The 57671-nt window shown below is 40.2% G+C and carries 49 protein-coding genes (2 of these 49 running past the window's edge); 31 read left to right on the top strand and 18 right to left on the bottom strand.

Going from position 1 to position 57671, the window contains the following annotated elements:
- A protein-coding gene (locus tag FAZ15_RS15950; RefSeq protein ID WP_136902312.1) for a glyceraldehyde-3-phosphate dehydrogenase crosses the window boundary here: on the bottom strand, positions 1-1282 show its 5' portion. Its footprint begins 167 nt before the window's first position; only the first 1282 of its 1449 coding nucleotides appear in the window; the start codon lies at positions 1280-1282; the stop codon falls past the left edge of the window.
- Between the two features lie 420 nt (positions 1283-1702).
- The gene (locus FAZ15_RS15945) at positions 1703-1840 is read right to left on the bottom strand and encodes a 30S ribosomal protein THX (RefSeq protein ID WP_136902311.1); all 138 of its coding nucleotides are present in this window, start codon (positions 1838-1840) and stop codon (positions 1703-1705) included.
- A gap of 207 nt (positions 1841-2047) precedes the next feature.
- Between FAZ15_RS15945 and FAZ15_RS15940 the strand changes: the two genes are divergently transcribed.
- The 7 genes from FAZ15_RS15940 to FAZ15_RS15910 all read left to right on the top strand — a co-directional run bounded on the left by FAZ15_RS15940 (position 2048) and on the right by FAZ15_RS15910 (position 9040).
- Entirely contained in the window at positions 2048-4039 is a 1992-nt protein-coding gene (locus FAZ15_RS15940) for an FUSC family protein (protein ID WP_136902310.1), read from the top strand.
- Positions 4040-4170: 131 nt separating this feature from the next.
- Entirely contained in the window at positions 4171-5385 is a 1215-nt protein-coding gene (locus FAZ15_RS15935) for a purple acid phosphatase family protein (RefSeq protein WP_136902309.1), read from the top strand.
- Between the two features lie 20 nt (positions 5386-5405).
- On the top strand, positions 5406-6293 hold the full coding sequence (locus FAZ15_RS15930; RefSeq protein WP_136902308.1) for a DUF6528 family protein: 888 nt from the start codon (positions 5406-5408) through the stop codon (positions 6291-6293).
- Between the two features lie 66 nt (positions 6294-6359).
- Positions 6360-6863, top strand: coding sequence for a GNAT family N-acetyltransferase (locus FAZ15_RS15925; protein ID WP_202912421.1), 504 nt, complete (start codon positions 6360-6362; stop codon positions 6861-6863).
- Positions 6864-6959: 96 nt separating this feature from the next.
- Complete coding sequence (locus tag FAZ15_RS15920; RefSeq protein WP_136902307.1) at positions 6960-7610, top strand: peroxiredoxin family protein; 651 nt, start codon at positions 6960-6962, stop codon at positions 7608-7610.
- A complete protein-coding gene (gap, locus tag FAZ15_RS15915; RefSeq protein WP_136902306.1) occupies positions 7611-8609 on the top strand; it encodes a type I glyceraldehyde-3-phosphate dehydrogenase in 999 nt (332 codons plus the stop codon).
- Positions 8606-9040, top strand: coding sequence for a GNAT family N-acetyltransferase (locus tag FAZ15_RS15910; RefSeq protein WP_136902305.1), 435 nt, complete (start codon positions 8606-8608; stop codon positions 9038-9040). Before gap ends, FAZ15_RS15910 begins: the two co-directional genes overlap by 4 nt.
- 1 nt (position 9041) lies before the next feature.
- On the opposite strand, the gene FAZ15_RS15905 is transcribed toward FAZ15_RS15910, so the two are convergent.
- The 4 genes from FAZ15_RS15905 to proS all read right to left on the bottom strand — a co-directional run bounded on the left by FAZ15_RS15905 (position 9042) and on the right by proS (position 13396).
- Positions 9042-9818: a TIGR02757 family protein gene (locus FAZ15_RS15905; RefSeq protein WP_136902304.1), complete on the bottom strand. Its 777-nt coding sequence runs from the start codon at positions 9816-9818 to the stop codon at positions 9042-9044.
- Positions 9819-9886: 68 nt separating this feature from the next.
- Complete coding sequence (locus tag FAZ15_RS15900) at positions 9887-11032, bottom strand: cystathionine gamma-synthase (protein WP_136902303.1); 1146 nt, start codon at positions 11030-11032, stop codon at positions 9887-9889.
- Between the two features lie 27 nt (positions 11033-11059).
- Positions 11060-11641 (bottom strand): Rossmann-fold NAD(P)-binding domain-containing protein, encoded by a 582-nt coding sequence (locus FAZ15_RS15895; protein WP_238387279.1) that lies wholly within the window; start codon positions 11639-11641, stop codon positions 11060-11062.
- Positions 11642-11923: 282 nt separating this feature from the next.
- Positions 11924-13396: a proline--tRNA ligase gene (gene proS / locus FAZ15_RS15890; RefSeq protein ID WP_136902301.1), complete on the bottom strand. Its 1473-nt coding sequence runs from the start codon at positions 13394-13396 to the stop codon at positions 11924-11926.
- Between the two features lie 196 nt (positions 13397-13592).
- On the opposite strand from proS, the gene FAZ15_RS15885 reads away from it, so the two are divergent.
- The gene (locus FAZ15_RS15885; RefSeq protein WP_136902300.1) at positions 13593-14762 is read left to right on the top strand and encodes a hypothetical protein; all 1170 of its coding nucleotides are present in this window, start codon (positions 13593-13595) and stop codon (positions 14760-14762) included.
- A gap of 79 nt (positions 14763-14841) precedes the next feature.
- Complete coding sequence (locus FAZ15_RS15880; RefSeq protein ID WP_136902299.1) at positions 14842-16407, top strand: OmpP1/FadL family transporter; 1566 nt, start codon at positions 14842-14844, stop codon at positions 16405-16407.
- 59 nt (positions 16408-16466) lie between these two features.
- On the opposite strand, the gene FAZ15_RS15875 is transcribed toward FAZ15_RS15880, so the two are convergent.
- The 3 genes from FAZ15_RS15875 to FAZ15_RS15865 all read right to left on the bottom strand — a co-directional run bounded on the left by FAZ15_RS15875 (position 16467) and on the right by FAZ15_RS15865 (position 20163).
- Entirely contained in the window at positions 16467-17435 is a 969-nt protein-coding gene (locus tag FAZ15_RS15875; RefSeq protein WP_136902298.1) for a 1-acyl-sn-glycerol-3-phosphate acyltransferase, read from the bottom strand.
- A 53-nt stretch (positions 17436-17488) separates the two neighbouring features.
- On the bottom strand, positions 17489-19273 hold the full coding sequence (locus tag FAZ15_RS15870) for an ABC transporter ATP-binding protein (RefSeq protein WP_136902297.1): 1785 nt from the start codon (positions 19271-19273) through the stop codon (positions 17489-17491).
- A gap of 122 nt (positions 19274-19395) precedes the next feature.
- On the bottom strand, positions 19396-20163 hold the full coding sequence (locus FAZ15_RS15865; RefSeq protein ID WP_136902296.1) for a DeoR/GlpR family DNA-binding transcription regulator: 768 nt from the start codon (positions 20161-20163) through the stop codon (positions 19396-19398).
- Positions 20164-20370: 207 nt separating this feature from the next.
- On the opposite strand from FAZ15_RS15865, the gene FAZ15_RS15860 reads away from it, so the two are divergent.
- The 14 genes from FAZ15_RS15860 to asnA all read left to right on the top strand — a co-directional run bounded on the left by FAZ15_RS15860 (position 20371) and on the right by asnA (position 39855).
- Positions 20371-21936: a glycerol-3-phosphate dehydrogenase/oxidase gene (locus tag FAZ15_RS15860; protein ID WP_136902295.1), complete on the top strand. Its 1566-nt coding sequence runs from the start codon at positions 20371-20373 to the stop codon at positions 21934-21936.
- A gap of 32 nt (positions 21937-21968) precedes the next feature.
- On the top strand, positions 21969-23465 hold the full coding sequence (gene glpK / locus FAZ15_RS15855) for a glycerol kinase GlpK (protein ID WP_136902294.1): 1497 nt from the start codon (positions 21969-21971) through the stop codon (positions 23463-23465).
- Between the two features lie 26 nt (positions 23466-23491).
- Positions 23492-24217 (top strand): MIP/aquaporin family protein, encoded by a 726-nt coding sequence (locus tag FAZ15_RS15850; protein ID WP_136902293.1) that lies wholly within the window; start codon positions 23492-23494, stop codon positions 24215-24217.
- A 74-nt stretch (positions 24218-24291) separates the two neighbouring features.
- Positions 24292-27525 carry a SusC/RagA family TonB-linked outer membrane protein gene (locus FAZ15_RS15845; RefSeq protein WP_136902292.1) on the top strand — a complete coding sequence of 1078 codons (3234 nt, stop codon included), beginning with the start codon at positions 24292-24294 and terminating at the stop codon, positions 27523-27525.
- A 16-nt stretch (positions 27526-27541) separates the two neighbouring features.
- Positions 27542-29005: a SusD/RagB family nutrient-binding outer membrane lipoprotein gene (locus tag FAZ15_RS15840; protein WP_238387278.1), complete on the top strand. Its 1464-nt coding sequence runs from the start codon at positions 27542-27544 to the stop codon at positions 29003-29005.
- A gap of 25 nt (positions 29006-29030) precedes the next feature.
- Positions 29031-30578, top strand: coding sequence for a DUF5689 domain-containing protein (locus tag FAZ15_RS15835; protein WP_136902291.1), 1548 nt, complete (start codon positions 29031-29033; stop codon positions 30576-30578).
- Positions 30579-30673: 95 nt separating this feature from the next.
- Positions 30674-32674 carry a calcineurin-like phosphoesterase C-terminal domain-containing protein gene (locus FAZ15_RS15830; protein ID WP_136902290.1) on the top strand — a complete coding sequence of 667 codons (2001 nt, stop codon included), beginning with the start codon at positions 30674-30676 and terminating at the stop codon, positions 32672-32674.
- A gap of 8 nt (positions 32675-32682) precedes the next feature.
- Positions 32683-34095: a calcineurin-like phosphoesterase C-terminal domain-containing protein gene (locus tag FAZ15_RS15825; RefSeq protein ID WP_136902289.1), complete on the top strand. Its 1413-nt coding sequence runs from the start codon at positions 32683-32685 to the stop codon at positions 34093-34095.
- Positions 34096-34103: 8 nt separating this feature from the next.
- Positions 34104-35006 carry a glycerophosphodiester phosphodiesterase family protein gene (locus FAZ15_RS15820; RefSeq protein ID WP_136902288.1) on the top strand — a complete coding sequence of 301 codons (903 nt, stop codon included), beginning with the start codon at positions 34104-34106 and terminating at the stop codon, positions 35004-35006.
- 7 nt (positions 35007-35013) lie between these two features.
- Entirely contained in the window at positions 35014-36354 is a 1341-nt protein-coding gene (gene glpT, locus FAZ15_RS15815) for a glycerol-3-phosphate transporter (protein ID WP_136902287.1), read from the top strand.
- A gap of 147 nt (positions 36355-36501) precedes the next feature.
- Entirely contained in the window at positions 36502-36648 is a 147-nt protein-coding gene (locus FAZ15_RS22735; RefSeq protein ID WP_202912420.1) for a hypothetical protein, read from the top strand.
- An 84-nt stretch (positions 36649-36732) separates the two neighbouring features.
- Positions 36733-37899, top strand: coding sequence for a cysteine desulfurase family protein (locus tag FAZ15_RS15810; RefSeq protein ID WP_136902286.1), 1167 nt, complete (start codon positions 36733-36735; stop codon positions 37897-37899).
- 83 nt (positions 37900-37982) lie between these two features.
- Complete coding sequence (locus FAZ15_RS15805) at positions 37983-38309, top strand: HesB/IscA family protein (protein ID WP_136902285.1); 327 nt, start codon at positions 37983-37985, stop codon at positions 38307-38309.
- Between the two features lie 541 nt (positions 38310-38850).
- On the top strand, positions 38851-39855 hold the full coding sequence (asnA, locus tag FAZ15_RS15800; RefSeq protein ID WP_136902284.1) for an aspartate--ammonia ligase: 1005 nt from the start codon (positions 38851-38853) through the stop codon (positions 39853-39855).
- A 60-nt stretch (positions 39856-39915) separates the two neighbouring features.
- Here asnA and FAZ15_RS15795 read toward each other — a convergent pair whose 3' ends face one another.
- From FAZ15_RS15795 to FAZ15_RS15785, 3 genes are all read right to left on the bottom strand, one after another.
- On the bottom strand, positions 39916-41424 hold the full coding sequence (locus FAZ15_RS15795; RefSeq protein ID WP_136902283.1) for a carbon-nitrogen hydrolase family protein: 1509 nt from the start codon (positions 41422-41424) through the stop codon (positions 39916-39918).
- A gap of 157 nt (positions 41425-41581) precedes the next feature.
- Positions 41582-41902 carry a DUF3467 domain-containing protein gene (locus FAZ15_RS15790; protein WP_136902346.1) on the bottom strand — a complete coding sequence of 107 codons (321 nt, stop codon included), beginning with the start codon at positions 41900-41902 and terminating at the stop codon, positions 41582-41584.
- A 17-nt stretch (positions 41903-41919) separates the two neighbouring features.
- Positions 41920-43038 carry a M42 family metallopeptidase gene (locus tag FAZ15_RS15785; protein ID WP_136902282.1) on the bottom strand — a complete coding sequence of 373 codons (1119 nt, stop codon included), beginning with the start codon at positions 43036-43038 and terminating at the stop codon, positions 41920-41922.
- 126 nt (positions 43039-43164) lie between these two features.
- Here FAZ15_RS15785 and lgt point away from each other — a divergent pair, with 126 nt between their 5' ends.
- Both lgt and FAZ15_RS15775 read left to right on the top strand, forming a co-directional pair.
- Positions 43165-44001, top strand: a complete 837-nt coding sequence (gene lgt / locus FAZ15_RS15780; protein WP_136902281.1) for a prolipoprotein diacylglyceryl transferase — start codon at positions 43165-43167, stop codon at positions 43999-44001.
- Positions 44002-44054: 53 nt separating this feature from the next.
- Positions 44055-45254 carry a multidrug effflux MFS transporter gene (locus FAZ15_RS15775; protein WP_136902280.1) on the top strand — a complete coding sequence of 400 codons (1200 nt, stop codon included), beginning with the start codon at positions 44055-44057 and terminating at the stop codon, positions 45252-45254.
- Between the two features lie 38 nt (positions 45255-45292).
- On the opposite strand, the gene aroQ is transcribed toward FAZ15_RS15775, so the two are convergent.
- Positions 45293-45709, bottom strand: a complete 417-nt coding sequence (gene aroQ / locus FAZ15_RS15770) for a type II 3-dehydroquinate dehydratase (RefSeq protein WP_136902279.1) — start codon at positions 45707-45709, stop codon at positions 45293-45295.
- 46 nt (positions 45710-45755) lie between these two features.
- On the bottom strand, positions 45756-47390 hold the full coding sequence (locus FAZ15_RS15765) for a gliding motility protein RemB (RefSeq protein WP_136902278.1): 1635 nt from the start codon (positions 47388-47390) through the stop codon (positions 45756-45758).
- Between the two features lie 345 nt (positions 47391-47735).
- Here FAZ15_RS15765 and FAZ15_RS15760 point away from each other — a divergent pair, with 345 nt between their 5' ends.
- Positions 47736-49148 carry a glycoside hydrolase family 125 protein gene (locus tag FAZ15_RS15760; protein WP_136902277.1) on the top strand — a complete coding sequence of 471 codons (1413 nt, stop codon included), beginning with the start codon at positions 47736-47738 and terminating at the stop codon, positions 49146-49148.
- A gap of 63 nt (positions 49149-49211) precedes the next feature.
- Entirely contained in the window at positions 49212-50036 is an 825-nt protein-coding gene (murI, locus tag FAZ15_RS15755; protein WP_136902276.1) for a glutamate racemase, read from the top strand.
- Positions 50037-50057: 21 nt separating this feature from the next.
- Here murI and FAZ15_RS15750 read toward each other — a convergent pair whose 3' ends face one another.
- The gene (locus FAZ15_RS15750; RefSeq protein WP_136902275.1) at positions 50058-50480 is read right to left on the bottom strand and encodes a SufE family protein; all 423 of its coding nucleotides are present in this window, start codon (positions 50478-50480) and stop codon (positions 50058-50060) included.
- A 75-nt stretch (positions 50481-50555) separates the two neighbouring features.
- The gene (locus tag FAZ15_RS15745; RefSeq protein ID WP_136902274.1) at positions 50556-51779 is read right to left on the bottom strand and encodes an aminotransferase class V-fold PLP-dependent enzyme; all 1224 of its coding nucleotides are present in this window, start codon (positions 51777-51779) and stop codon (positions 50556-50558) included.
- Positions 51780-52036: 257 nt separating this feature from the next.
- Between FAZ15_RS15745 and FAZ15_RS15740 the strand changes: the two genes are divergently transcribed.
- Positions 52037-53032, top strand: a complete 996-nt coding sequence (locus FAZ15_RS15740; protein WP_136902273.1) for an acyl-ACP desaturase — start codon at positions 52037-52039, stop codon at positions 53030-53032.
- Positions 53033-53067: 35 nt separating this feature from the next.
- On the opposite strand, the gene FAZ15_RS15735 is transcribed toward FAZ15_RS15740, so the two are convergent.
- On the bottom strand, positions 53068-53319 hold the full coding sequence (locus FAZ15_RS15735; RefSeq protein ID WP_136902272.1) for a hypothetical protein: 252 nt from the start codon (positions 53317-53319) through the stop codon (positions 53068-53070).
- 194 nt (positions 53320-53513) lie between these two features.
- On the opposite strand from FAZ15_RS15735, the gene FAZ15_RS15730 reads away from it, so the two are divergent.
- Positions 53514-54527, top strand: coding sequence for a glycosyltransferase family 4 protein (locus tag FAZ15_RS15730; RefSeq protein WP_136902271.1), 1014 nt, complete (start codon positions 53514-53516; stop codon positions 54525-54527).
- Positions 54528-54708: 181 nt separating this feature from the next.
- On the top strand, positions 54709-56031 hold the full coding sequence (locus tag FAZ15_RS15725) for an NAD(P)/FAD-dependent oxidoreductase (RefSeq protein WP_136902270.1): 1323 nt from the start codon (positions 54709-54711) through the stop codon (positions 56029-56031).
- On the opposite strand, the gene FAZ15_RS15720 is transcribed toward FAZ15_RS15725, so the two are convergent.
- Entirely contained in the window at positions 56028-56369 is a 342-nt protein-coding gene (locus tag FAZ15_RS15720; protein WP_136902269.1) for a hypothetical protein, read from the bottom strand. The two genes, FAZ15_RS15725 and FAZ15_RS15720, sit on opposite strands and share 4 nt — an antisense overlap.
- 364 nt (positions 56370-56733) lie before the next feature.
- On the opposite strand from FAZ15_RS15720, the gene FAZ15_RS15715 reads away from it, so the two are divergent.
- A protein-coding gene (locus FAZ15_RS15715; protein ID WP_238387277.1) for a bifunctional alpha,alpha-trehalose-phosphate synthase (UDP-forming)/trehalose-phosphatase crosses the window boundary here: on the top strand, positions 56734-57671 show its 5' portion. Its footprint extends 1276 nt past the window's final position; 938 of the gene's 2214 nt are visible here — the first part of the coding sequence; its start codon is at positions 56734-56736; its stop codon lies beyond the right edge, outside the window.

Here is a 57671-nt window from a genome sequence, read left to right as displayed (position 1 = left end):
TGCAGTCCGACGACACCAGTTCTCGGTTATTCGAATACTTGACCTGTTCTACTAGGTTTCCGTGTAAAGAGGCTTTCCGCAATAAACCGTTGATTTGTTCAGTAGAGGTCCTGCTTTCTATTTCCAGGTTAAGAATAACGAGTGATCCATTGGGCACGGGTACGCGGATCGCATTTGAGGTTAGTTTACCCGCCAGAGAAGGAATGGATTTAGCAACAGCTGTACCTGCGCCGGTTTCTGTTATCACCATATTCACGGCAGCCGCGCGGCCGCGTCTTGATTTCTTATGCATATTATCGACCAGATTCTGGTCATTGGTATAGGCATGAATGGTTTCTATATGACCTTTTACAACACCTAGCTCCTTCTCTATCAATTGAAGTACCGGTGCAATCGCATTTGTCGTACAGGAAGCTGCCGAAAAAATGTGCTGTACGCTCGTATCGACGAGATGCTCATTAACACCAAATACAATGTTCGGAATACCCTTCCCCGGCGCGGTCAGCAACACCTGCGCTATTCCGTTGGCTGTCAGATGTCTTGATAGCTGCTTCTCGTCCCTAAATGCACCCGTATTGTCGATAAGTAAAGCATCCTGAATGCCATATGCACTATAATCAATATGCTCAGGTTGTTGTGCTGAGATGATATGTACCGTAATCCCATTGATGATCAACGCACTACCTAAGGAATCGACTTCCACCTCTCCATCAAACCGGCCATGTATGGAATCATTACGCAGCAAGGCTGCCCTTTTTTCCAATGTCTCGGTATCCAAATTATCCCGAGTTACAATCGCCCGTAACCTTAACTGCTTACCTGCTCCGGCTTTGGTAATAAGCTCGCGTGCCAATAAACGCCCAATGCGACCAAAACCATATAAAACTACATCGCGAGGTACTAAAGACTTGGGGGTATTGGCGAGTTGTAACTCTCCTATCAGAAAATGCTGTATTTCGGTGTCCTTCACCGATTTCTCGCGCAACTGCAAAACCAGCTTGCCGATATCTATCCGGGCGGGACAAAGATGTAACTGTGTCAACGCGTCGGCGATTTTTACGGATTCAAATATAGAGATAGTTTGCTCGGTAAGTTCATGTGAAGCGCTGTGCACATTCAAAATATGACTGACCCTGCAATCAACAAGTTGACTCCGAAATAGAACCAATTCGACAGCTTGATTGTACCATAGATTGCTGACCATTTCCATCAGTTTGGTCGCAGCATTTTGTTTCGTGGTGTATGTTTTGATTTCCTGTTCAAAAACGGCGTTATTCGACATCTTAGATTACAATTTATAATTCGGATGCAAACATATATATTTATTTCAACAAGTAACCAAAATATTATTAAAATAACAATAAAAAAACCAAAACAAGCTTCTTAATTATTATTTTAATAAAAAACATTATAAAATATTATAATTATAAAAAATTCACATCCCTCCTAAGTCGCGATAACATTCTTTTATCACTTCTAACAGGTTCTTAGCACTTTGTGTCTATGGGACGGGAACCTCACAATAAATAGGGTATGCCCCCGTTGCGCGGCGGCCGTAGAGGCTGTAGTGCAATCTGAGGGCATACCTGATACCAAGGTTCAGTTGGGCTTGATACAACTCGTTAAGGTATTGAACAGCGAACAGTTTCAAAACCCGAAAATGGCACTCCATAAAATAGGATTTGAAATCTTCACCGTATCCTTACTCTTTTTTAGCAGGTACTTCTTCTTTTTTTACTTCCTCTTTCTTTGATTTGGGATTTTTAGCTCCAGGTCTACTATTTCCATACGTACCCATTACTATTTTGCCCTTTCTTGTCTTTTTATCACCTTTTCCCATTATGTTATGTTTTTGTAAATTAAAGATTAACTATTATAATCTGACAACACGAAAAAAAGCATAATGTTTGGTATTACTTTTTTAAATCAACCACTATAACAAATGGTCTTTCGAAGGATTCCAACGCTGGACTAATTTTTGATTCGTTACGAAGAAAACAACGCAGATTCTTGTGAAAACACAGTAAGTTATCTAAGTTTGCGGAAGATGTGGAATTTTAAATCTATTTTTCGACGTATTTTCCAGTTTATTTCCGCAGAAAACAGCGGCGACGCCCTACGCAACGTTTTAACCAGTATTGTGCCGAGTATAGTGATCTTTTATTGCGGTCATCTGGATATAGCAATCACTGCAGGTGTAGGTGCCCTGTTGTCCTCATTGACTGATCTACCGGGAAATCGCAGGGATAAATGGAAATCTGTCCTATGGTGTATTCCCTTGTTTTTTATATCGTCGATTGCTACAGCTTACGCGCTTTCCTCACCTTGGCTCCTCCTACCCTTACTTATCATAGCGGCTTTTGCCTGTACGATGTTGTCTATATTCGGTTCGCGAGTCGGAATCATCGGAACGTTGATGCTTGTTCTAATCAGTTTTATTATCGGCTTATGGCCTTCGAACCCCATCTCTTTTAGCCTAGAGATCACTGCAGGAACGATGTGGTATTATCTGGTGAGTATCGTCCAGGTTTACATCGCTCCCTACCGTTCATTACGGCATGCGATGTCCGATGGTTTTCGGAGTATGTCGGCGTTACTTCGTGCGAAAGCGCTCTGCTACGACGAGCAGATTCCATTAGAAACAGCATACAGAGAGTTAGGCAGACTCCATATACAAGTAAGTGAACAACAGGAAGCGATTCGATTTCTACTCCTCCGGGAAAAGAAACTGATGAATGCTGAAGACGGAAGGTTTTGGCTCAATCAGGCATATGGATTAATCGATCTATATGAACTGCTAACGGCACTAGACCACGACTACGAGTCGATCCGCAATACCTTAGCACCAATAGGGGCACTTGACTCTATCCGGAAATTGATCATGCAACTAGCGGAAGAGGTAAATTCTCTTGCTAAAAATGACAAGAATTATCCGTACACCAACCCAAATAAAAGACCTATCGATGACGAGTTACACCGACTTATTGCGATTGGAGATCGACAGCATGGACGAGCTGCGGCCATTTTAGATGCTACGGTTGGTAACATCCGATCCATTCTTGATTTTATCCAACAGATCCGCACAGCATTTAACACCGATATAGCCCGTCGAAATATAGTCAAGGAGAACGAATATCACCATTTCATATCCTTACCTCCCAAAGGTTGGAAAGCTGTAAAAAAACAACTCACCTTTCGTTCTACCGTGTTCTCATTTGCATTGCGGTTAGCGGTATTATTTGGTTTAGGGGGACTTGTTGGCTTGGCCTTGCCTGAATACAGATACACCTACTGGATTCTTTTAACCATCGCTATTGTAGCTAGGCCGGGTTTTGCGACTACACAAAGACGCAACTATCAACGTATAATCGGCACGCTGACTGGTATTTTACTGGGTTTACTTCTATTATATATGCTATCTGACGTAGCTGTCCTACTCCTTATTGCAGCCATTTGTCTATATGGTTTTTTCTTATTTAACAGGCCCCACTACCTTGTCAGCGTAATATTTATTACCGCTGCCATTATAATTGCATTGAACAGTTACGACGGAAACATCGATGACATTTTAGGTAGTCGAATTGTGTTTACGTTGATAGGTTCGCTATTGGCCGCAATTGGCTACTTTTTTATCCCGACACGACAAAATCAAGATATGCTGAACTTAGCCGGAACAGTGGCACGCGATAGTAAGGCATATTTTCAAATTGTCACGGCGCAACTAAACGTGCAGACTTTCGACATGTATGCTGTTCGCCTGGCCCGAAAAGAGGCACAAACAGCATTGGCAGCTTTTTCTGATGCCATTAACCAATTGCAAAAGGAACCCGGAAATAAAAAGAAAGACTGGTCGAACGTTAACAAATTCCATGCGCTGGCATATCGGATTAATTCGTTAATAGTTGGTCTTTCCATACATATTATGCCACAGAATGAATCTGACCTGGAATCTCAACAACTCGAGGACCGTTCGATAGATCTAGGTAAACTGTTAGCACAACTGGATGATTTCTCTAATTCTTTGCAGAAGTCGCCATAATCTACAAAAACTTTAATCGTTTCATCAACTGAAAAATTATGCAAACGATTGATTTTATAAAATTCTCTTTACATGATGGAATCTATCTATTTGGAACATTATCTTTATGGAAGACAACCCTATAGATCAAAATGAAAGAAAACCTAAGTAAGGAAAATAGAAGGTCTTTTCTTCTAAAAAGCAGCATTGCGTTAGGAGGACTAGCGCTACTAAATCCGTCCAAAGCTATTAGTGCTTCATTGGATAACCAAGAACAGTCTTTTAAAATTATCACAGGCCCATATCTGCAAACAAATTTTGGAAATAGTATTTCTATATTGTGGATTACCAATAACGATGCCTCCAGCTGGGTGGAATATGGCGAATCACCCGATAGTCTTACGAACAAGGCTTTTGGAAAAAGTGAACTGGGTTTAAAACCCGCCGGACGTTTAAATCGTGTGAAGATCAACAACCTAAAACCCGGGGTGACCTATTACTATAGAATAGCATCAAAAGAAATAAATAACTTTCAACCTTACAAAGTGACTTATGGAGAGACGATTTATGGCGATACAGAAAGCTTTGCCAACCTCAATACATCCAAAGAGGACGTATCGTTTGTTATGCTGAATGATATCCACGACAGACCCGAATCTATTCTACACCTACTTGATCTGGACAAGGGCAACAAACGGGATTTTGTTTTTTTTAATGGGGATATATTTGATTACCAAACGGATGAAAAACAGATTATCGAACATTTTTTACAACCGTGCACCGATTATTTCGCAAAAAACATCCCATTTTTATACGTAAGGGGCAATCATGAAACCCGGGGTAAATTTGCTCGGGAATTTTCGAGTTACTTTGATCAAGTAGGATATACATCATTTACGCTAGGCCCCGTTAGGTTTGTTATTCTTGACACAGGTGAAGATAAGGAAGACACGCATCCCGTATATGCAGATATTGTCGATTTTGACCAATATCGTATCGAACAGGCCGCGTGGCTAGAAGAGGAAATACAGAAAAAAGAATTTAAAAATGCACCTTTTCGCATCGTGATGATGCATATTCCTCCACGTTACTCCGGCGATGCACATGGAGCAACACACTGTACCGAATTATTTGAACCTCTACTGAATAAAGGAAAGGTAGACTTGGTACTAAGCGGTCACACACATCAATATAAAGTGCATAGCCCCGATAAAACGAGCAATAATTATCCTATTATCATCGGTGGAGGATCTCGAGACGGGTCAAGAACATTAACAAAAATCAACGCGACTAAAAAAGAGATCCAAGTGAGTATGCTTGATGATTCAGGAAAAGAAGTTGGGCGTTATGTTGCATCAAGAAAATAATATTTTAAATCACTTATGTTATGCGTATAATCATTTTTCTGTTACTCTTCCCTACTAGTCTATTTGCTCAAAGGAGCAACATTCTTCAAAAAGATTACCTCATAGCCTGCGGTGACGACAAAGTTATTATCATTGATCCTGCAAAATCAACAGAAGCCAACCCATTTATTGTATGGCAGTGGAGGGTAGCGGAGGCTACAGATTTACCTGTTGCATACCAGAAATTGATGGCAACACTCGACGAATGTAAGCCCGTCCTGCAAAATAAAAAACTATTGCTTACATCCTCCGGAGGAGCGACGATTTTACTGGACATCGACTCAAAAAAGGTAACATTTTATGGGCGGACTCCAATGGCGCACTCAGCAGACGTCCTGCCTCAAAATCGAATTGCTGTCGCTAATTCGACACATCCAACGGGCAATAGTTTGGAAATATACGACATCAATACTCCGGAAAAAGTAATTTTCAAAGACTCCCTTTACTCCGGGCATGGGGTTGTATGGAATGAAAAAAAAGATCTATTGTATGTACTCGGTCACAGCGTGCTAAAAGCATACGCATTAAGTGATTGGAAAAGTTCGAATCCAACACTTAAATTAGTGAAACAATGGGCATTGCCCGACGAAGGGGGCCACGACTTATCTATGATCGATCCAGATAATTTTGTCGTATCTACCCACCATAATGTCTTCAAATTCAACACCAAAAAGGAAACGTTTGACATTTTCAGCCCTTTATCAGGAAAACATAATATAAAGTCCGTAAACTATGATCAAAAGAATGATAAGCTTGTCTATACGATAGCTGAGCAAAGCTGGTGGACACATCATATCTATTCCACTCAACCCGAAGCGCGATTGCATATCCCGAATATTAAAATATATAAGGTAAGAGTGGTAAAATAAGAGATTTCAACAAAAAAGTATTGTATATCTTTGTCGGACAGCTCGTACAAAAGCCGAAAAATAATAATGAAAAATCTGACATTCAAGGATGCCACATACAGCGATTTAGAAAGAATCGTAGAAATATATAATACAACTATAACTTCACGAATGGTCACCGCAGATACGGAACAGGTGACCGTAGACAGTCGTCAAAAATGGTTTGATGAACACAGTCCTTCAAAAAGACCCTTGTGGATTGTACAGGATGCCGATAACCAAACTATGGGTTGGGTGAGCTTCCAGTCCTTTTATGGACGTCCGGCTTATGATGCCACTGTGGAGATAAGCATCTATCTAGACACGAATGTGAGGGGAAAAGGTCTGGGAAAACAAATACTACAGTATAGTATGGATCAAGCACCAAAATTCGGAATAAAGACGTTGCTTGCATTTATTTTTGCACATAATGAGCCTAGTTTGAAACTGTTCGAACATTTTGGTTTTGAAGACTGGGCCACGTTACCTCATATAGCAGAATTGGATGGTCAAGAACGGAGTTTAAAAATTTTAGGAAAAAGGATTGCATAAAAACCCAATTTATCAAATGGATATCAAAAAAGTAATCTTCGCTTATTAGAAAGCATATTTTTTTTAGCTTTGCTTAAATTTCAACACCGTATTCGCATGAAGAACGTAAAAATCATAACATATCTTGCACTTGGAAGTGCGCTGGCATTTGGAGCTTGTACGAATAACGCAAATCCTAAGGAACCTACAACAGTAAATGGACATGACGGACACGACCACAGTCACGAAGGTCACGAACACAGTCACGCAGATCATAATCACGCCGTAGAACCGGCCATAGATTCTCAAAAGGAGGTGTCTACCGCTGCTGTAAAAACAGCGGATCCAATTCCAAATATACCCCCTTTCACTTTTTATAAAGTAAAATCGGGAGTTTCATTCACAAATGCAGACCTTCCGAAAGGAAAGAAAACCATCTTTGTACTTTTTGATCCGGGATGTCATCATTGCCGCGACGAAGCTGCTGCGCTCGCTAAAAATTACAATAAACTCAAAGATATCAACCTTTATTTTGTATCGATGAATGACCCGGCATTAATGGCCACATTCTTAGAATCATTTGCAAAAGAATTGGTAGATAAGCCAAATGTACAGGTACTGTACGACAGAAATCAAGACTTTATTCAAAAATTCCATGTACCAAGTCAATTCCCAGCAAATTATGTTTACGATGTGAATGGTAAACTTCAATCGTATTGGGAAGGTGATAAAAACATCAATGAAATCATTACTTTATACACGAAGTAAATGAGAATTGCCATAAATGGTTTCGGACGTATCGGTAGGCATACGTTACGGAATCTAATCACGAGGGGAATTGAAAATGTAGAAGTGGTGGCCATTAATGATCTCACGGATGCGAAGACACTCTCCCATTTGTTCAAATACGATTCTGTTCATGGCGCCTTTCCGGGGACAGTGAGCTATACAGAGAATAGTATTCGTGTTGATGCGCACAGTATCAGCACGCTCAACATTAAAAATCCAACGGATTTGCCGTGGAAAGAGCTGAATATCGATGTCGTCATAGAGTCTACCGGTTTGTTTACAACAAAAGAAAAGGCTAGTCAACACCTAACGGCGGGAGCGAAACAGGTCATTATCTCTGCACCGTCTGCTGACAAGGAAATTCCTACTGTCGTGTTGGGCATAAACGACTGTGATTTTGACTGGAATGCGCCTATCTTTTCAAATGCCAGCTGCACCACCAATAATGTGGCTCCATTAGTAAAGATATTAGATGAAAATTGGCAGATTCAAGATGGGTATATTACGACTGTACATTCGATGACAGGCGATCAAAATCTGCATGATTCTCCTCATCGGGATCTCCGTAGAGCGCGGGCAGCTTCCTCTTCCATTATCCCGACAACTACCGGAGCAGCTAAGGCCATCACAAATGTATTTACGCACTTAGAAGGTAAATTAGGGGGGGCCGGTATCCGGGTACCGGTACTCAATGGATCGCTTACTGATTTCACATGTACACTTTCAAAAAAAACGACGGTAGCCGAAATCAACGCTAAATTTAGAGAAGCAGCAATGCACGAACTAAAGGACGTTTTGTATTATACCGAAGATCCGATTGTATCTGTCGACATCATCAACAATCCATATTCTTGCGTATTTGACGCACAGCTTACGTCTATCGTAGGCAGACTGGTTAAAGTGGTCGGCTGGTATGACAATGAATTTGGCTACTCCAACCGATTGGTCGATATCTTGGATAAGTTGAGCAAAAGATGATCCGTTTTATACAACCTGAACAGACACTACCGTTACGTTCGCTTGTACTACGTAGCGGACTTTCAGAAGATCAATGTATCTTTGATCATGATCTCCTGCCGACAACCTTCCATATGGGGTATTTTGACGACAGCGACAGGTTAGTTTGTGTACTGACCTGCATGAAAGAAAATCACGGTAAATTACCTAAAGCCGGCTACCGGCTAAGGGGTATGGCTACACATCCCGACCATCTGCGGAGAGGTTATGCCGGAGATCTTTTGAGAGCTGCAGAATTGCATTTAAAAACGCAATTACAGGTAGATTACCTGTGGTTCAATGCCCGATCGGTCGCCTTTCCTTTCTATGAAAAATTAGGTTTTGAGTTTATGTCGGATGAATTTGATATTCCCGGAATCGGCCCGCACAAAGAGATGTTTAAACTCTTGTAAATTACATTTCCCGTTCCACGCCTAATCCAAATAGCGCGAAATCGTATTTGACAGGATCTTGCGGATCCAATAACCTTAGGTTTTCTGTCAGTTCGATTGCCGTTTTCCAATTCACTTTTTCCAAAGTGATCAAATGAAATTTGCGTGCCACGCGTTCGACATGGACATCGCAGGGCGCAATCAATTGACTGGGTAAAATACGGTTCCAAATTCCAAAGTCGACACCATTTTCATCTTTGCGCACCATCCAACGAAGAAACATATTGAGGCGCTTACATGTTGACTTTTGAAGCGGTGAACTGATATGTTTGCGTGTTCTTAAAGGATAATCAGGCAAGGAAAAGAAATAGTTTTTAAATTCGTTTAAAGCCGTCTCTACAGAAATCGCTTGAGTCCCCTCCTGCCCTATTAAAAAGGCATCTTCCAACGAATCAAAGCGACGATAATGATACTGAAAAAACGAAATAAAATAAAGTAAGTCGGTATCGTTAAAAGTGCGGTGCTTGAATCCCAGCAGGCTTTTGAGGTCTTCGTCCTTGTGGTTGAGAATAAAATGATACGGGTCTCCATTCATGCGGTCGATCAGCTCCTTACATTTGTTAATAATGGTCTTCCGTTGCCCCCAAGCCAGTATAGATGCAAAAAAGCCCATTATTTCGATATTCTGCTTCTTTGAAAACAGATGGGGAACACAGATCGGATCGTGGGTGATGAAAGCAGGTCGATTGTACTCCATCACCTTTGTATCTAAAAAGTTTTTAATATTAAAATCTGGCATTGTTAAGGGGTTAGAAGGTGAAGTTGTTAAGGAGTTAAGTCGTGAATTCAACTTTACACCTTTACACTCTAAGACAATACCTGTTTCAAATCTTCGATCAGGTCTTCCGCATCTTCTATTCCCACCGATAAACGCAATAAATTATCTACTACACCCACTTTTTCCCGTGCTTCTTTGGGGATCGAACCGTGCGTCATCGTAGCCGGATGGTTGATTAAAGACTCGACCCCTCCCAGTGATTCAGCCAGGGTAAACACGGTAAACCGCGAAGCGATCCGAAAGGTTTCCTGTAGATCAGCGTCTTTTAATACGATGGAAATCATGCCACCAAAATCTTTCATTTGCTTCTTCGCAATATCATGGCCTGGATGGTCTTCAAACCCTGGCCAGTAGATTTTCTCTATTTTTGGATGGTTTTTCAAGAATTCAGCCACTTTTCGTCCATTTTCGCAATGTGCCTGCATCCGTAAGTGCAACGTTTTGATTCCCCGCAATGCCAAAAAAGAATCTTGCGGACCGGGCGTACCACCTACTGCGTTATAAAAGAAGAACAATTGTTTATATAGGTCTTCAGCATTTAAGATTAGGGCCCCCATTACCACATCGGAATGTCCATTTATATATTTTGTAGCCGAATGCATGACAATATCCGCGCCTAAATCCAACGGATTCTGTAAGTATGGAGAAGCGAATGTATTGTCGACAACATATAATATATTGTTTTCCTTCGCAATTTTACCAATTTCCGCTATGTCTGCCAATTTCAACGTCGGATTCGTTGGTGTTTCAACCCAGATTAATTTTGTCTTTTCGGTTATCCCGCGACGAACTTCTTCACTGTCGGATGTATTCACGAAGACAAATTTGATCCCATACTGTTCGTACACTTTCGTGAATATACGGTACGACCCACCATATAAGTCGTCTCCTGTTACAACTTCATCTCCAGGTTTTAACAAACGCAACACACAATCTGTCGCCGCCATACCACTAGAGAATGCTAATCCAAATTGACCGTTTTCGAGTGCGGCTAAACAATCTTCCAACGCCTTGCGGGTGGGATTAGTACCCCTCGAGTATTCAAAACCTTTATGATCTCCGGGAGAGGCCTGCTTGTAAGTAGAGGTCTGATATATAGGTGTCATTACCGCCCCTGTGCTGGGGTCTGCATGTTGACCGGCATGGATAGCCTTTGTTGCAAATTTATATGCCATAGCTTTCAGTTTGAATGCTTAAAAGTATTAAAAATTTAAAGGAGAAGGGTACAAAAATGTATATTCTAACGTTTGAATGACGCGATCAGAAGATACTATTTTTTGTGTCGTCTGCTCAGGTTCAAAAGATGTGGGTAACTCGTATCCATATTTGGCGGCTGATGCGACTATCACTTCTTTTTTTGATGGGTGTTCAGGACAAACAATATTAAACAACCTATGTTCGAAATCCATAGCGAAAGCCAGGAAAACAAGCTGTATCACATCTTGTAGATGAACAAAATTTGCGGGTTGTTCACCTGTTGTACAGATTTTACCAGCAAAATACTTGGCAAATATTCGATTCTTTCCGAAAAGCCCGCCCAACCGGAACACGATCGTCTGCGACAGCGATGTCATCTTTTCTTCTGCTAGAAAGAGTAAAGGATTTAAAGTTTCCTGATCGTTGAAATCCTCATCGATCCGTCCTTCAATATGAGGATATATACCAATCGAACTCAAGAAAATATGTTTGCCGTATTGCAACAGGCTAATAACACTCAAAACGTTATCAAATCGTCGCGATACGGTCTCGATCGTGTTTTTTGAACTGGCGGGAACACTTGTCAAAATATAATCAAATGTATCGGGCAAAAAATCCGGCACACTCTTGTCAACGTCAAAATCCTTGAGGAACGCAAAAATACCATCGCTTTTTAAACGATAACACTTATCTGTATTCGTTGTACTAGCCCATACTTCTATTCCCCGATTTCGGCATTGGACAGCGAAATCCGCTCCTACCCAACCACAGCCTAAAATAAGTATTCTCGTTGTCTTCAGATTTATCCCGTTTTATTTTTGACTAACCACTAATCACCAGTAACAAATCACTAGTCACCGGTCACTAATCTAATATGCTTTCGCAAAAAGTACACGTTGTACAGATGGTTTACCCGTAAAAATACAGATTCCCTCTTCCTCTTTGTTGTCCAACGGAATACATCGAATAGTAGCTTTCGTTTCTTCTTTTACACGTTTTTCCGTTTCTACGGTGCCGTCCCAATGACAAGAAATAAATCCACCTTTTGTTTCAAGGATCTCTTTAAACTCATCATAAGAATTCACTTCCGTAATATGACTGTCTCTAAATTTAAGTGCCTTTTGATAGATATTGACCTGAATTTCATCCAATAGGCTTTCTATTTTCGCGGAAAGGCCTTCCTGCGCAACCGTCTCCTTGGTTTGGGTATCACGTCGAGCCAATTCCACTGTCCCGTTTTGCATATCACGAGCACCGATCGCCACACGTAGAGGCACCCCTTTCAATTCCCATTCCGCAAATTTAAACCCTGGGCGTTGTGTATCCCGATCGTCAAATTTAACCGATATATCTATCCCTTTGAGCTCCGCCATCAGGTTATCGACGAAGGCATCTATCGTTTCTTTCTCTTCTTCTGTTCTGAAAATTGGCACAATTACGACTTGAATTGGCGCTAATTTAGGAGGTAGTATTAGTCCTTGGTCATCCGAATGTGCCATCACTAGTGCCCCCATCAAACGAGTGGATACGCCCCATGAAGTAGCCCAAACGTGCTCTAGTTTTCCTTCTCTAGACGTGAACTTCACGTCGAAAGCCTTTGCAAAATTCTGACCTAAGAAATGGGAGGTTCCCGCCTGCAATGCTTTTCCATCTTGCATTAACGCTTCGATACAATAGGTATCCAAAGCTCCGGCGAATCGCTCATTCTCGGTCTTGCGGCCACGGATTACCGGTACCGCTAATATATTTTCGGCAAATTCGGAATAGACATCCAACATGCGTTCTGCTTCTTCAATAGCTTCTTGCTCCGTAGCATGTGCTGTATGGCCTTCTTGCCATAAGAATTCAGCCGTCCGCAAAAACAAACGCGTACGCATTTCCCATCTTACCACATTGGCCCATTGATTTACTAAAATAGGAAGATCTCTATACGATTCTATCCAACCTCTATAGGTATTCCAAATAATCGTTTCGGAAGTCGGTCTAACAATTAATTCTTCTTCTAATTTTGCATCTTCGTCCACAATGATATTGCCATTACCGTCATTTTTTAGACGGTAATGTGTCACTACGGCGCACTCTGTCGCAAATCCTTCTACATGTGAAGCTTCTTTTGAGAAAAAAGACTTGGGAATAAATAGTGGGAAGTAGGCATTACTATGACCTGTTTCTTTAAATCTTTTATCTAAGATAGCCTGCATTCTTTCCCATATTCCATATCCATAGGGTTTAATGACCATACACCCTCTCACCGCGGAGTATTCAGCTAAATCTGCTTTAATTACTAAATCATTATACCATTGCGAATAATCCTCACTACGGCTTGTTATTCCTTTACTCATTTAGATTTTTACTATTTATTTTGTAACAATATGTTATAGATTCCCGTTTTTTATAATGCTTCTTGGACAGGGCAAAAATTAAATTAAGATTTTATTTATATTTTTGTTAAACGGCGTTAAACCCTGATTTAAAAACTGCGTCTAAGATAATAAAATAAGACTGGATTATCTAAAGACTCTGGAAGGAAAGATTATCATGAAAATAAAAACAAATAGATTATTAATAGGCGGATGGGCATTGGCACTTGTTGCGGCACTTAGTTCCTGTTCCGCTAGTAAGCAAATAGCATACAAGGATGATGTATACAACAATCAATCCCAAGCTATTGCCGAAGCAACTTATCAAAGTCCTGATTATTATTATACAGATGAAAATTATGTGGAAGAAGAATCAGTGGCAAATCAAAACGGATATTACGCTGACGAATATTCTGATCAAGAATATATGGAGGGTGAGTATGAAGATTTAGAATACGCGAATCGGATCAACCGCTTTTATTATGCGACTCCAGGTATGGGCTATTATGATCCTTTTTTTGACCCTTGGTATGGTTACGGTGGATTTGGATTAGGATTCTCCAATTGGGGATGGGGATCTGGCTGGTCTATGGGCATGGGATGGGGCAGTCCATACTTCGGAATGGGATGGGGAAACCCTTATTATGGAATGGGATGGGGCTATGGCGGTTTCGGTTATGGCGGATTTTGGGGACACAATTCCTTCTATAACAGTTGGGGGCATCCATATTACGGATACGGATATGGTGGCTTTCCAAGCTACGGATATGGTGGCCGATCTTCACGTGTATCGGAAAGATCTGTTTCAAGAGATCGATTTAATACAAGGGCACGAAGTTCTAATGTAAGATCAAATAGTGCAGTAAGCCGCAATGCAAATGGACGTATTGTCACTGGTACTAGAAGCGGTTCAAGGCGTAATACAGAAGGTGTTAGTTCTTCGAGAACAACAACTGGAACACGCGTAGGTACTACAAGAACAACGAACGGAACAACACGCTCTGCGGTTGGGTCGAGAAATACAACAGACGGCAGAAGAGCTACGATAGGTTCTCCTAATAATGGTACGCGTACTTCGACTGCACCGAACGGAACGCGGACTTCTACCACCGGTACAAGAACGTCGACTACGCCTCCAGCATCATCTAGACGTACGGAATCGACGCCGCAGCGAAATTCGACTCCTCCACCGGCATCTTCTACTCCGTCTAGATCATCTAACAGCGGTGTTTCACAAAGTCCTCCTCCGAGCAGAAGCAGTGGATCCTCTATGTCTAGCGGAAGTTCATCAAGAGGAAGTTCTGGCGGCGGTGGTGCGACAAGATCATCCGGGTCATCAAGACGATAACGAAGCAAGTAAATATATCCCAATAGCCAATATCTGTTAAATTATATTGGCTATTATTTTAACAACATACTATTCAATAATGAGATTAAGAAACTTCATATTATCCGCATTCGTTGCGAGTACATTTTGGGGAACCGTTCAAGCTCAATCCCTAGGCGATGCCATTTTATTTTCCCAGGAAAACAACGGTGGGTCTGCGCGTTTTAAAGGATTGGGAAATGCACAGACAGCTTTAGGCGGCGACATTAGTACCATTGCTGGAAATCCTGCTGGATTAGGATTCTTTGGACGTTCGGATGTATCCGTAACATTTAATTACCTTCAGAACCAAAACAAAACTGCATTCGAAGGTCTTAGTACGACGAGTAATAAAGGCAACTTTGGTATCGATCAAGCTGGTATTGTTTTTCATTTTCCAACACGTAAATCGGGTAATTTAAGTAGTGGCATTCTAAATTTTAATGTAGGATTGAGCTACGACAAAACCCAAAACTACAACAACCATTTAACATATGAAGGCAATAATATGAATTCATCTATCGTGAATGCGTTGACAGATATCATGGACGGAAACCCCGACTTTACCAATGATTTTAGTGGTTCGAACATGGTTGAACGTTTTGGTGATGCTACATTGGGGTATTTTCCTCTAGCCGTAGAAAACGGTTCCAAAAACCAATATAATGACATTCTTCAAAAAGGAAACCGTTCCAAAACAGCTATAGCTTTTGGCGCCAACCACAGCAATAAATTGTATTTTGGAGCTACGCTGGGAATTACATCTTTCCGTTATGAAAGATCTTCTCAATTTATTGAAAACGGATGGACAAAGGACAGAGCAGCTATCTTGGAGGACAATCCAAATTCTGATTTCGCAGATCCTACCAACGATAAATATGACTTTGTAGAGGCGAGTTACGAATTGTTTGATAATTTTTCACAGGTAACTGAAGGTTCTGGTATCGACCTAAAGTTAGGTGCGATATATAAGCCTACCGCAGATTGGAATATTGGACTGACCATCACTACGCCTACTTGGACAACTGTAAAAGAAGATACTCGAGCATATACCGATATCGATTTTTATGATAATGAAGCGGCAACAAATGCCTTTTCATCTTATGAATCTGAATTTTACGACAGCGCTACGGACTACCAGTTAAACACACCTTGGAAATTTGCTTTAGGTGCCACTAAATTCTTCAGTAGAGGATTAATTACAGCCGACGCAGAATATATTGATTACAGTACGATAAAATATCATACACTCGGCAGCAGAGTTCCGGCTAACGGCAGTATCTACAATACACTTAACGAGGACATTAAGGATGAATACCAAGGTGCTGTAAACCTACGTGTAGGTGGCGAATATTTGTTCAATAACATTGTAAGTGGAAGAGCTGGTTTTAACTATTTTGGCAACCCATATCAATATGCAGACGACACCAATTACAGCGGTAGTTTAGGATTAGGTTTTAAGATAACAAATTCTGCTTATCTAGACGTTGCCGTAGTACATCAGGTAAATTCGTACAAACAAAACCCATATACCATTAATGAATCGTTTTGGGGAGTGGCAAGTCCGGTAGCGAGTATTGACCATAACCGTACCAATGTACTTTTGACATTAGGTGCAAAGTTTTAAGAAATACCATCAATAGCAGAGCCAGTCCGTTCGGGTTGGCACTGCTATTTTATCTAGATCTAGAAATAATTAACCCGTTCACTTTCTAAATCCGCTTCTACTTTTATATGTTGATATTGCGACATACAATAACTCGTAGCGGGCAACAGCATAAAAACAAAAACTCCCCACCAAAAACTAAGTAAATTCCCCACAAGGATACTTACTAGCAACACAAAAATGGGGTACGAAAAAAGTAAAGCTCCAAAAAGCAACGAATCATAAAAGATAGTTCCCTGTGTTTTCTTAGCAATATAATTCTTCCATAATTTATAGAACCAATATTGGGTGTAGTAGCCAATTTTAGCAGGAACAAATAACATTTTTTTCTTATTTTCTGCCAATGCATTTGGTTGCAAAGGAGCTCCCGGCATATTCTTTTTCAACTCTTCTTGAGTAAGCGCAATAATCGATTCAATTTGTAAAGAACCGTTTTCAATATATTCTGTCGAATCGATAGTATACAACGCCTCAATAGACACGCTCTTGGGAACGCTTAAAAACGAATTATAATTTAAGGCATAAGGCTGTATCTGTATAGGGATGTTCCGTTTATAAGATCGTTCTAAAAGTGCAGAAAGACCATTCTTCATAAATTGCTGCAGATACCAAAGATTGTGTGATTTGCCTTCCGGAAAAATGAGAACATGCTTACCATCCCGTAAAATTCGCACACATTCATCATAAGTAAATTCATTTTTTATGGTATGTTCAGGATCATCGGACTTCTTGTAGATCGGCAACATATATAACGATCGCAATACAACATTAATAATGGGATTTCGAAAAATATCCCCTCTTACCAGATAATGAATTTCTTCGGGTGCATGGGCTGCTATCAACAATGCATCAAAAAAAGAATTTGGGTGATTGGAAAGAATAAGTGTGGGGCCTTGAAACTTCGCCCTTTCCAAATGCAATGGTCTTACATCAGCAATATACCATTGTAGTCCGATTTTGATAAAATTTCGCAATAGAAAATAAAGCATATTTAATACATATGTTATAAATGTAAATAAATTTATGCACAAACTATTCCAAATTAATCCTCGCGCATGGATTCCGTGATTTTTTGAATATTTAAACTATTTGCCATAGCGCTAAAAATACGATGGTATGTATCTTTATTATCATACAATTCTTCGTGCGTACCGTCTTCTATAACCCGCCCCTTTTCCATTACAATAATATGTTCCGAATCAATTATTTGGGAAATGCTGTGTGATACAACAATCACCGTACGCCCTACCTTGATCGCGTCGAGGCTGTTTTTAATCTGCTCTGTTGCAATAGCATCTAAATTAGCTGTAGGTTCATCCAGAAAAATAATAGGTGGATTCTTTAAGAACATGCGTGCAATGGCAATCCGTTGCTGCTGCCCACCAGATAACAGGTGCGCTTCCGAATTGTATCCGTTCTGTAATTCTAAAATCTGCTCGTGGATATATGCCTGCTTTGATGCTTCAATAACCTCTTCCATCGTCGCATCGATTTTTCCATAACGGATGTTATCGGCTATACTTCCTTTGAAAATATGATTCCGCTGTAAAACGAGTCCCACATTTTCGCGCAGAAACTCCGTATCGTATTCCTTTAAATCGACGCCATCGAGCAAGATCCTACCCGTTGTGGGTTCGTAAAACTTGTCCAATAAATTTATTATCGTACTCTTTCCTGCACCCGACAGTCCGACTAAAGCCGTATTCTGATTGGGTTTGATGATCATATTTACACCGCTCAGTGCTTTGTGGCCGTTTGGATACTCGAAGTCAACATGTTGAATTTCTATTAAACCTTTAATGATAGCGGGACGATATTTGCCACTTTGTTCTTTTTGATCATCTGCTTCCAATATACCAAAAAAACTTTCCGAATAAATTAACGCATCGTTTACTTCATCATATATGCGATGTAATTGTCTTATAGGCGCTGAAACATTGTTAAACAACATAATATGAAACATAATCGCGCCTAGCGTCATTTGCTCATTAAGCACAAAATACGCCGTCAAAATAATGACAATTACAATTCCGATCTGTTCAATAAATCCTTTGATGCTATCAAATAGAAAACTCGTTTTACGCGTGGCCATTTGATTCTCTGTCATATCATATTGAATCTTTTTGTGCCGATCGGCCTCTATTTTTTCAGTGACAAACGATTTAATAACGGTGATCGAATCTATTAAGTTTATAATTTGATTACTCTTATTTTCACGATAGCTACGCATATTACGACGGAACCCCGATAATCGCTGTGCCTGCATCTGCGAAACGAAGAAGTAGATGGGAATAATAATCAAGCCTACCAGCCCTACGTAAAAATTGGCCAGGAACATACAAACCAATGCAACAATAGCATTGGCGAACAGCGGTAAAATATCAATAAAAAAATTCTGCACTAATCGGGTGAGCGAACTGATCCCGGCATCTATCCGGGTCTGCAGTTTACCCGATTCATTGGTAGTAGATGTATAAAATGCCAATTTATAGGTCAAAATTTTATCGACGATAGCTTGAGAAAAATCTCGTGCTATCATAATACGCAACTTTTCGCCGTAAAACTTCTGACCGAACTGGACACATGAATAGATGATTTCTTTAGCCAAAAGAACGATGGAAATAATTCCCAAAAGATGAACCCCCTGCCCTAGCGGCGTCCGGGCGACCAGCAAGTCGCTAATACTATCTACCGTATATTTCAATATAAAGGCATTTACCTGCGCAGCAAAAGAACCGATAACGGTTAGTATTAACGTATAAAAAATTAAATTTTTGTAAGATTTCGTAAAAGGAACTATCTTTTTAAACAGCTGCGATATCGTCATACTAATTAAACATATTCATTGATTAATAGTTTAATCAAACTATCTAAAAACTACACACCAACCTTACTTCTTAAACACTAGAGTCGCTTTATTAGCGTTCTACAGGAATCGAAAACAGACCACTATTCAGACTTACATATTATAGTTTCTATACCTAATGAATCAAACAATTCTTTAAATTTTGGAGGAATATCGTCACTGATAATCATATCTATTTTAGAAAAATCCACAATTTTTCCGAAACTTTTACGGCCAAATTTACTGGAGTCTGCAAGAACGATCACCTGTTGCGCTACGTCAATCATTTTCATATTCAATATGGCTTCCTGCGCATTGGTCGTAGAAATACCAAAATCTAAGTCTATCCCATCTACACCCAAAAACAACTTCGAACAGAAAAAATGGTCAAGTGTACTGTGTGCATATTGACCTGTTACGGAAGTCGACGTCTTTCTTACAGCGCCCCCCAATTGAATAATCTCGACATTATCATGTTTAATGAGTTCCAACGTTACATTCAACGCAGACGTTACCACCGTGAGGTTGCCCTGCGGAGCCAACTGGCGTGCGAAAAACTGTGTCGTCGTTCCCGATCCGATAATAATCGAATCGTTGTTGATTACCAGGTTAGAAGCTGCTTTTGCAATCCGTATTTTTTCCGATTCATGAATTTTTTCTTTCTCAAAAACGGTTCTATCGGTTTGATATGGATTCTGCGATGTCGCACCACCATGTGTACGATACACCAGTCCGCTGTCTTCCAAAAACTGTAAATCCTTTCGGATTGTTACAGAAGAAACTTTTAAATCTTCACATAAATCCAATACAGAAACATGTCCGTCCTGCTTTATCTTCCGTATAATATATTGATGGCGCTCAACATTATTCATATAATATGTATCTGTTTTTAAAGGTTATAGTCAATACCCGCGGATATATACTGTGTTGACATACGGTGCACGGGTATTTCATATTTCTAATGTAAGGAACTTCTTCAACAAAAAAGACAAAATTATTTTTTCTTTCACAAAGTTTCGTTTATTTACGATTTTTAATATATTTACAAAATAAATAAAACAAAAACATCATTAAACAAAATGAAGTTCACAAGAAACGAAGCTTATAATTCCATCAATACGACAAAGGAATGGGATGTAACCATAATTGGAGGAGGTGCTACAGGACTTGGTATAGCTGTGGATGCGGCATCAAGAGGTTACAAAACTTTGTTGGTAGAAATGTATGATTTTGCCAAAGGAACCTCAAGTAAAAGCACAAAGCTAGTACATGGTGGTGTGCGTTATTTAGCAAATGGTGATATAAAACTGGTAAAGTCGGCATTGAAAGAAAGAGGATTGATATTTCAAAATGCGCCACACGTTTCATTTGTACAGAGCTTCGTAATCCCTTCATATAGTACGTTCAATAAATTAAAATTTCTCATCGGATTGAAATTTTATGATTGGATGGCTGGGAAGTTAAGAATTGGAAAATCAACATTACTGAATAAAAATGAAGTACTTAACAAGATACCGAAAGTAAAAGAAAAAGGTCTGAAAGGTGGCATTCAGTATTATGACGGTCAATTTGACGATGCCCGATTGGCAATAAATCTTGCACAAACCGCTGTAGAACATGGAGCAACTGTCCTCAATTACGCAGAAGTCACACAAATAGCCAAAGACAGTTCGGGTAAAGTGAACGGACTTTCGTTTTTGGATAAAACTACAGATCAGGTTTATACCGTTAAGACCAAAGCGCTCATCAACGCCACCGGTATTTTTGTAGATGAAATATTGAAACTCGACACGGCCACCCATCAAAACCTCGTAAGACCAAGCCAGGGAGCTCATATTGTAATTGACAAAAAATTCTTAGGAAATGAAGATGCGCTGATGATTCCCGAAACGAGCGATGGTAGGGTTCTATTCGGTGTGCCTTGGCACGGTAAGGTATTATTGGGTACAACGGACACACCCCTACATGAAAACCAGATCGAACCGCGTCCATTAGAAGAGGAGATTCAATTTATCTTAAACACGGCAAATGATTACCTGGAGAATGCGCCTACACGTGAAGATGTGTTGAGCATATTTGCAGGACTACGCCCATTAGCCGCACCCAAACATGGAGATGGAAATAGTACAAAGGAAATCTCGCGCGACCATAAATTGTTGAAAAGTGATTCCGATCTCATTACAATTACCGGTGGAAAATGGACTACCTACCGTAAGATGGGTGAAGAAACGGTCGATATGGCAATAAAGACTGCCGGACTGGAAAGCCGGAAATGTCAAACGCATCACCTTGCCATTCATGGATCAACACGGGAGAAAAGAACCGGACGTTGGCAGGTGTATGGCAGCGACCTACAAGCGATACAAGCGTTGTCGCAAATGGATCCTACTCTATATGAAAAACTTCATGAAAGTTATGACTATACCGCAGCTGAAGTGATATGGGCATGCCGAAACGAGATGATAGTCAAAGTCGAAGACTTCTTAGCCCGACGAACGCGACTGTTATTACTGGATGCAAAAGCCTCGTTGGAGGCAGCACCGGTGGTCGCTCGAATCATGGCAAAAGAAACGAATAAAGACGAAGAATGGATAACGAAAGAGATACATGAATATGAGCAATTGGTGAAAAAGTACACCATATAAAACAACATGATAACCACATAAACCATAAACACATGAACAAGGAGTATATACTTTCTTTGGATCAGGGAACGACAAGTTCTAGGGCTATTCTATTTGACAAACGGGGAAAAACAATCAATATAGCTCAAAAGGAATTTACGCAGATTTTCCCAAAATCAGGTTGGGTAGAACATGATGCACAAGAAATCTGGTCTACTCAAGTCGCGGTAATGACAGAAGTCATTGCCAAATCCAAACTAAAAACAGAATCCATAAAAGCAATCGGGATTACCAATCAACGGGAAACTACGATTGTATGGAATAAAAAAACGGGTAAGCCTATTTACAATGCGATTGTATGGCAAGATAGACGCACCGCGGATTACTGCAAAACAATTGCGGAAAAAGGTTGGGATAAAATTATTCAGGAAAAAACAGGATTGTTGATTGATTCCTATTTTTCGGCATCTAAAATTAATTGGATCTTAAACCATGTAAGCGGTGCGCGAGGTATGGCCGAGAAGGGTGAGCTCGCTTTTGGAACAGTAGACTCCTGGTTAGTTTACAATTTAACAAACGGAGAAAAACACATTACGGATGTATCCAACGCATCGCGCACACTTCTCTTTAATATCAATACATTAGCGTGGGACGACGAACTGTTAGACATTTTTGAGATTCCCAAATCCATGCTGCCAGAAGTATGCAGTAGCTCAGAAGTATATGGCGAGACAAGTACGGAACTGGGAACCAATCGCATTCCTATTGCCGGTATAGCAGGTGACCAACAAGCCGCACTATTCGGTCAGCTTTGCACACAGAAAGGCATGGTGAAAAACACATATGGCACTGGTTGCTTTTTATTGATGAACATTGGTAACAAGCCGGTTATATCACGCAATCATTTGGTGACTACCGTTGCCTGGAAAATCGGCAAGGAAGTGAACTATGCACTGGAAGGAAGCATTTTCATTGGCGGCGCGGTTGTCCAGTGGCTGCGCGACGAATTGGGAATAATAAGAAAATCGGATGAAATCGAAAGACTGGCAACAAGTGTTCCCCATACCGATGGCGTTTATCTTGTTCCCGCTTTCTCTGGTCTGGGCGCGCCACACTGGAACTCCCAGGCAAGAGGAACTTTATTAGGCCTTTCAAGGGGATCTAACGATGCACATATTGCACGGGCTGCGTTAGAAAGCATTGCTTATCAAACCTATGATATTTTAAAAGCCATGGAGATGGATTCGAAAGCGAAAATCCAAGAGTTGCGGGTCGATGGTGGGGCAACCAGTAATAATTTTCTGATGCAATTTCAGGCAGATATCCTCAAGACTAATGTGATAAGACCAGCGATTACGGAAACGACGGCAATGGGAGCTGCTTTTTTGGCTGGATTAGCTGTCGGATACTGGAAAGATATCGAGGAATTAAAAGCGTTGTGGAAAGAGGACAAAACTTTCCGTTATGCTAAGGACAAAGATTTTGAGACCCAGCTTCATGAATGGAAGAGAGCTACAGATACGGCAAAATACTGGGCTGATTACAGCTAATTATTCGATTATAAAACCTTATTGTTATGACACCATTTGTAGCAGAATTAATAGGTACCGGAACGATGATCCTCTTAGGTGGAGGAGTAGTTGCTAATGTAGTTTTAAAAAACACCAAAGGCAATAATTCTGGATGGATTGTAATTTGTACTGCCTGGGCCTTAGCCGTATTTGTGGGGGTAACTATTGCCGGTCCATATAGCGGTGCGCACTTAAATTGGGCAGTTAGTATAGCCAATTTTGCTTTAGGAAAATTAGATATGCCCACTACCCTATCCTACATGCTCGCCCAACTTCTGGGTGCAATGATCGGCGCCTTGTTGGTATGGATTATGTACAAAGATCATTTTGACCAGACGGATGATGCTGGCGCAAAACAAGCCGTCTTCTGTACCGCTCCGGCCATCCGAAATTTACCGATCAATCTTTTCAGCGAGGTACTCGGTACCTTTGTACTCATTTTCACGATTTTACATTTTAAAGATGCGTCGCTATCCGACTCCACTCCTATTGGGTTGGGATCGATAGGTGCGATACCGGTCACCTTTTTAGTATGGGTGATTGGACTGTCTCTTGGCGGGACAACTGGTTACGCCATCAATCCTGCAAGGGATCTGGGACCTCGGATTATGCATGCCATTTTACCAATTAGAAACAAAGCAGGCTTCAACGCTTCGTACGCATGGGTACCGATAATCGGACCAGTAGTCGGAGGGTTTGTCGCTGCATTATTATATGGAGTATTAAACTAAAAACGCATAAATTAACATTGCGTTAATATTAGAAACCTCATTTTTGCAACCAATATTAAAATAAAGAAAACCTTATGTTAACAAGAAAGCTTGAAAAAGTAAAACCAAACAGAAACCTTTCGAAGGTTTTATGGCTTGCTTTGGCTACAGCTTGCTATTCGGGAAGTAATGTGTACGCCAACACTGTTCATCCAATGGAGCAGACGAGCAGCCAAGAAAAAGTCCGGATTAAAGGAAGGACTGTAGATGGCAGTACAAATCAACCGGTAGGAGGAGTATCCATCCGTGCAAATGGACAATCATTAATGTCTAGCAAGGAAGACGGAACATTCGAACTTGATGTACCCGTAGGTGCTCAGATTAGTTTCCAATTGATCGGTTACGAAGCCTTTACCAGGACATTTAACGAAAATACAAACAACGTGTTGATACCCTTGCTGGAGTCAACACAGGAGATAACAGAGGTGATTGTCACGGCACTTGGAATTGAACGACAAAAAAAGGCGCTAGGCTATGCTGCCACGGAGCTGAAGGGCGAACAGCTGACCGATGCTTTACCTAATAACTGGTCTGAAGCTTTGTCGGGGCGTGTAGCAGGCGTGAACTTAGTACGTTCCGGTGCCGGACCAGCTGGTTCCAATAAAATTATCCTTCGAGGAGAGAATAACCTTACCGGACGAAATGATGCTCTTATTGTAATCGATGGAGTCATGATGAGCCACAGTAGCGGAAATCAAGTAGGAACCGGATCCGGCGCCTATTTAGGAGGTGATTCTCCTACCGATTTTGGAACGGGGATCAACGATATCAATCCAGAGGACATTGAGACATTAACAGTGCTCAAAGGAGCAAATGCCACTGCCTTATATGGAGAACGGGGCGGAAATGGTGCAATCGTTATCACAACTAAATCCGGTAAAGCGAGAAAAGGTATTGGTGTAACACTGACCTCCAATGCTACAATGGAATCCATTTCTAGGTGGCCCGATTATCAATACGAGTATGGACAAGGTACGGAAGGTGTACGTTATTACTCCTTTTTAGCGGGCCCAGATGGCGGAAGTACCCGTAGTACGAGCTCAGCCTGGGGACCAAAATTTGATGGGCAATATTATTTTCAGTATGATCCGGTAACACAGACCCGGGCTACTGAACGTACCCTCTGGCAGGCGTATCCCAATGAGCGTAAAAATTTTTTCCAAACCGGGACAACATTTACGAATTCGGTTAGCCTCGATGGGGGAGATGAGAAAACGCAAGTCCGCTTTTCCTTTACCGATCTGCGTAACAATTGGATCCTTCCAAACACGGGTTATGAAAGAAACAACGTTTCTTTGACAGCTGGCCACAATGTAACCGATAAATTGCGAATAAATACGCGATTAAACTATCGCCAAAATCGAAGTGATAATTTACCCTCTTCGGGTTATAATAACCAATCGCTCATGTATTGGAACATGTTCTGGCAGCCTAATGCGTCGTTGGATTGGTTGAAAGATTACTGGCAACATGGTCAAGAGAATATTTTTCAAAACTACCCGTATAGCAGTTTGGTCGACAATCCTTATCTCATTAGCAACGAGATGTTAAATAAGAACAAACGTCACGGACTAACGGGTAATGTGGAGGCTTCTTACAAATTCTCTGACGAATGGCAATTAATGGTTAGGACGTCGTTAGATTTAAATGCTGAAAACAGAAGTCAGCAACGCCCGTGGGATACCGAAAAATTTCGTAAGGGGATGTATCGCACCCAAACCATCAATAACACGGAGTCCTCATCCGACATCATGTTAACTTACAACAAGGAAATTACGCCGGATTTGAAAGTACGGGTGACAGGAGGGGGAAGTACGCGACGTAACGAAAGTACTTTGGAACGTAATGCAGCGGATTCCCTAGCTTATCCGGGTATATACAATCTCGGTAACTCGGCTGGTGTCTTGGTAAGCACTCCTTTTCGCACACAGCAAGTGACCAACAGTATATATGCCTTGGGAACCATCTCTTTTAAAGATTATTTATTTGCAGATCTTTCTTTTCGAAACGATTGGAACAGTACACTGGCCTCACCAGTTAACAAGGGTAAGCCATTTCAGTATGGTTCGTTCAATTTAAGTTTTGTTTTATCTGACGTGGTGGATCTTCCGAAGCAATTTTCGATGGTTAAATTTAGAGGCTCAGTCGCAGGAGTTGGCAGCGGGGCAGATGTACCTTATCAGACCACATACAATTACAGTGTTGACCCCACCTTTCCGGGTGGACGTTCTAACCCCACAGGAATGCCAAACCTATTTTTAAAACCTTTATTTACAAATAGTTATGAATACGGAGCTGACATAGCTATGTTTGCGGGACGATTCTCGCTCAACATGACTTACTATACGGCTAAAACCTCCGATCAGCACCTGCGGGCTATCGTAGATAGATCTTCCGGTGCAACAAACATACTGGTAAATGCCGGCATGATTCAAAATAGTGGATTCGAGTTGGAATCCAAGATTATTCCTATTCGTAAAGAAAACTTCCAATGGACAATGAGTCCAACCTACAGCACAAATAAAAACAAGGTACTGGAGCTAATAGACGGAACGGACGAGATGATCCTTCAAAACGGTCCTGGAAGTCGAGGCGCCATCATCGCCAAAGTAGGTGCACGGATGGACGACCTCTACGGTCGTGGTTACCTGCGCGCCCCAGATGGACAGATTGTTTACCAAAATGGTCTTCCCATGTTAACTGATACCATGCAATATATTGGCCAGACAAATCCAGCTTGGAGAATAGGCTTACATAACGAATTTCGTTATAAACAATTCCGTTTAGGATTTATGTTTGACGCCCAATTCGGAGCCGTTGGATATTCGTTAACCTCAGCAGTACATGGCGAACAAGGGAAAACAAAAAACACGCTCCCTGGTCGATATAACGGAATCATCGGCAATGGTGTGATCGACAATGGCGATGGCACCTACAGACCTAACGACGTCATTGCAACTAACGTATGGGATTACTACAATGCGCATTTGGGACGCGACAATGTAGAGGGGACTTCTTATTCCACAGACTTTTTAAAGTTACGCGAAGTTCGTTTTGATTACAATTTAAGTCCGGCTTTACTTTCCCACATTGGTCTACAACGTGCGACCGTCGGCGTGTTCGGAAGAGATCTATTTATCTGGTCAAGCTGGCCAGCATTTGATCCCGAATTTGGTACGCTGGGCAACGGAGATATTACACGTGGTTTTGAGCTGGGACAATTTCCCGCAACCAGAACCTTTGGATTCAATCTAGTGATAGGGTTATAAAAACAACATGATGAAAATGAAATTTATTAATAAAACGATATATTTTCTTGGACTAGGAATTGCTTCAATGGTTATTACAACTTCCTGCAATAAAAATTTTCAAGAAATCAACACCAATCCGAATACCAGTCCAAAAGTACAGCCGGAAAATCTACTGGCTCCCGCAATTACAAAGGTAGTAGGCTATAATATGAACCGGAGCCAACGCATAACAAATGAGTTAATGCAGGTAACTGTCAATATGGGTGACGGAGATGGCCGGATCTTTAGATATGATATTCGTACCAGCGAAGCTGATTATTTGTGGAACAATCTCTACCTGCAGCTTAGAAACTTTCGGGATATCTATGAATTTGGAGAAGAACTTAACCAACCCGAATACATGGCAGTTGCGCAAATCTGCGAAGCCTGGATCTTTTCCATACTGACCGATATATACGGAGACATTCCCTATACCGAAGCATTGCAAGCCAAGGATCTTAATCTTGTTCGCCCCGTATTTGATAAGCAACAAGACATCTATCCTTCATTGTTTGAAAAATTGGAAGAGGCAAATACGCTGTTACGCGGACTAGGTCAAGATGTGGCTATTTCCGGTGGATCTGATCCAATTTTCGGAGGTGATATGCGAAAATGGCGTCAATTTGGAAATTCTCTTTATTTGCGGTTAGCCTTACGTTTATCACACAAGCAGGAGTTGAATACACCTGCCATCATTCAGAAAATCGTGGATGAGTCGCCTCTTGTTTATCCAATAATGATTAGTAATGATGATTCTGCTATTCTACGATGGACAGGTACAGCGCCGTATGTTTCTCCTTTTGCGACATGGCGACCTGCAGATTGGTATGCGCCAAAGTCTGCAAGCTTCTTCATCGACAACTTAAACGAGCGAAGCGATCCACGAATCATAACGTGGGCTGCTCTGGCTAACGGTGACTATTTTGGTGTGCCCAGTGGATATCCTATCGGACAACCACCAGTAGTGGGATCGACACTGCATACCGGATTAATGTCTAATCCGCTATTAGGCAATATCATGAATTACAGTGAAGTGCAGTTTATCTTGGCCGAAGCTGCTGTTAAGGACTGGATATCAGCCGAACCGGCGCAAACTTACTACGAACGGGGGATTGTATCTGCTATTAGACTTTGGGGACATGAAGTTCCGTCATTTTATCTAAGTACGGATCTTGTTGCTTGGGATGACATGTATAGCGAGTATCAAAAAATGGAGCTAATTCATCTGCAAAAGTATTATTCACTATTTTTCACAGATATGCAGACTTGGTTTGAATACAGACGGACCGGTCACCCAACTTTACCCATTGGATCGGGTCATCTAAACGGTGGAAGAATGCCCGCTCGGCTTAATTACCCGGTATATATACAATCTGCAAACCGAGAAAACTACCTAAAGGCCGTGGAGCAACAGGGATCAGATAATATCAATACGTTGGTTTGGTGGCAACGTCCGTAATATTACAATGCAAAAACATAAAGTGATGAAAAAAAATTTAACATATATCTTTTTAATGCTAGCCTGCATTTTAGTAATGCAGTCCTGCGAGAAGAGGGACTTCCTTAATGGCACCCCGAGTCCCTACATCGCCATTGAAGACCTAAGACAAATACATAAAGGCAGCGATGTGCAGATGACCGCCGAACGCCTTTCCCAAGCACAACAAATTACGGGGGTCGTTGTTTCTAACTTACAAAGTGGTAATACGCCTGAAGGTATGATTATTATCCAGCAAGCCAGACCAGGAAAATTACATGGCATTGCGCTTAACGTGGGGAATCTCGCCAGCAATTATCAGCTAGGTGATTCAATATTTGTAAATGTGAGCAACAAACAATTGAAACGTAACGGCTTTCTTTACGTCGACGGTATAGCGTCTACGGATATTGAAGTGATTACCCAAGTATCTAGAATTTATAGGCGTAACATCACAGCTTCTGTAATTTATCAGCGTCCGAACGACTATGAAAGTACGATCGTGCGGATAGTGGGCGGAGAAATATTTCCTCGTCCGGAATTGGGACAAACATTTTCTGGCGTAAAACGAATGGTAAACGGTGCGGACACATTAAATATTCGTACACTACCGACAGCCCCATTTGCGGACCTACAGGTACCTCGCAATATTAACGTTCAGGGTTTACTATTGGGTGATTCAGAACATCAGGGCGTTATGTCCATTTGGCCAAGCTCATCGGCAGATATTGAAGATGTTTCTGACCCTGAGATACCCGGTGACTTGGGTGATATGCCACTTATTTTCACCGGCTATTGTCCTGATCCCGAGGGAGGCGACGGGAACTATGAATACATCCAGCTCCTTGCTAACACGGATATCGACTTTTCGGAAATCCCATTTTCGGTAGTTGTGACTAACAATGCTGGAGGAAATCAACCAAATGCTGGGGCAGCTCCCGGAGCAGGCTGGGCTACGGGTGGCACGCGAACCCTAAAATTCAACTTGACGGAAGGCTCCGTAAATAAAGGGGAATTTTTCTATGTCGGCGGTCATCAGAAGCGGATAAACGGCGCCAACTCTACTTCCCTTACGGAATTAAACTGGGTGAGAGCAATTCCTTATGCAAATAGCGGAGGAGACGGTCTAGGTGATGTAAATCCAAATATATTAGCGAATAGTGGAAATGCTAGTGGAATGGCGTTATTTGTTGGAACAAACATCAATGAAGCTACAGTGCCGATTGATCTTGTATTCTTTGGAGGGCTAGGAACAGCAACAATAATCGACTCGGTAAATAACCGTGGTTATCGTGTAGCTAACAACGATCATTACCGTCCATTTCATTTAGAGACCGGAGATGCACAGCCTTTCTTCTCTATGGGGACGAATCAGTATCGTATTCCACATTTTATACCAGCTAATGTGGGCTTTTTTATACAATTAGGCGGTGTATTTAATACGGCTACACGTAAGTGGGAGACAACGAGGGGCTATAATGCAGTCCCATTGACCAAACAATCCCCTGCCAGTGTGCTCGAGGACGGCGAATTGGTAACAAGACAGACTGAATAAACACTAATACGCTTAATAAGCAGGTTCGTTCGTACTATCGTTTTAGTAAAAGGTTCCTGCTTATTATTATAATCCTCCTATTTGAACTGATAATTATGTCAAAAAAACAAAAGATTACCGTTATAATGCCTAAGATTACCAATCTCTTTTCCCTGTTTGTAATTATTACCTTTATAGCGACATCCTGTGCAAAATCTACATCTGAACCCGATCACGAGGACAATCCAACAGAACAATCCAATAACCTTCAAATTGAAGAAGTAACTATTCCGACAGTATGGGACGTTCAGACGGAAAGTAAGTTAAAAATTAGTGGCAAAGGATATAAAATAGGTGATGTGATTACCTTTCAACCTTTAAACGGAACGCCAGATGCGATCACGTTTACATTGAATGAAGTGTATGAAGACCACACTATTTTATCCGTACCAGTAGCTCTAAAAGATGGTAGGTATAACTTAATCGTATCTCGAGGAGAACTTTCGAAAACGCTGGGCTCGACAAGTTTTAACTTCGTCTTGCGTGCTGACATTCCAAATAAAGATGGAAAAACCGTAAAGGGTGTTGTCCATGTAGCAGGCAAGGGATTGGCTAACGTGGTAGTTTCAGATGGTTATGAAATAACCCAGACCGACGAAGACGGTGTATATTACTTGAGTTCTAACAAGAGAACAGGATATGTGTTTATTTCTATTCCTAGCAATTACGAAGTGAGCAACAGCAATCACAACCTTCCCTTATTCTATCGTTACTTGAACACGAATCCCACGACCATCGACACGCGGGATTTTGAATTGACTCCTGTCAATAACGAGAACCACATTCTGCTTGTTCTGGGAGATATGCATCTAGCGAATCGAAACAATGATTTAACACAGTTTCAAAATGGATTTATTTCCGATTTAAACAATGTAATTACCACATATAAAGCGGCCGGCAAAAAAGTTTACGGGCTCACATTAGGTGATCTTACCTGGGAAACCTACTGGTATAGCAACAGTTTTGCCTTGCCGGAATATGTACAGCAGATCAACAAAGTAAATGCCCAAGTATTTAACATTATGGGCAATCACGATAACGACCCGTACTTTGCCAGCGATTGGATGGCCGAAAATGCCTACCGACGCACATTGGGACCTACATATTATTCGTTCAATTTAGGTAAAGTACACTATATTGTGCTCGACAATACGGAATATGTTAACACAGGTGGTGGTGCCGGAATAATCGGCGATCGAAATTATAATGCTAAATTTACCGATCAGCAATTAAGCTGGCTAATCAAAGATTTAGAAACTATTGATGTGGCCACGCCTATCATTATTGCTACTCACATACAGTTGCACAATGCACCTAATGCTGCTGGAAATATACCATCTTATCGCACCAGTAACGCTGGACAACTCGTAACTGCGCTTAATCGGTTCGAAAATGTACACATATTAACCGGCCACACTCATATTAATTACCGCGTACCTCGTGACAACAAAATCATGGAACATAACACCGCAGCGGTATGCGCTACTTGGTGGTGGACGGGACGGGACGGCTATTCCAATAACCACATCGCCCCTGATGGAAGTCCGGGTGGTTACGGAATTTGGGAGATGACGGGCAAGGATATCAAATGGCATTATAAATCCATTGGCTACGAAAAAGAATATCAGTTCAGATCTTATGACCTGAATAATGTGCACATTACAGCCACAAGCTATGCGCCAAATGCAAATAGTCAACACCAAAATTTAGTCAGTCAGTATGCGTTTGATTTTGCCTCTAAAAACGAGAATAATGAGGTGCTAATAAATGTTTGGGGATATGATCCGCAGTGGACTGTTTCGGTCACAGAGAACGGTGTGCCTTTAAACGTTCAACGCATTGTATCCAGAGATCCTTTACACATTATTTCGTATACTATGAAGAGATTAAATGTTAATGCCGTTCCAACCTTCGATTCCGCCAATACCTCGCATATGTTTAAAGCAAAGGCTTCAGCACCTAATACAACACTACATATTACAGTCAAAGACCGCTTTGGAAATAATTACACCGAAACCATGGAAAGACCCAAAGCGTTCACTTATACTATGCGCTAATAATTAAGATGAACAGAAGAGAATTTTTAAAATCTACAAGTTTCCTGATAGGTGGTCTTTACCTATCAGGCCGCGCTTTTGGGACCATACAACCTCAGGATAAGGGAAAGCTTATCAAAGGCCGAGTAAAAGCCTCCGGAAAAGGTGTACACAACGTTGTTGTATCAGACGGATACAATGTAGTCGCAACGGATAAAAAAGGAAGATATGCGCTTGTACTAGATAAAAATGCGGAACACATATTTATCGCTACACCCTCGGGGTATCAAATAAAAAATGTAAATGGCTTTGCTGCAATTTATCTATCCGTGACAGATAGAAACTACAATTTTGAACTCCGAAAAAATACTTTTGATGATACCCATCATTTCTTTCTTGCCCTCGGCGATCCTCAAATTAGAGTCGCCGAGGATGCCAAGCAGCTAAATGACGAATCGATAAAAGATATCACACAACATCTTCAGTCCACAGCTAAAGAGAAATTCCACGGCATTAGTCTAGGTGACTCCATATGGGACAATCCTAAAATGTGGACTAAATACCAAGAGGCAATAGCAAAAATTGGCATACCTTTTTTCCAAGTAGTGGGAAACCACGACAAGAACGAAATCAATCGGGAAGAAATTGATGCCAACAGCTTATTTAAAAGCCATTTCGGTCCAACTTATTATTCTTTTAACCGGGGACAGGTACATTATATTGTATTAGACAATGTGCGCTACAAGAACATTAAAGAATACGATGGGCATATCAGCGATGAACAACTAAATTGGCTACAAAAGGAACTCCAGTACGTACCAAAAGATCATGTTTTAATTATCAGTGCACACATTCCTATCTATAATAGTATTAAAAACCGAGAAGAGCTATATGCCTTAATAACCGAATTTGAACAAGTTCATATTCTGTCTGGACACACACATACCAACGCAAATCACGTTGACCGCCATATATATGAGCATACCCATGCCTCCCTATGCGGTGCCTGGTGGACGGGACCGGTCTGTGCGGATGGCACCCCTCGCGGATATGGTGTATTTGAGATAAACGGCTCCAAAGTAACGTGGTACTATAAATCCATTGGACGTGACCATACGTACCAATTCAGATCCCATGTTCAACAACTAAATCACGGGATGAATCGTATTACTGTCAATGTATGGAACTATGATCCACAATGGCAGATTACCTGGTATGCCGATGGTGTATATAAGGGATTGTTAGAACAGATTAAAGGATATGATGAATTAGCCCTAAAGCTATATAAAGGCGAAGATCTTCCTGCGGATCGCAGAGGTTGGGTCGAACCCCGACATACTGACCATTTATTTTTTGTGCAGTCTAATGCGAAGACTGTTAAAATAGTTGTCACAGATCGTTTTGGTAATAATTATGAAGAAACCCTCAACTTAAAATCATAATTTTAAACATGGAAAAAAAATTCATCATCCTATTATCTGTTGCTATGGCTACTATTTTAACGAATTGTCAAGTGCAAAAGCATCCCAAATCGGAATTTCCTAAGTTCTCTTACGAAGGACATCGCGGGGCTCGCGGATTGTATCCTGAGAATTCAATTGGCGCAATGAAAATGGCAATCGATCTTCCTAAAGTTACGACACTGGAAATGGATTGCCATATCACTAAGGACAAAAAGGTGGTCGTATACCATGATCATTATCTAAATCCAAAATTCGTGCAATACACCAATGGAAAGGAATTGAAAGGCCAGGACGATAAGGGCTTAATCTACCACTATAATTGGTCTGAATTGGAAAAATTTGATATCGGCTCAAAATATTATGCGGACTTTCCAGATCAGAAAAAAATTAAAACACAAATTTCATTGCTCAGCACATTGATCGATGAAGCCGAGGCGTACGCAAAATTGAAGCGTAAGACTCCCATGTATTATAATATCGAGACTAAAAGTAAAGACGATAAGTACCATGAATACCACCCTGCACCTCAAGAATTTTCCGATCTTGTGTTAGAAGTCGTCATTGAAAAAGGTATTGCTTCACGGACTGTTATTCAATCGTTCGATAAACGTACAATCCAATACATCAATAAAACCTATCCTCAGATTAAAACCTCTTATTTAATCGACGCGAAGAACACAAAAACAATAGCGGAACTAGTTGAAGAACTGGGTTTTACACCATTTATCATCAGCCCCAATTACCAACTCGTTGATATGGAATTCATAAAACAAGCACATAGCCGAGGCATTAAAGTGATTCCCTGGACCGTGAACACGAAAAAAGATATCCAAAATTTGGTGGAATTAAAAGTGGACGGAGTTATTAGTGATTATCCAAATTTATTTTAAAACTTAGATGCTAAATATTTTTAAGCCGGCGGCGCATAAGCCGCAACTGCCTGCAAATCGAATTGATCCCGAATATAAGAAAATTCGGCTACAAGTTTTCTTAGGTATCTTTTTCGGATATGCAGCATATTATTTTGTTCGTAAAAACTTTTCATTTTCCATCAAAGATCTGCAGGAAACGATGGGATATACAAAAGCCGAATTGGGCTTTGCTATGTCGGCCCTATCTATTGCCTATGGTTTAAGCAAGTTTTTGATGGGAAATGTTTCTGACAGAAGTAATGCACGCTATTTCTTGGCTGCAGGGCTCGTATTATCTTCGCTTACGATGATCTTCATGGGGCTATCTTCGTTTGCAACATCATCCATTACCATCATGTTTTCGCTTTTATTTATTAATGGTTGGGTTCAAGGTATGGGCTGGCCGGCCTGCGGACGCGTAGTCGTGCATTGGTACTCAATTAGAGAACGAGGCACGGCAATGTCCATTTGGAACCTAGCACATAACGTTGGAGGTTTCCTTGTTGGCCCTTTAACTATTTTAGGCGTTGAACTTTTTGCGAACTGGCAGGCTAGGCTTTATTTCCCCGGAATGGTTGCGATAATTGTCGCTTTTATCTCTATTTTGTTGGTGAGAGATACCCCTCAATCCTGTGGCCTACCTCCTATAGAGGAATATAACAAAGACTACCCTAAAACATATGATTCTTCGCAAGAGAAAGAGTTCAGTGCAAAAGAAATATTTCTTAAATATGTCTTAAACAACAAGCTACTCTGGTTTATTGCGATTGCTAATGCCTTTGTATATTTAGTCCGAAACGGAATAGTAAACTGGGCACCCACATTTTTACAGGAAGCCAAACAGTTCACGGCTTCTGAAGCTGCTTGGTCCGCTTCTTTTTATGAGCTAGCTGCCATTCCTGGAACAATTTTATGTGGTGTATTAAGTGACAAGGTGTTCAGTGGACGAAGAGCACCCGTTACCGTTATTTACATGACCCTTACATTGATCGCGGTTTTTGTTTACTGGACAGCTCCGGGTGCAAACCAGTGGATTGTAAACAGCTCGCTATGGGCAATAGGTTTTTTAATTTACGGACCAGTAATGCTTATTGGGGTGCAGGCGTTAGATCTTGTCCCTAAAAAAGCCGCCGGAACCGCAGCTGGTTTGACCGGTTTATTTGGATATTTCATTGGCGATCTTTTGGCAAATGCCGCACTTGGTGCCCTTGTTGATAAAAGTGGATGGGATGCTTGTTTTGAAGCTATCTTATTTGCTTGTGCTTTAGCTATACTGTTTACAGCATTAACATGGAATAAAGAAAAAGAATTCTTAAGGTTGAAATAGCATCGTAACCGACAAGAATAAACGTGCTATATAGATACAAAAGCCGACGCGCTACGATAGTTTTTAATTTAACATAGTAAAAATTAAAAAACTAGATAAAACAATTGATCTACCTTAGGGTTTAGGTAATAATGAATGTTCTGCAAAATGAAGAAAGCCCTATTTAAATTTTTAAATGATATCAATAAGGCTGTATTGCCAAAATACAGCAAACAAGATCCATCAACATTAAGCAAGCTACAGCAAGCCGTTGTAGCTTACCGCTATTACGTATTAATAAACTCCTTGGATTAAAACACAACAACTGATCCGGTGTAAAAGTTTGGGGAACTTAACCTACCCTATCAAATAGATCAAAAAATTAAATAACTTTATCCTATGATTTATTTGGACAACAATGCTACCACGTACATCGCAGATGAAGTTTTTGAGGCCATCCTCCCCTATTTAAAAGGAGAATATGGAAATGCCTCCAGCATTCAGCATAAAAAAGGAAGAGCTGCCAGTCATGCGGTAGAATATGCGAGAACGGTGATTGCCGACCAGCTCAATGCTAAACCGAAAGAGGTGCTGTTTACGAGCGGTTCCACGGAATCTATTAATATGGTATTAAAAGGTGTCTTTGAGCAGTATCATTTAAAAGGTAACCATATTATCACGTGCGAGACTGAACACAAGGCTGTACTTAGTATCTGTGCATATTTAGAAAAAAAAGGAGCAACCGTAACCTATCTCCCTGTCGATAAGAACGGGCAAATAGATCTTCAACTCTTACGCAGTAATATCAGTAAACATACAATTTTAGTATGCCTGATGGCTGCGAATAACGAGACGGGAGTTATACATCCATTAGAAGCAATAGCCGAAATTTGTCAGGAAAAAGATACCTTATTCTTTTGTGACGCTACACAATATATCGGTAAAGAAAAATTAGATTTACAGCGCATTCCGATCGATATCATGTGTTTTAGTGGACACAAACTCCATGGTCCGAAGGGAATCGGAGCTCTTTTTATCCGAAGGAAGTCAAAACCGATACAGATCGCTCCCCTTGTCCATGGAGGGAACCAAGAAAATGGTCTCCGAGGTGGGACCTACAATGTTTCAGGTATTGTTGGCCTTGCTAAAGCCCTCGAAATCATAGACTACTCAACACCTTTGAATGAGCTTCGGAACTATTTTGAAGAAACCCTAATGGCGCACATCGAAGAATGCACTATTCATGCGATTCAGTTTCCTCGAATCCACAATACGAGCAATGTCTTATTCAAGTATGTAAAGGGATCGGAATTGATGACAAAATTGCCTAATGTTGCCCTTTCATCAGGTTCGGCATGTGTTTCGGGAAATAGGGATCCGTCACATGTGCTAAAAGCAATGCACCGGTCTGATGAAGATGCGTATTGCAGTCTGCGGATCAGCTTCAGCCGCTACAACACAAAAGCCGAAGTAGACACTGTAGTACAGGAATTAACGGATGCTGTGACGAAAATTAGAGACTCATCTCCCATCTGGCAGCTGTACAAGTCGGGGAATCTTGGATAATTTTACAATCGACAAACGATTAGCTATTGAGAAAAGCAAAATTATTGACGAAGTTTGTAATATACTATTTTTAAGAAGTACATATGGTAACCATCACTGATAAAGCAAAAGAGCGTATCCTGACTATACTTGAGGCAGAAAATTACGATCAGAATTATTTTGTTCGTGTTGCGGTAGAGAGTGGCGGATGTTCGGGACTATCGTACAAATTAGACTTTGATAATGAAGAAAAAAAGGGCGACCAATTTTTCGAAGATAAAGGGATAAAAATCTGCTTGGATATTAAGTCTTACCTCTATTTAGCAGGGACAGAATTAGATTACTCAGACGGATTAAATGGCAAGGGATTTGAATTTCATAATCCGAATGCATCCCGTACCTGTGCGTGTGGAGAAAGTTTTTCCGTATAATAACATTTGGACTCCACCCCTTATTACAGGTCAATAGATATTGCTCGTTATATCAGCAATGTCTGTTGACCTGTGTCCATTTTAGCAGAGTCGAAAATGTCTTAAACATATATACTGAAACGCTGTTTATTGGATATAACTCGTTTTGACTGTTTATATTAGTAACTTTTGCTAATTTTGGATCAATCCGATCGGAACAGCTTAACAAATCAAGCTCCTCATAACATAGCAACGACTTCTTTTAGAATCCCGTTGTTCCATTAAAAGATTTTATTCAAAAAAGCTTATTCCATTACCAAATTCATTACTTTTGCATTTGAATTTTATAACTATTTCATCAGTATACCATTTTTCATTATAAAAAGTCACTGAAAGAGTACGGAGTAAAGTCTTTCTTTACGGAACATAGATGTCCAAATCTTCGTACTTTAGGTTCGTGATGACGACAAAAATATAAGAAAAAAAAATGTCATGTACTGAGAATTATTTACAATCAAACAAACAAGTAAATGTCCGCTTGGACACTATTTTGAGGGAACATATGGGACGTAATTTATTAAAAAGAGAACAAGCGATCACGTTTGTTAAAGAGACGTTTTCGACTAAGCTGAAGCAGGTTTTAAATTTAATCCCTGTATCTTCTCCATTAGTGGTATTAGACGGAACAGGAATTAACGATGATTTAAATGGCATTGAACGTCCTGTGGTTTTTCCGATCAAATCATTAAATGAGCAAAGGGCTGTGGTTGTTCATTCGCTTGCTAAATGGAAAAGGGTACGTCTTAAAGACTTGGAACTGGAGGCTGGCGAGGGTATTTTGACAGATATGCGTGCATTACGTCCGGATGAAGACGATACACCTATACATTCCATTTATGTGGATCAATGGGATTGGGAAAAAGCTATTGCTTCGACAGATAGAAACCTGTCTTATTTGAAAGATACCGTTCAAAAGATTTATTCGATAATGGTTGAAACAGAAAAAGCGGTGGAACAACAATATCCAGATAAAAAAGCTATTCTTCCGGTGGCTATCCATTTTATCTCTTCGGAAGAGTTATTGGTGCGATATCCTAATGCTACAGCCAAAGAGCGGGAAAATGCCATTGCCAAGGAATATGGTGCTGTATTTATTTATGGAATAGGCCATGCTTTGTCAAACGGTTTTCCACATGATGGAAGAGCGGCAGACTATGATGACTGGAGTACGGATAATGAGGAAGGGTATAAAGGATTGAACGGCGATATATTGGTGTGGAACCCTCTTTTAAACTGTGCCTTTGAACTGTCATCAATGGGTATCCGGGTTGATAAAAAAGCGCTCCATACCCAATTGGAAATACGGCACAGCCTTGATCGCTCTCAGCTATCTTTTCACCAAATGTTGCTAAACGATCTATTACCTGAGTCTATTGGTGGTGGTATCGGGCAATCCCGGGTATGTATGTTCATGTTGAAACTGGCACATATCGGAGAGGTACAAGTTAGTATTTGGGACGAAGAGAAAAAGAAAACACTTGCTGAGCAAGATATATACTTATTGTAAAACAAATTTCTGCTGCATCGTGCTATTCTAGTTCAAATCGCATGATGCAGCAGAAAAATTCTATTTAAGCAGGTTGACTGAATACAGATCCGATCTTCTGTCTTTCAATATTTTTACTGTTCCATATTCATGCAGATCTCTCAACGCGTATAAATCCACATCAGCAATCAATACCATTTCTGTATTAGGTGTAGCTTCCGCTTTTATGGCGTTATTTGGAAAAGCAAAGTCAGACGGTGTAAAAACGGCCGATTGTGAATATTGGATATCCATATTATTAACCCGCGGTAAATTGCCAACTGAACCAGCGATTGCGACATAACATTCATTTTCTATAGCCCTAGCCTGAGCGCAAGCCCTAACACGCATGTACCCGTTCTGGGTATCCGTCATGAACGGTACGAAGAGTATCTGCATACCCTGATCGGCTAAGATTCTCCCCAGTTCAGGAAATTCGACATCATAACAAATGAGTAAGCCTACCTTACCACAATCCGTGTCAAAAACTTTCACTTCGTTTCCACCGACCATACCATAATATTTAAACTCATTCGGTGTAATATGTACTTTCTTAAACGAATCCAACTGTCCGTTTCGGTGGCACAAATAAGATACATTGTACAATTTGTTTCGTTCGACCAATGGCATAGAACCTGCAATGATATTGATATTATAGGATACGGCAAACTGCTGAATTTTCTGTATAATTTCTTTGGTGTGTTCCGCTAATTTTTCCATCGCCATGCGCTCAGGCATTTCATTATAAGGACGCATCAAAGGTGTATTGAAAAACTCAGGGAAAACAACGAAATCGGATCCATAATCACTAACGGCATCCACGAAAAATTCCACCTGGTCATAGAACTCTTCTATATCTTTAAACAACCGCATCTGCCATTGCACCAATCCTAGACGTATCGCCTGCTTTGTCGCTGAAGGAGATTTCACGTCGGGTTCGTAATAAATATTATTCCATTCCAATAGCGTGGCGAATTCCATCGACTCTTTATCCTCAGGCAAATAGTGTTTTAATATCTTTTTGACATGAAAGTCGTTTGATAATTGAAACGTCAACGTGGGATCATAAATTTCTTTTCGCTTCACCCGGTCAATATATACACGCGGACTGATTTCGTCCGAATAGTTATGGTAATTGGGAATCCGTCCGCCTGCAACGATACTTTTTAGATTCATCTGCTCACATAATTCTTTTCTTGAATCGTAAAGACGTCGTCCGAGGCGAAGCGATCGGTATTCGGGGTGTACAAAAACTTCTATCCCGTACAGTGTATCTCCTTCGTTATCATGTTTGAAAAACTTCCCGTCGTCAATTATTTCGTAATAGCTCTCAAAGATGTTGGATTTTTTAGAATTCAAGATAATCGACAAGGCGCAGGCTACTACTCTTCCGTCTACCTCTACACATAGCTGTCCGTCTGGGAATAAATCGATCAAATCCACTATATTTTCCCGAGTCCAAATTTCACCAGAACCTTGATAGGCCTCCGTCATTGATTTTTTTAAATCGGAATAATCCTTCTTTGTCAGCACTCGCACGTTAATATCCATAAATTTTTACTATTTTTTTTCGGAAAAGATCTGTATTAATCTCAGTTAATAAGGGAAGAGGTGCAAAATTGATACCAATTTGCCCTAACGTGATGTAAATATGAACTCGGAAAATAGAAATGGTCTTACAATATATAAGACCATTTCTATTACAGAATTAGGCTTCTCCTTTCGGTCCGCCAAAATTAAGTGGAAAAGGAACATCTCTGGAATCTATAGCCCCATTTTGACTTTCGAAGCGATTGACATTGTCTTGCAGGGCTCCAAGCAAACGTTTAGCATGCTCTGGAGTAAGGATAATCCTTGATTTCACCTTCGCTTTCGGTACACCTGGCATAATACGAATAAAATCTACTACAAATTCTGTATTGGAATGCGTTATAATGGCCAAATTAGAATAAATTCCTTCGGCAGTTTCTTCACTCAATTCTATGCTGATCTCGTTGTTATCTGGGTTGTTTTGATTGTTATCGTTCATCATTTTGTGAATAAATATTAATTACTAAAGGTACGGAAATCCTGATCTTTTTGTATAGTCAACACCGTTTCATAAATTAAACGGATTACATTGTCTACATCCTCCTTATGAATCATTTCCACAGTCGTATGCATATACCGTAAGGGCAAAGAAATCAATGCTGAGGGGACGCCACCATTCGAATATGCGAATGCATCGGTATCTGTTCCCGTAAAGCGTGATGAAGCTTGACGTTGAAATGGAATATAATGCTGTTGAGCAACCGAAATGAGCAACCTGTTGAGATTAATTTGCACCGCTGGTGCATAAGAAACCACAGGACCTTTTCCACAAGCGAGATCACCCTGTGTAATCTTATTGATCATTGGAGTTTGTGTATCATGGGTTACATCTGTCACAATAGCGACATTCGGTTTAATATAGTCGGCAATCATCTCCGCTCCACGAAGCCCAATTTCTTCTTGCACGGAATTCACAACGTATAAACCAAAGGGAAGCTTCTTCTTATTTTTTTTCAACAAACGGGCTACTTCAGCAATCATAAAACCACCGGCACGATTATCTAACGCGCGCCCGACATAATATCGATCGTTCAAGACCATAAACTCATCTTCATAGGTCACGACGGTACCTACATGGATACCTAATGCCTCTACTTCCTCCTTTGAAGTACATCCACAGTCTAAAAAGATATTTTTAAGCGATGGTCCTTCTTCTTTCTCTCCCGATCGGGTGTGAATCGCAGGCCATCCAAAAACAGCCTTTACGATTCCCTTGTCTGTATGGATGTTTACACGTTTGGAGGGCGCAATTTGATGATCGGAACCGCCATTTCGTATCACATAAATCAATCCGTCGCCCGTAATATAGTTCACAAACCAGGAAATTTCGTCTGCATGGGCTTCAATGACTACTTTATATTTAGCATCGGGATTAATAATGCCGACTGCTGTTCCGTAATTATCGATATACGTCTTATCTACATAGGGTTTTAAGTAGTCAAGCCACAGCCGTTGACCTTCCCATTCAAACCCTGTAGGAGACGGGTTATTAATATATTTTTCAAAAAATGCTAATGATTCTGTTGTAACCACAGTTTGGTGGGTACTTTCTTCTTTATTACTCTTCTTTGCCATCGTAATCTATTGTTTGGTCACAAATTAAAAATTATTCAGCTAATCCAAAAATATAATCTGAAGATACTGCGGTTGGGTCTTTAAAATAAAATTATAAGCTTATATTTACAACTCAAAATTTTATTTATGGATTTTATTTTTAATGTAATTCATTGGAATATTGATCAAGAAATATTCAAAATTGGATCATTTGGATTAAGGTATTATTCCCTATGCTGGTTGTTGGCATTTGCGGTCTCCTATGTATTGATGCTCAAGGTGTTCAAGCGCGAGGGAAAATCTCAGGAGGATCTTGATAAATTAACAATTTATATCTTCTTGGGTACATTGATCGGTGCACGTATTGGCCATTGTTTATTCTATGAGTTCAACTATTACATCCAACACCCTTTGGAAATGATATTACCCTTCCGAAAAATAAATGGGAGTTGGGAATTAACAGGGTTTATGGGTCTGGCCTCTCACGGAGGTGCAATCGGTATTTTGACCGCACTCTATATGTACGCGCGCAAAACGAAAACAGATTTCTTATGGATTGCAGACAAGCTGGTCCTAGTCGTTCCTGTTGCAGGCGCTTTTATACGTATCGGTAATTTTTTCAATTCTGAAATCTTAGGAAAACCAGCAGATCTAAGCTTACCCTGGGCTGTCGTATTTACGCAGGAAGATAGCATTCCAAGACATCCGGCTCAGCTTTACGAAGCATTGGGCTATATCTTATTATTCGTGCTTCTATGGGTGATGTATCAAAAAAACCAACAATCAAAACCTGGTTTATTATTTGGTATATTTTTAGTAATATTATTTACCATTCGATTTGTTATCGAATTTTTCAAAGAAAATCAAGAAGCTTTTGAAAATGATATGACCTTCAATATGGGACAGGTATTAAGTATACCATTCATTATAGTAGGCCTATATCTCATATTGAGGAAACCAAAAGAAACGGCAAAAAAATCTTAACATACGCGGCTCTTCAAAGAAGAGCCGTATTTTTTATAGAAAAAATTTAATCGATGCATAAGCTCCGTTCGAATAGAACACTTACGTTATTTATTTTGGGATTGCTGGCCGCACTTGGCCCGTTCTCTATTGACATGTATCTCCCGGCATTTCATACTATTGCTAATGATTTTTCGACTACTGTAGAAAATGTTCAACTATCACTTACAAGCTTTTTCGTAGGTATTGCGATCGGACAGCTGATCTATGGGCCACTACTCGATAAATATGGCCGTAAAAAACCACTGTTGGTGGGATTGGGGATTTATATTGGTACAACACTACTCTGTTTATTGACGCGAGATATTGAACATCTTATTTTCCTTCGTTTCTTACAGGCATTGGGAAGCTGTGCAGGGATGGTTGCTTCGCGTGCTATGGTACAAGACTATTACGAACCTAGGGAATCTGCTCGGGTTTTCAGTCTCCTTATGCTGGTTATTGCGATTTCACCTATTCTTGCACCCAGTGTTGGTGCTTTTTTATTAAGTCATCTGGATTGGCACTATATCTTTTTGACACTTTGCATCATTGCAGTGTTGATATTTCTGAGCACCTATTTCTTTTTACCGGAATCGTACGTCGGTGACAGGGCCTTTTCGTTGAAGCCGAAGGCCATCACCGCCAAATACTGGGAAGTTTTCACGAATAAAACATTCCTTTCATACTGCTTTATCGGATCAATTGCTTCCGCGGGTATGTATGGTTATTTAGCGGGTTCATCTTTTGTTATGCAACAGTTTTACGGACTGACACAGCGTGAGTACGGTCTTGCTTTTGCTTTTGTAGCATCCGCCATGGTCATAGCGACGCAACTTAACAGGAGATTACTAAAAAAATGGAACAGTGCTCAAATCAGTAAAGTAGCTAACATTTGGCAATCTATCGTAGGGGTAGCTATGGTTTTGGGATTGGCAACAAATACAATGACATTCTCCATTATGCTCGGGCTCATATTTCTATACTTATTTGGTCATGGGTTTATTTTTCCGAACACTTCAGCAATCGCCCTCTCTCCTTTCAAAGCTTTAGCGGGGAGTGCTTCTGCGCTTTTAGGGTGTATTCAAATGGGGATCGGAGCACTGACATCTGGGTTAGTAAGTTACTTTCATAACGATACAGTATATCCCATGCTTTCGGTTATGTGTGGTTGTGCTGTTGTTTCATTATTCTTACACTTATATGTAAGCAACAATGTAGAAATAAATCTATAAAAGACCGAAATCCGCCTTAAGGAACGGATTTCGGTCTTTTACAAGAAACTTTCTACGGCTAACCGATAGCTATTAAGACCAAAACCTAAAATCACACCTTTGCAATTTTTTGAAAGATAGGAATAATGCCTAAATTCTTCGCGTTGATGCACATTGGTAATATGTACTTCAACTACCGGCGTATTGATCGCAGCAATAGCGTCTGCTATCGCAATTGATGTGTGCGTATACGCCCCGGCATTTAATACGATCCCATCATAGTCAAAGCCAACTTCATGCAATTTATTTATAATTGCCCCTTCGCAGTTGTGTTGAAAATACGTCAAATCAATATGTGTGTACAGTGATTTCAGCGTCTCGAAATATTCTTCAAACGACTGGTTTCCATAAATTCCTTTCTCCCGGACACCTAAAAGATTCAGATTTGGACCGTTAAGAATAAGTATTTTGTTCATCAATAAATATGTTTAGGACGTGTGTGTAAATATACCTATTATCTCCTTACATATCACCATAGAAGTTACGGAAACTCGAACGAAGTCCTACCGATATGACACCTGATTTTTGTGCGGTTTGGTCTTCGATATATCTAAATCGTTGGGTGTACCCTACCTCAAGACGGAGGTTATACTTGGGATTCAATACATAGGCTGCCTTTGCATCGGCATAATACAAATTATTTTCTATCCCTTGTCCAATGGAATTACCATACATATTAGGTATCGTTCTATAGGATTGGAAAATATCTCCTCCCATATTGCTTCCATCGGCTGGGTCTGTTCCAAAGCGACTGTAAACACCTTGCAGAGAAAAATCAAATCTATTCCAAGAATAATTCGCTATTCCTAGCACTTCGTGAAAATTTGCTCCCCGCGGATGCGCCAACGGTTCACCGTGATTACTATAATTAGATATTGACACAAAATGTTGATACGTATACGGTCGGGCGACATTATATTCAGCTAAAAAATTCAAGTTTCTTATTCCGAAGGCATCATAGCCTCTTACACCCAATTGCACTCCCCATTTATTGTGCGCATATCCATTTCCACCAAAAAATTCTTTGGCAGTAAATTCACCCAGTAAAAACTGCCCATAGGCAGTTGCATTTTTGAGCACCTTATATTTCGCATTTAATCCCATAAACATTTTATCCGGAGAAGTTGAATTCGTCGATTCGACGGGTCTTAATAAAATACCAGGATTTATATAATTAAAATCAAAACCTCTGTAGCCTGCCTGATTGGAATTCGCCCATATAACGGATTGAAACAATCCGATCGATAAACGATTATTGACATTATAATCCAAATACTGAAAGGCTCCCCATTTGATACCATCTCCGAAACGGCCTCCTGAATCCAACGAATCCCTTCTTGGATTTTTGGGATCTAGCATATAGGCCCAAATGGAGGTATACTGTACATTACCAATATTACCAGTAAATTTTAAATGCGTATAATTTGAAGAAAAATCGGATAATAACATCGACCGATAGCCATCTCCGATATGATTTTTATCGTAGGCTAAGGTTAATTGAAAATAGTCGCTGAAATCGTACGTCAAACTTGCCGTTGCATACATCCAATCCTTTTTGTGATTAGATAAATTTTCTACTGCACCCTGTCCCGGAACTACCTCATTTACACCCATGTAATCATCTAGATAATTGGGAAATACGGCTTGATTCTCAAAGAAATTAGCATAGAACGTAAATTTATCTTTAATCGTTAACCCCGCCTGTAATCCTCGTGTATTTAGCCAGGTTGTTCTTTTGTCGCTGTTTATCAGTTCGGAACCGATCTGAAAATCGGGCAAAAAATCCAAATAAAAAGTGTGATCCTCTTTATTCACTTCAACCAAATGTTCATTAAATAGTTTACGCATAAACCAATTGTCCGAAGACGTTTTGTGCATACTCGTTAATGAATCGTATTTTACTAACAATTCGTTTCGAAAAAGAAAAGGTTTAGAAGAGGTATGAAGCCGCGTATTTGGACTGTACAAAATTTCATTATATTTTTGACTGTGCTGGTAAGAGTACGGTTGGTTTTTTACTTGGGCAATCAAATTAGACAAACCAAAGAATACCGTTAAAAAGAGGCAACAGGATAAGAAAAGTAAGCTAGGCTTCATAAAGTAATACAATTAAAAGTTATTGTGAATATCAAATTCTATACCTAAAGTATACGCAAAAGTACTTCAATTTATATTATTAATGGAATAAATGAACGTATTGCATGCTAAAACGTTTTTTCTTCTTTTATTTCTCAAAAATAAATTGCATCTTGTGCTTGGTTATATATTATAAACATTATGATAAATTTAATGAAATATCTCTGGCACCTTCGGTGACAAAACATGGGTATATTCCATATGACAATTAAAAATCAAAAAATACACATATGAAATGTTCATGTTTCCGAAACACAAACACACATGGATATTCCATATAGCCATTAAAAATCAAATAATACACATATGAAACGTAGAACTTTTCTTCAAAACTCCGGATTATTGGGTGCAGGTATGCTAGCAAGTAAGCTCTCTTTCGCCGAATTAAACTACCCTACAGTTCGAGTGGCAAAAGATAAAAGACATTTTACAAGCCAAGTCATTGAAAATGCGATCCTTGAATTTCAAAAAAAGGTCTCTAATAAGGAACTTGGCTGGCTATTTAACAATTGCTTTCCCAATACCTTAGATACCACCATTTACGATGAATCTACCGCATCAAAAAAATTAACCTATGTTATCACTGGGGATATTGATGCCATGTGGTTACGCGATAGCAGCGCCCAGGTATGGCCTTATCTGCCGTTCATGAAAAAAGACAAAAACCTGCAAAATCTCATCCTTGGATTAATTAACAAACAATCTCAATGTATCAATATCGATCCGTATGCCAATGCGTTTTACAACGATCCGAATAAAAAGGGGGAATGGTTTACTGACCATACCGATATGAAACCGGGAATTCACGAGCGTAAATGGGAAATCGATTCTTTATGTTATCCGGTTCGACTAGCGTATGCGTATTGGAAAGAAACTGGTGATACGACCCCTTTCGATGCGGAATGGCTACGTGCGCAGGAAAACACCTATAAGACCTATATTGAGCAGCAACGTAAAGATAGCCTTGGACCTTATAAATTTGAACGCACTACCGCACGTGGTAGCGATACTCTCCAGGTAGATGGCTATGGCTATCCGGTAAATCCGGTGGGTTTAATCTGCTCAAGTTTTAGACCATCAGACGACTGCAGCATTTTTCCGTTCTTAATACCGTCAAATTTATTTGCCATCAGTAGTTTACGGCAGTCTGCTGAAATATTAAAAAGCATAAAAGACAACGGTGGATTAGCAGACAAGATGCTGGCACTTGCGAATGAAGTTGAAGCCGCAGTGAATAAATATGGTATTATAAACCATCCCGATCATGGTCGCGTATATGCATTTGAAGTTGATGGGTACGGCAGTTACCTGATGATGGACGATGCAAATGTACCTTCACTACTTGCTTTACCTTATTTAGGAGCCGTTGATGTTAACGACGAAGTATATCAACGTACACGTAAGTTCATCCTCTCCGAAAAAAATCCGTTTTTCTTTAAGGGCACAGCGGCTGAAGGGATAGGCGGCCCACATATCGGTCGTGATATGATCTGGCCTATGGCTATTACGATGCGTGCATTTACCTCTATAGATGACAATGAAATCCGTTCTTGTATTCAAACCCTAGCGAAAACCCATGGTGATACAGGATTTATGCATGAGTCTTTCCACAAGGATGATCCTAAAAATTTCACACGTCACTGGTTCGCCTGGTCCAATACATTATTTGGAGAATTGTTATGGAAAACTTATAAAGAAAAACCATCTTTGCTTACGTAACGGAATAATCTCGACTATCATGAAAGTGATTTGGGGGATTATCCCTCAAATCACTTTTTTGTTATGAATACAAACGGTCCGATAGGTATTTTTGATTCTGGTTATGGAGGTTTGACCGTATTCAAAGAAATACACAAACAACTTCCCCAATACGACTATATATACCTGGGTGACAACGCTCGAGTGCCCTATGGCACCCGATCATTTGAAACCGTATATGAGTTCACAAAAGAGTGTGTTTTCAAACTATTCGATCTGGGGTGTAATTTGGTAATATTAGCTTGCAATACAGCTTCAGCGAAAGCTTTGCGTACTATACAACAGAAAGATCTCCCTTCAGGAAAAAAGATCTTAGGCGTAATAAGACCTACTACAGAACGGATCGATCAATATACAAAGACAAACAAAATAGGAATCCTTGCGACGCCGGGTACTGTATTATCGGAATCCTATAAAATTGAGATTCAAAAGTTTTTCCCTGACATAGCGGTGTATCAGCACGCCTGTCCTTTTTGGGTTCCTTTGGTAGAAAACAATGAAATTCAGAGTGAAGGTGCGGCATATTTCGTGGAGAAGGATATTCGCGAAATACTATCGCAGTCAACAGGTATTGACACATTAGTGCTCGCGTGTACACATTACCCATTACTGCTCCCTGTTATCGAGCAATACGTACCGAAAGGAGTTACCATACTTGCCCAGGGAGAGCTTGTTGCAAATAGCCTTACCAATTATCTCATGCGCCATCCCGAAGTCGAACAAGCGTGTAGCAAGGGAGGGAATTTAACCTTTTACACGACAGATGATGCAGCTGACTTCGCTGAAAAAGCAAGGATATTCTTTGGTGAGAAGATAGCAGCTACAACGATCAGTACGACTATCCCGTAGCAGTATTTATCTTTTCACGTTTTAGTTCTGCTGCGCCTGCAAGGCTATAGCATACAATTTCATCTGTTTAACCATTGACAATAGCCCGTTAGCGCGAGTTGGAGATAAGTGTTCCTTAAGACCGATATTATCTATAAAATACAGATCGGTATCTACTATTTCCTTTGGCGCATGTCCAGACAACACCTTTACCATCAAGCTAACCAACCCCTTTGTAATTATGGCATCACTATCCGCTGTAAAATACAGTTTACCTTCTTTCAATTCGGGATACAGCCATACTTTGGATTGGCAACCTTTAATAATGAATTGGTCTTGCTTATATTCTTCTTTAATTAACGGCAATTCCTTTCCCAACTGAATAATGTATTCATATTTTTCCATCCAATCTTGGTAGAAGGAAAAATCTTCTATTAATTCGTCTTGTATTTCGTTGATCGTCATTTATAAAAAGTAATAAGTTAAAAGTTAGCAATCAAAAGTGATAAGTTAAAAAATAAAAAGTGTCGGGCATAACGGTTATTTTAACATATTTACTGCACGTTTCACTCCATCGACCAAACTATCCACTTCTTCTTTGGTATTATACATTGCTAGGCTTGCTCTAACGGTACCTGATATGCGAAACTGATCCATTACGGGCTGGGCACAGTGGTGTCCTGTACGAACAGCAATCCCTAATTTATCCAGAATAACCCCTACATCGTATGGGTGAACGCCTTCTATTACAAAAGATATGACAGAAGATTTTTGCCCAGACGTACCAATGAATTTTATACCCTCTACCTCGGCTAATCGTGTTGTTGCATAGTTCAATAATTCATCCTCATAGGCTTTGATTTGATCTAGACCTATTTCTTCGATATAATCAATAGCATTGGCCAGACAGATTCCAGCCTCGATATTCGGTGTACCTGCTTCAAATTTAAGCGGCAGTTCGTTATATGTCGTTTTTTCAAACGTCACTTCTTTAATCATATCGCCACCACCTTGGTATGGAGGCATCGCATTTAGCCATTTTTCTTTTCCATACAATACGCCTACTCCTGTAGGTCCGTACATCTTATGTCCGGAAAACGCTAAGAAATCCACATCCAATTCCTGTACATCAATTTTTAGGTGCTGCACGGCTTGAGCGGCGTCTAACAGAACTGGCACATTACGCTCATGCGCCAACCTAATAATTTCTTTTACTGGATTAATTGTCCCCAATGCATTGGAAACATAGGTGATCGATACAATTTTTGTTCTATCGGACAATAATTCCTTATAAACTTCGATATCCAGCACCCCCTGCTCATCCATCGGAATGACTTTTAATTTTGCACCTTTTTCTTCACAGAGCATTTGCCACGGTACAATATTGGAATGATGTTCCATTGCGGAGATAACGATTTCATCACCGGCATGTACAAATGCCTTTCCATAACAACTGGCGACAAGATTGATGGAATGGGTCGTCCCATTTGTTATAATTACTTCGTATTCATGCGATGCATTAATAAATGACTGTACTTTACGACGGGCCACTTCAAATGCATCGGTTGAAATTTGGCTTAAATAATGAACTCCCCGGTGGATATTGCTATTCATATCTGAATAATAAGATACGATAGCATCAATTACCTTAGACGGTTTTTGTGTAGTAGCACCATTATCGAGGTATATTAAGGGCTTACCATTTACCTGTCTTTTCAGAATAGGGAAATCTGCTCTTATTTTGTCTATATCGAAATTTTTCAAAGTATTATGTCCTCTTTTTAATAGACTACAAAGTTAAGGTTTATCTCATCAAAAAAAGTCAATTGGATGTATCTTTTATCCGAAGCGTGTCATGCTACTTCGCCGTCATCGGGGTTTGTATTTGCTAAACATGGATATTTTATATGTTGAAGTATAGTTTTATTTTTGAAGCATGAACATTTCTATGTTATATCTGTTTTTTTAAATAGAAAATATACCGTATTAATTAAATCGAATTTGATTACCTTTGTAGTAATATGCAAGAATTACCATTAAATCTTCCAGAAGGGTCAAGAAAAGAAGTTATGGCTTATTTAGAACCGTTCATGCTAAATGAAATGAGCGAGTACCTTAAGCCGGTTGAACAGATGTGGCAACCTGCTGATTTCTTGCCCGATTCTTCTAGAGACACTTTCTTCCAAGAAGTAAAAGAATTACAGGAGAGTGCTAGGGAACTTCCGTATGACCTAGTAGCCGTGCTTATTGGAGATACTGTGACAGAGGAGGCCCTGCCTACCTATGAGTCATGGTTAACTATGGTTGAGCATGTCGACAAAAATGAGCAAGGTGGGTGGATGAAATGGGTTCGTGCCTGGACCGCAGAAGAAAATAGACACGGTGATCTACTAAACAAATACTTGTATTTATCTGGTCGTGTAGACATGCGGCAATTTGAAATGAGTACACAATACTTAATTAAAGATGGATTTGATATCGGTACCGGAGCAGATCCTTACCGAAATTTTATTTACACTTCGTTTCAGGAGCTAGCCACAAATGTATCCCATCGTCGCGTAGCAGCCATTTCTAAAAAGAACGGAGATAAACTATTAGCAAAAATGTGTGGCGTTATAGCCGCCGATGAGGCTCGTCACGCCAAGGCCTACATGTCTTTTGTCTCCCACGCCTTCGTAGTAGATCCAAGTGAAGTGATGTTGGCCTTTGAAGATATGATGCGCAAAAAAATTGTTATGCCAGCACATTTTTTAAGGGAGGCGGGAGAACCTCAAGGTGAGGCATTTGCACACTTCTCCGATGCAGCACAACGACTGGATGTATACACCGCATTAGATTATGTGGACATTTTAAAAGAACTTATTACTGATTGGAAAATCGATCAAATTTCAGGTCTAAATGCGCATGGCGAAAAAGCCCGAGATTATTTAATGCGCCTACCCGACCGACTTACCCGGTTAGCAGAAAGAATTAAGATTCCGGAGAAAGAATATAAATTCAAGTGGATTTACGGATAAGTAGTGTTTAATAATTAGCCTGCAGTGCAGGCTAATTATTCAGCTCGCTGAGGTTCCGGCGTTGGTGGCGGAGGCGAAGTGGGATCTGATGAAACCGTATCTCGATATTGCATATCGCCCGTATCACTTGCGATCGAATCACTATCAATAATTCCACCCTGCATGTTATCGTTATACTGACGGGAATTAGGAATCTCATTTCCGTCTCTAATCGTTTTATTATTATTGCATGCAAATAAGCTCGACAATATCATCGCAGCTAAACCTAATTTAATTGACCTGTTCATATTATTCTTTTTAATACGTAATACTAAAAGTTACCTCCTTAACTCCTTAACCTTTTCTATTTAGTTTCGTTTCTCCTGCCGTACATTTCAGGTATTTGATGGTATGAAAAACGTATTTATTAGGATATGAATACCTGTAATATCTATTTCCTGTTATTTACAAAACAAAAACGGGTATCAGCGGTTTTCAAGGTATGAAAATCGCAATGCTTTCGCCAATCGCATGGCGAACTCCACCTGTTCATTACGGCCCTTGGGAACAGGTCACCTCCTTACTCACCGAAGAACTCATAAAAAATGGCTTAGAGGTTACATTATTCGCTACGGGTAATTCACTTACCGAAGCGACTCTGCAAGCAGTATGTCCTACCGGGTATGAAGAAGATAAGGACATCGATGCTAAGGTTTGGGAATGCCTCCATATTTCCGAATGTCTCGAAAACGCAGACGAATTCGACCTCATTCACAATCAATTTGATTTCCTACCATTGTCGTATTCCAAGTTGGTAAAAACTCCTATGGTTAGCACCATCCATGGCCTATCTTCGCCCAAGATACTTCCTGTTTACAAAAAATATAACAAACATACCCACTATGTATCCATAAGCAATGCCGACAGATCGCCCGAGCTTGATTATATTACTACTATACACCATGGCATTGACCTTAGTCAGTTTAAATTTAATGCCAATCCTCAAGATTATTTACTGTATTATGGACGAATTCACCATGACAAAGGGACGAAAGAAGCCGTTGAAATAGCTAAAGCACTTGGTAAACGTTTGATCATCGCTGGAATTATTCAGGATGAACATTATTTCAAAGAACACATCGTACCTTATTTAAAACCGGGAAAAATTGAATATATCGGTAGCGTAGGCGCTGAAAAACGTAATGAATTGCTGGCTAACGCCAGTGTCTTGCTACATCCGATAAACTTCAATGAACCTTTCGGATTGTCGATCGTGGAGGCAATGGCATGTGGCACCCCGGTTATCGCTTTTAACAAAGGAAGTATGCCTGAGCTAATCGATGATAATAAAACTGGTTTTCTTGTAACAGATATTGCCGAAGCTATTGAAAAAGCAAAACATATTGACTCCATTAACCGGACGGCATGTCGAAAGAAAGTTGAGCAGCAGTTCTCCAAAGAACGGATGTCTCAAAAATATATGGAGTTGTATAAACAAATCTTGGGCAGCTATTAAAATGTGTACTTAATACACTAAGCAAAGTAGCTTTAAATGGAATAAACCTTGTTTTTACGCTTAGAGTGCATATTTATCACGATATCCCATTCGAAATTATTGCAAAATAATTACTGAAATAACGTAAATTTTTAAGATATTTGACCTTTAATTGTTTTAAACAAAACTAAACAAAGGATATATGTTGTTGACCCGTTCTGAGCGTTCTTTTCCCCGTGTGATTGTTATTGGAGGTGGCTTTGGTGGTGTAGAGGTAGCCCGCAAACTAAAGGATAAAGATCTAGAGGTGTTATTAATAGATAGAAACAACTTCCATACGTTCCAACCGTTGATGTATCAAGTTGCTACAGGTACATTAGCTTCAGATGCGATTTCGTTTCCGATTCGCAAAATGTTTAAGTCACAGCATAATTTTAGATTCCGGTTAGCAGAAGTAAATCATATTGACCCCGAACAAAAGATGGTACACACCTCAGTGGGCAGTTACGATTACGATTACCTAGTGATCGCTACGGGTGCTACAACAAACTTTTTCGGTAATAAAGAAGTGGAAACATACTCTTTACCGATGAAAAGCATCAAAGAGGCGTTGAATATCAGAAGTTATGTTTTACAAAACCTGGAGGAGGCAGTACTGCGCAAAAATATGTCGGAAAGGGAGCGTTACCTTAACTTTGTGGTCGTGGGTGGCGGGCCCACGGGAGTGGAGTTGTCGGGAGCCATTGCTGAAATCCAGCTTCACATGTTGAAAAAGGATTATCCTGAACTTTCGGAACACGAAATGAAGGTATTTCTTATTGAGGGAACGGGAAAAATATTGGGAGCACTATCCGAAAAGTCTTCACGTGATGCAGAACGGTACCTAAATGAATTGGGGGTGAAGGTGATGTTGAACACACAAGTTACGGGTTACGATGGAAATACAATAACGTTTAGCGATGGAGAAAGTATCCCAACCAAAACGGTAATCTGGGGAGCCGGCGTGAAAGGACAATATCCAGACGGACTGAATCCAGAAATTATAGAACGTGGCAACCGGATCCGCACGAATGGTAAATGTCAGGTAGAAGGTCTGGAGAATGTATATGCTATCGGCGACGTGTCTGCGATGGTGACTCCGGAAAATCCGAGAGGCCTCCCTGGAGTAGCTCCAGTAGCACAACAGCAGGGAAAATACGTTGCAGAGCAGATTGTGAATTTATTATCAGGAATCGGAACTGTTGCCGATTTCAACTATTTTGATAAAGGATCAATGGCTACTGTAGGGCGCAATAGAGCGGTAGTAGATATGGGTAAAATTCATATGAAAGGGTTTATTGCCTGGATGACCTGGATGTTTGTCCATTTGGTTTCTATCTTCGGATTCCGTAACAAAGTAGTCACCTTTGTTAACTGGTCGATTAAATTCTTAACAAAAAATTCGGGTATCCGTTTAATTATCAACAAATACCATAGACCCGATCCGATTACGGTTCAAAAAGAAATGGCGGAACAAGGGTCTTAATTTATTTTTTTCAGCTTAACGCAAGATTCTTTAAGACTAGATAAAGTAATTATTTCCTCCCTAACGAATTCTTTAATAGCAACGTTGTCTGTTCGAACCAATGTAAACATATAGTGATGCAGAATCAATTCGATTACTTCCCGATAGTTGTTAATGATATGACTACGTAGTGATTTCGCATCGAATTGCTCAAATGCTATCCCGGCTATGGCGGTTCTATAAAGATCTTCAGGCATACTGAATTTCACGAGCTTTGCTACTGCTAAAAACTGAGGTTGACTTGTATGTATCTGATTCGCTAGTTGTGTAGAAAAATCACAAATATCTCCCTTGTCCATATATTTTAGTGCTTCTTGTGATAGGTGAAGGCAGCGTGTCCTTAAAATTATCGAATGTACTATAAATTCGCTATCAGCTATACTATCTAATCGGGGATCAATTAACTGTTCTTTACAGCGCGCGTCTGCCCAAAAAAAGCACATTAAGACTAAACAACACATCCACACTACCTTCATAAATTTCTCATATGGGTTGACGAAGCAATATAGGAATTATACCATTATTTAAAATACGGTTTTCTTGGGAGAACCCTACCGTTTAATGTCGTACAAAATACAGGGGGACGCGTATAAATACGTGTAAAAACATCTTTCTAAACAAATATTTGCTCTGCAGGTTTTAATAATGACATCTAAAAGTATTATGATAATAGGAAAAACATTTATAATTTCAAACAGATTACCCGTAAAAATTGAAAGAAAGAAAAATAAATTAGTAGTTACCCGTAGTGAGGGGGGATTAGCGACAGGGTTGGGGTCCTTTTATCGCGAAGACGGATCATGGTGGCTAGGTTGGCCTGGAATTATCCCCAAAAATACGGAAGAAGAAGAGTTTATTCGCAAGGAACTGCATTCGCTTAATTTAATACCCGTATTTTTAACCCCGGAGGACATAAAAGGATATTACGAAGGATTTTCGAACGCGGTATTATGGCCGCTATGCCACTATAGACCAAGTTTTGTTGACTTTAACGAGGCATATTGGAACAGCTATTTAAATGTTAATAATAAATTTGCAAGTGAAGCGCTAAAACACCTTGATAACGATACAAATATCTGGATTCATGATTATCAGCTGATGGCACTTCCTGAGCTGTTACGAAAGCACGATCAGTCGTTTACTATTGGATATTTTCATCATATCCCCTTCCCTCCCGAAGAATTGTTTAGAATGTTGCCATGGCGTGGTCAGCTTTTAAAAGGTCTCTTGGGCGCAGATCTAATTGGTTTCCATACCTTTGAAGATACTCAAAATTTTCTCAACTCCTGCAGTAGTAACCTACGTATGGAAGCGCACTACAACAATCTAAAATGCAATGGCCGAAGAATATTTGTAGAAGCTTTTCCGATGGGAATCGACTATGAAAAGTTCAAAAATGCGGCATTAAGTCAGGAGGTATTGCAGAAAGCAAGGGAAGTAAAAGAATATTATAGAAATCAAAAAATAATCCTTTCTGTAGATCGGCTAGATTACAGTAAGGGAATCATAGAACGGCTACGGGCATTGGAACGATTACTAAAATCCCATCCGGAAATGATTGGAAAAATCGTGCTGTATATGTTGATCGTACCTTCGCGAGA

The organism is Sphingobacterium olei (genome assembly GCF_005048855.1).
Taxonomy (GTDB): domain Bacteria; phylum Bacteroidota; class Bacteroidia; order Sphingobacteriales; family Sphingobacteriaceae; genus Sphingobacterium; species Sphingobacterium olei.
The sequence above is the reverse complement of the archived record's forward strand: the minus strand, read 5'-3'. Positions and strand labels throughout refer to the sequence as shown.

Bases quoted from the DNA above. Each gene is read 5' to 3' on its own strand.
- FAZ15_RS15945 (WP_136902311.1), bottom strand. From the start codon at position 1,840: ATGGGAAAAGGTGATAAAAAGACAAGAAAGGGCAAAATAGTAATGGGT.
- FAZ15_RS15940 (WP_136902310.1), top strand. From the start codon at position 2,048: ATGTGGAATTTTAAATCTATTTTTCGACGTATTTTCCAGTTTATTTCC.
- FAZ15_RS15935 (WP_136902309.1), top strand. From the start codon at position 4,171: ATGAAAGAAAACCTAAGTAAGGAAAATAGAAGGTCTTTTCTTCTAAAA.
- FAZ15_RS15930 (WP_136902308.1), top strand. From the start codon at position 5,406: ATGCGTATAATCATTTTTCTGTTACTCTTCCCTACTAGTCTATTTGCT.
- FAZ15_RS15925 (WP_202912421.1), top strand. From the start codon at position 6,360: ATGAAAAATCTGACATTCAAGGATGCCACATACAGCGATTTAGAAAGA.
- FAZ15_RS15920 (WP_136902307.1), top strand. From the start codon at position 6,960: ATGAAGAACGTAAAAATCATAACATATCTTGCACTTGGAAGTGCGCTG.
- gap (WP_136902306.1), top strand. From the start codon at position 7,611: ATGAGAATTGCCATAAATGGTTTCGGACGTATCGGTAGGCATACGTTA.
- FAZ15_RS15910 (WP_136902305.1), top strand. From the start codon at position 8,606: ATGATCCGTTTTATACAACCTGAACAGACACTACCGTTACGTTCGCTT.
- FAZ15_RS15905 (WP_136902304.1), bottom strand. From the start codon at position 9,818: ATGCCAGATTTTAATATTAAAAACTTTTTAGATACAAAGGTGATGGAG.
- FAZ15_RS15900 (WP_136902303.1), bottom strand. From the start codon at position 11,032: ATGGCATATAAATTTGCAACAAAGGCTATCCATGCCGGTCAACATGCA.
- proS (WP_136902301.1), bottom strand. From the start codon at position 13,396: ATGAGTAAAGGAATAACAAGCCGTAGTGAGGATTATTCGCAATGGTAT.
- FAZ15_RS15885 (WP_136902300.1), top strand. From the start codon at position 13,593: ATGAAAATAAAAACAAATAGATTATTAATAGGCGGATGGGCATTGGCA.
- FAZ15_RS15880 (WP_136902299.1), top strand. From the start codon at position 14,842: ATGAGATTAAGAAACTTCATATTATCCGCATTCGTTGCGAGTACATTT.
- FAZ15_RS15875 (WP_136902298.1), bottom strand. From the start codon at position 17,435: ATGCTTTATTTTCTATTGCGAAATTTTATCAAAATCGGACTACAATGG.
- FAZ15_RS15870 (WP_136902297.1), bottom strand. From the start codon at position 19,273: ATGACGATATCGCAGCTGTTTAAAAAGATAGTTCCTTTTACGAAATCT.
- FAZ15_RS15865 (WP_136902296.1), bottom strand. From the start codon at position 20,163: ATGAATAATGTTGAGCGCCATCAATATATTATACGGAAGATAAAGCAG.
- FAZ15_RS15860 (WP_136902295.1), top strand. From the start codon at position 20,371: ATGAAGTTCACAAGAAACGAAGCTTATAATTCCATCAATACGACAAAG.
- glpK (WP_136902294.1), top strand. From the start codon at position 21,969: ATGAACAAGGAGTATATACTTTCTTTGGATCAGGGAACGACAAGTTCT.
- FAZ15_RS15850 (WP_136902293.1), top strand. From the start codon at position 23,492: ATGACACCATTTGTAGCAGAATTAATAGGTACCGGAACGATGATCCTC.
- FAZ15_RS15845 (WP_136902292.1), top strand. From the start codon at position 24,292: ATGTTAACAAGAAAGCTTGAAAAAGTAAAACCAAACAGAAACCTTTCG.
- FAZ15_RS15840 (WP_238387278.1), top strand. From the start codon at position 27,542: ATGAAATTTATTAATAAAACGATATATTTTCTTGGACTAGGAATTGCT.
- FAZ15_RS15835 (WP_136902291.1), top strand. From the start codon at position 29,031: ATGAAAAAAAATTTAACATATATCTTTTTAATGCTAGCCTGCATTTTA.
- FAZ15_RS15830 (WP_136902290.1), top strand. From the start codon at position 30,674: ATGTCAAAAAAACAAAAGATTACCGTTATAATGCCTAAGATTACCAAT.
- FAZ15_RS15825 (WP_136902289.1), top strand. From the start codon at position 32,683: ATGAACAGAAGAGAATTTTTAAAATCTACAAGTTTCCTGATAGGTGGT.
- FAZ15_RS15820 (WP_136902288.1), top strand. From the start codon at position 34,104: ATGGAAAAAAAATTCATCATCCTATTATCTGTTGCTATGGCTACTATT.
- glpT (WP_136902287.1), top strand. From the start codon at position 35,014: ATGCTAAATATTTTTAAGCCGGCGGCGCATAAGCCGCAACTGCCTGCA.
- FAZ15_RS22735 (WP_202912420.1), top strand. From the start codon at position 36,502: ATGAAGAAAGCCCTATTTAAATTTTTAAATGATATCAATAAGGCTGTA.
- FAZ15_RS15810 (WP_136902286.1), top strand. From the start codon at position 36,733: ATGATTTATTTGGACAACAATGCTACCACGTACATCGCAGATGAAGTT.
- FAZ15_RS15805 (WP_136902285.1), top strand. From the start codon at position 37,983: ATGGTAACCATCACTGATAAAGCAAAAGAGCGTATCCTGACTATACTT.
- asnA (WP_136902284.1), top strand. From the start codon at position 38,851: ATGGGACGTAATTTATTAAAAAGAGAACAAGCGATCACGTTTGTTAAA.
- FAZ15_RS15795 (WP_136902283.1), bottom strand. From the start codon at position 41,424: ATGGATATTAACGTGCGAGTGCTGACAAAGAAGGATTATTCCGATTTA.
- FAZ15_RS15790 (WP_136902346.1), bottom strand. From the start codon at position 41,902: ATGAACGATAACAATCAAAACAACCCAGATAACAACGAGATCAGCATA.
- FAZ15_RS15785 (WP_136902282.1), bottom strand. From the start codon at position 43,038: ATGGCAAAGAAGAGTAATAAAGAAGAAAGTACCCACCAAACTGTGGTT.
- lgt (WP_136902281.1), top strand. From the start codon at position 43,165: ATGGATTTTATTTTTAATGTAATTCATTGGAATATTGATCAAGAAATA.
- FAZ15_RS15775 (WP_136902280.1), top strand. From the start codon at position 44,055: ATGCATAAGCTCCGTTCGAATAGAACACTTACGTTATTTATTTTGGGA.
- aroQ (WP_136902279.1), bottom strand. From the start codon at position 45,709: ATGAACAAAATACTTATTCTTAACGGTCCAAATCTGAATCTTTTAGGT.
- FAZ15_RS15765 (WP_136902278.1), bottom strand. From the start codon at position 47,390: ATGAAGCCTAGCTTACTTTTCTTATCCTGTTGCCTCTTTTTAACGGTA.
- FAZ15_RS15760 (WP_136902277.1), top strand. From the start codon at position 47,736: ATGAAACGTAGAACTTTTCTTCAAAACTCCGGATTATTGGGTGCAGGT.
- murI (WP_136902276.1), top strand. From the start codon at position 49,212: ATGAATACAAACGGTCCGATAGGTATTTTTGATTCTGGTTATGGAGGT.
- FAZ15_RS15750 (WP_136902275.1), bottom strand. From the start codon at position 50,480: ATGACGATCAACGAAATACAAGACGAATTAATAGAAGATTTTTCCTTC.
- FAZ15_RS15740 (WP_136902273.1), top strand. From the start codon at position 52,037: ATGCAAGAATTACCATTAAATCTTCCAGAAGGGTCAAGAAAAGAAGTT.
- FAZ15_RS15735 (WP_136902272.1), bottom strand. From the start codon at position 53,319: ATGAACAGGTCAATTAAATTAGGTTTAGCTGCGATGATATTGTCGAGC.
- FAZ15_RS15730 (WP_136902271.1), top strand. From the start codon at position 53,514: ATGAAAATCGCAATGCTTTCGCCAATCGCATGGCGAACTCCACCTGTT.
- FAZ15_RS15725 (WP_136902270.1), top strand. From the start codon at position 54,709: ATGTTGTTGACCCGTTCTGAGCGTTCTTTTCCCCGTGTGATTGTTATT.
- FAZ15_RS15720 (WP_136902269.1), bottom strand. From the start codon at position 56,369: ATGGACAAGGGAGATATTTGTGATTTTTCTACACAACTAGCGAATCAG.